The sequence below is a fragment of the Pedococcus bigeumensis genome (genome assembly GCF_006438965.1).
Lineage (GTDB): Bacteria > Actinomycetota > Actinomycetes > Actinomycetales > Dermatophilaceae > Pedococcus > Pedococcus bigeumensis_A.
The window spans coordinates 113,304-168,382 of record NZ_RCZM01000005.1 but is presented as its reverse complement, the minus strand read 5'-3'; the positions used below and the strand labels follow the sequence as shown (position 1 = coordinate 168,382).

60 protein-coding genes (1 of these 60 only partly in view) are annotated in these 55,079 nt (G+C 70.4%); 33 read left to right on the top strand and 27 right to left on the bottom strand.

Translation table 11 applies throughout. The features are described 5' to 3' along the window. Positions 1-1,195, top strand: the 3' portion of a protein-coding gene (locus EAH86_RS20655; RefSeq protein ID WP_241668388.1) for a cytochrome P450. Its footprint begins 8 nt before the window's first position; the window shows 1,195 of its 1,203 coding nt (coding positions 9-1,203); its start codon lies off the left edge, out of view; it ends in the stop codon at positions 1,193-1,195. Here the strand turns inward: EAH86_RS20655 and EAH86_RS14950 are convergent. After that, the gene (locus tag EAH86_RS14950; RefSeq protein WP_140742165.1) at positions 1,179-2,123 is read right to left on the bottom strand and encodes an SAM-dependent methyltransferase; all 945 of its coding nucleotides are present in this window, start codon (positions 2,121-2,123) and stop codon (positions 1,179-1,181) included. The genes EAH86_RS20655 and EAH86_RS14950 overlap by 17 nt on opposite strands. A gap of 82 nt (positions 2,124-2,205) precedes the next feature. On the opposite strand from EAH86_RS14950, the gene EAH86_RS14945 reads away from it, so the two are divergent. The 5 genes from EAH86_RS14945 to nadC all read left to right on the top strand — a co-directional run bounded on the left by EAH86_RS14945 (position 2,206) and on the right by nadC (position 7,292). Continuing rightward, positions 2,206-3,105: a Rossmann-like and DUF2520 domain-containing protein gene (locus EAH86_RS14945; RefSeq protein WP_140742164.1), complete on the top strand. Its 900-nt coding sequence runs from the start codon at positions 2,206-2,208 to the stop codon at positions 3,103-3,105. Continuing rightward, a complete protein-coding gene (gene panC, locus EAH86_RS14940) occupies positions 3,102-4,106 on the top strand; it encodes a pantoate--beta-alanine ligase (protein ID WP_277752344.1) in 1,005 nt (334 codons plus the stop codon). The genes EAH86_RS14945 and panC overlap by 4 nt, the downstream gene beginning before the upstream one ends. Before the next feature lie 81 nt (positions 4,107-4,187). Next, on the top strand, positions 4,188-4,613 hold the full coding sequence (gene panD, locus EAH86_RS14935; protein ID WP_140742162.1) for an aspartate 1-decarboxylase: 426 nt from the start codon (positions 4,188-4,190) through the stop codon (positions 4,611-4,613). Beyond that, a complete protein-coding gene (locus EAH86_RS14930; protein ID WP_425325229.1) occupies positions 4,606-6,384 on the top strand; it encodes an L-aspartate oxidase in 1,779 nt (592 codons plus the stop codon). The genes panD and EAH86_RS14930 overlap by 8 nt, the downstream gene beginning before the upstream one ends. Beyond that, positions 6,381-7,292, top strand: coding sequence for a carboxylating nicotinate-nucleotide diphosphorylase (gene nadC / locus EAH86_RS14925; protein ID WP_140742160.1), 912 nt, complete (start codon positions 6,381-6,383; stop codon positions 7,290-7,292). The genes EAH86_RS14930 and nadC overlap by 4 nt, the downstream gene beginning before the upstream one ends. Before the next feature lie 92 nt (positions 7,293-7,384). Here nadC and EAH86_RS14920 read toward each other — a convergent pair whose 3' ends face one another. Next, entirely contained in the window at positions 7,385-8,137 is a 753-nt protein-coding gene (locus EAH86_RS14920) for an AAA family ATPase (protein WP_140742158.1), read from the bottom strand. Positions 8,138-8,256: 119 nt separating this feature from the next. Between EAH86_RS14920 and lysS the strand changes: the two genes are divergently transcribed. The 4 genes from lysS to EAH86_RS14900 all read left to right on the top strand — a co-directional run bounded on the left by lysS (position 8,257) and on the right by EAH86_RS14900 (position 10,959). Beyond that, positions 8,257-9,714 (top strand): lysine--tRNA ligase, encoded by a 1,458-nt coding sequence (gene lysS, locus EAH86_RS14915; RefSeq protein ID WP_140742686.1) that lies wholly within the window; start codon positions 8,257-8,259, stop codon positions 9,712-9,714. Then, the gene (locus tag EAH86_RS20475; protein ID WP_140742156.1) at positions 9,711-9,911 is read left to right on the top strand and encodes a hypothetical protein; all 201 of its coding nucleotides are present in this window, start codon (positions 9,711-9,713) and stop codon (positions 9,909-9,911) included. The genes lysS and EAH86_RS20475 overlap by 4 nt, the downstream gene beginning before the upstream one ends. A gap of 92 nt (positions 9,912-10,003) precedes the next feature. Continuing rightward, entirely contained in the window at positions 10,004-10,339 is a 336-nt protein-coding gene (locus EAH86_RS14905) for a histone-like nucleoid-structuring protein Lsr2 (RefSeq protein ID WP_140742154.1), read from the top strand. A gap of 119 nt (positions 10,340-10,458) precedes the next feature. Continuing rightward, complete coding sequence (locus EAH86_RS14900) at positions 10,459-10,959, top strand: (2Fe-2S)-binding protein (protein ID WP_140742152.1); 501 nt, start codon at positions 10,459-10,461, stop codon at positions 10,957-10,959. Here the strand turns inward: EAH86_RS14900 and ligD (EAH86_RS14895) are convergent. From ligD (EAH86_RS14895) to EAH86_RS14880, 4 genes are read right to left on the bottom strand one after another with little or no spacing between them, the layout of a single operon-like run. Beyond that, entirely contained in the window at positions 10,956-11,837 is an 882-nt protein-coding gene (gene ligD / locus EAH86_RS14895) for a non-homologous end-joining DNA ligase (protein WP_140742150.1), read from the bottom strand. The two genes, EAH86_RS14900 and ligD (EAH86_RS14895), sit on opposite strands and share 4 nt — an antisense overlap. Further along, positions 11,830-12,774, bottom strand: coding sequence for a non-homologous end-joining DNA ligase (ligD, locus tag EAH86_RS14890; protein WP_140742148.1), 945 nt, complete (start codon positions 12,772-12,774; stop codon positions 11,830-11,832). Before ligD (EAH86_RS14890) ends, ligD (EAH86_RS14895) begins: the two co-directional genes overlap by 8 nt. A 31-nt stretch (positions 12,775-12,805) precedes the next feature. Then, the gene (locus EAH86_RS14885) at positions 12,806-13,450 is read right to left on the bottom strand and encodes a response regulator transcription factor (RefSeq protein WP_140742146.1); all 645 of its coding nucleotides are present in this window, start codon (positions 13,448-13,450) and stop codon (positions 12,806-12,808) included. Next, positions 13,447-14,370: a sensor histidine kinase gene (locus EAH86_RS14880; protein ID WP_161988667.1), complete on the bottom strand. Its 924-nt coding sequence runs from the start codon at positions 14,368-14,370 to the stop codon at positions 13,447-13,449. The genes EAH86_RS14885 and EAH86_RS14880 overlap by 4 nt, the downstream gene beginning before the upstream one ends. A gap of 389 nt (positions 14,371-14,759) precedes the next feature. Here EAH86_RS14880 and EAH86_RS14875 point away from each other — a divergent pair, with 389 nt between their 5' ends. From EAH86_RS14875 to EAH86_RS14865, 3 genes are read left to right on the top strand one after another with little or no spacing between them, the layout of a single operon-like run. After that, complete coding sequence (locus tag EAH86_RS14875) at positions 14,760-15,554, top strand: hypothetical protein (protein WP_140742142.1); 795 nt, start codon at positions 14,760-14,762, stop codon at positions 15,552-15,554. A 46-nt stretch (positions 15,555-15,600) separates the two neighbouring features. Continuing rightward, positions 15,601-16,467 carry a Ku protein gene (locus EAH86_RS14870; RefSeq protein ID WP_140742140.1) on the top strand — a complete coding sequence of 289 codons (867 nt, stop codon included), beginning with the start codon at positions 15,601-15,603 and terminating at the stop codon, positions 16,465-16,467. After that, the gene (locus EAH86_RS14865; RefSeq protein ID WP_140742138.1) at positions 16,468-16,836 is read left to right on the top strand and encodes a DUF4440 domain-containing protein; all 369 of its coding nucleotides are present in this window, start codon (positions 16,468-16,470) and stop codon (positions 16,834-16,836) included. Positions 16,837-16,949: 113 nt separating this feature from the next. Here the strand turns inward: EAH86_RS14865 and EAH86_RS14860 are convergent, their stop codons facing one another. From EAH86_RS14860 to EAH86_RS14850, 3 genes are all read right to left on the bottom strand, one after another. Continuing rightward, on the bottom strand, positions 16,950-17,705 hold the full coding sequence (locus EAH86_RS14860) for an ABC transporter permease (protein WP_140742136.1): 756 nt from the start codon (positions 17,703-17,705) through the stop codon (positions 16,950-16,952). A gap of 1 nt (position 17,706) precedes the next feature. Then, the gene (locus EAH86_RS14855) at positions 17,707-18,723 is read right to left on the bottom strand and encodes an ATP-binding cassette domain-containing protein (protein WP_140742134.1); all 1,017 of its coding nucleotides are present in this window, start codon (positions 18,721-18,723) and stop codon (positions 17,707-17,709) included. 219 nt (positions 18,724-18,942) lie between these two features. Further along, complete coding sequence (locus EAH86_RS14850; protein ID WP_161988666.1) at positions 18,943-19,587, bottom strand: PadR family transcriptional regulator; 645 nt, start codon at positions 19,585-19,587, stop codon at positions 18,943-18,945. Between the two features lie 34 nt (positions 19,588-19,621). Between EAH86_RS14850 and EAH86_RS14845 the strand changes: the two genes are divergently transcribed. Beyond that, positions 19,622-20,449, top strand: a complete 828-nt coding sequence (locus tag EAH86_RS14845; RefSeq protein ID WP_140742130.1) for an Fpg/Nei family DNA glycosylase — start codon at positions 19,622-19,624, stop codon at positions 20,447-20,449. A gap of 81 nt (positions 20,450-20,530) precedes the next feature. Here the strand turns inward: EAH86_RS14845 and EAH86_RS14840 are convergent, their stop codons facing one another. Then, positions 20,531-21,061, bottom strand: a complete 531-nt coding sequence (locus EAH86_RS14840) for a hypothetical protein (protein ID WP_140742128.1) — start codon at positions 21,059-21,061, stop codon at positions 20,531-20,533. An 85-nt stretch (positions 21,062-21,146) separates the two neighbouring features. Between EAH86_RS14840 and EAH86_RS14835 the strand changes: the two genes are divergently transcribed. After that, positions 21,147-21,764 carry a CGNR zinc finger domain-containing protein gene (locus EAH86_RS14835; protein WP_140742126.1) on the top strand — a complete coding sequence of 206 codons (618 nt, stop codon included), beginning with the start codon at positions 21,147-21,149 and terminating at the stop codon, positions 21,762-21,764. 407 nt (positions 21,765-22,171) lie between these two features. After that, positions 22,172-22,852, top strand: a complete 681-nt coding sequence (locus EAH86_RS14830; RefSeq protein ID WP_140742124.1) for an SPFH domain-containing protein — start codon at positions 22,172-22,174, stop codon at positions 22,850-22,852. Between the two features lie 91 nt (positions 22,853-22,943). Here EAH86_RS14830 and EAH86_RS14825 read toward each other — a convergent pair whose 3' ends face one another. Genes EAH86_RS14825 through EAH86_RS14805 form a run of 5 tightly spaced genes read right to left on the bottom strand, consistent with a single transcriptional unit; the run spans position 22,944 to position 27,871 of the window. Then, positions 22,944-24,053 carry a VWA domain-containing protein gene (locus EAH86_RS14825; RefSeq protein ID WP_140742122.1) on the bottom strand — a complete coding sequence of 370 codons (1,110 nt, stop codon included), beginning with the start codon at positions 24,051-24,053 and terminating at the stop codon, positions 22,944-22,946. A gap of 2 nt (positions 24,054-24,055) precedes the next feature. Further along, positions 24,056-25,042: a VWA domain-containing protein gene (locus EAH86_RS14820; RefSeq protein WP_140742120.1), complete on the bottom strand. Its 987-nt coding sequence runs from the start codon at positions 25,040-25,042 to the stop codon at positions 24,056-24,058. After that, on the bottom strand, positions 25,039-25,980 hold the full coding sequence (locus EAH86_RS14815) for a DUF58 domain-containing protein (protein WP_140742118.1): 942 nt from the start codon (positions 25,978-25,980) through the stop codon (positions 25,039-25,041). Before EAH86_RS14815 ends, EAH86_RS14820 begins: the two co-directional genes overlap by 4 nt. After that, positions 25,959-26,999 carry an AAA family ATPase gene (locus EAH86_RS14810; RefSeq protein WP_140742116.1) on the bottom strand — a complete coding sequence of 347 codons (1,041 nt, stop codon included), beginning with the start codon at positions 26,997-26,999 and terminating at the stop codon, positions 25,959-25,961. Before EAH86_RS14810 ends, EAH86_RS14815 begins: the two co-directional genes overlap by 22 nt. Before the next feature lie 23 nt (positions 27,000-27,022). Continuing rightward, complete coding sequence (locus EAH86_RS14805; protein WP_241668387.1) at positions 27,023-27,871, bottom strand: S1C family serine protease; 849 nt, start codon at positions 27,869-27,871, stop codon at positions 27,023-27,025. A gap of 187 nt (positions 27,872-28,058) precedes the next feature. On the opposite strand from EAH86_RS14805, the gene paaK reads away from it, so the two are divergent. The 6 genes from paaK (at position 28,059) to EAH86_RS14775 (ending at position 35,257) form a co-directional block, all read left to right on the top strand. Further along, entirely contained in the window at positions 28,059-29,336 is a 1,278-nt protein-coding gene (gene paaK / locus EAH86_RS14800; protein WP_140742114.1) for a phenylacetate--CoA ligase PaaK, read from the top strand. Between the two features lie 167 nt (positions 29,337-29,503). Then, complete coding sequence (locus tag EAH86_RS14795; RefSeq protein WP_140742112.1) at positions 29,504-30,016, top strand: hypothetical protein; 513 nt, start codon at positions 29,504-29,506, stop codon at positions 30,014-30,016. Between the two features lie 268 nt (positions 30,017-30,284). After that, the gene (locus tag EAH86_RS14790) at positions 30,285-32,810 is read left to right on the top strand and encodes an ATP-dependent Clp protease ATP-binding subunit (protein WP_140742110.1); all 2,526 of its coding nucleotides are present in this window, start codon (positions 30,285-30,287) and stop codon (positions 32,808-32,810) included. Positions 32,811-32,998: 188 nt separating this feature from the next. Next, entirely contained in the window at positions 32,999-34,162 is a 1,164-nt protein-coding gene (locus EAH86_RS14785; protein ID WP_161988665.1) for an LCP family protein, read from the top strand. Beyond that, a complete protein-coding gene (locus EAH86_RS14780) occupies positions 34,155-34,658 on the top strand; it encodes an amino-acid N-acetyltransferase (protein ID WP_140742106.1) in 504 nt (167 codons plus the stop codon). The genes EAH86_RS14785 and EAH86_RS14780 overlap by 8 nt, the downstream gene beginning before the upstream one ends. A 104-nt stretch (positions 34,659-34,762) precedes the next feature. Next, the gene (locus tag EAH86_RS14775) at positions 34,763-35,257 is read left to right on the top strand and encodes a hypothetical protein (RefSeq protein WP_140742104.1); all 495 of its coding nucleotides are present in this window, start codon (positions 34,763-34,765) and stop codon (positions 35,255-35,257) included. Between the two features lies 1 nt (position 35,258). Here the strand turns inward: EAH86_RS14775 and EAH86_RS14770 are convergent, their stop codons facing one another. The 11 genes from EAH86_RS14770 to EAH86_RS14720 all read right to left on the bottom strand — a co-directional run bounded on the left by EAH86_RS14770 (position 35,259) and on the right by EAH86_RS14720 (position 45,251). Next, complete coding sequence (locus tag EAH86_RS14770) at positions 35,259-36,839, bottom strand: MFS transporter (protein ID WP_140742102.1); 1,581 nt, start codon at positions 36,837-36,839, stop codon at positions 35,259-35,261. Position 36,840: 1 nt separating this feature from the next. Beyond that, positions 36,841-37,743: an A/G-specific adenine glycosylase gene (locus tag EAH86_RS14765; protein ID WP_241668386.1), complete on the bottom strand. Its 903-nt coding sequence runs from the start codon at positions 37,741-37,743 to the stop codon at positions 36,841-36,843. Continuing rightward, positions 37,740-38,816: a DNA integrity scanning diadenylate cyclase DisA gene (gene disA / locus EAH86_RS14760; RefSeq protein WP_140742100.1), complete on the bottom strand. Its 1,077-nt coding sequence runs from the start codon at positions 38,814-38,816 to the stop codon at positions 37,740-37,742. The genes EAH86_RS14765 and disA overlap by 4 nt, the downstream gene beginning before the upstream one ends. Positions 38,817-38,859: 43 nt before the next feature. Beyond that, positions 38,860-40,245 (bottom strand): DNA repair protein RadA, encoded by a 1,386-nt coding sequence (gene radA, locus EAH86_RS14755; RefSeq protein WP_140742098.1) that lies wholly within the window; start codon positions 40,243-40,245, stop codon positions 38,860-38,862. Positions 40,246-40,315: 70 nt separating this feature from the next. Continuing rightward, the gene (locus tag EAH86_RS14750) at positions 40,316-40,744 is read right to left on the bottom strand and encodes an SRPBCC family protein (protein ID WP_140742096.1); all 429 of its coding nucleotides are present in this window, start codon (positions 40,742-40,744) and stop codon (positions 40,316-40,318) included. Positions 40,745-40,870: 126 nt separating this feature from the next. After that, a complete protein-coding gene (locus tag EAH86_RS14745) occupies positions 40,871-41,581 on the bottom strand; it encodes a class I SAM-dependent methyltransferase (protein WP_140742094.1) in 711 nt (236 codons plus the stop codon). After that, a complete protein-coding gene (locus EAH86_RS14740) occupies positions 41,578-42,378 on the bottom strand; it encodes a hypothetical protein (RefSeq protein WP_140742092.1) in 801 nt (266 codons plus the stop codon). The genes EAH86_RS14745 and EAH86_RS14740 overlap by 4 nt, the downstream gene beginning before the upstream one ends. A 31-nt stretch (positions 42,379-42,409) precedes the next feature. After that, positions 42,410-42,952, bottom strand: a complete 543-nt coding sequence (locus EAH86_RS14735; RefSeq protein WP_140742090.1) for a hypothetical protein — start codon at positions 42,950-42,952, stop codon at positions 42,410-42,412. A gap of 50 nt (positions 42,953-43,002) precedes the next feature. Next, complete coding sequence (locus tag EAH86_RS14730; RefSeq protein ID WP_140742088.1) at positions 43,003-44,049, bottom strand: HEAT repeat domain-containing protein; 1,047 nt, start codon at positions 44,047-44,049, stop codon at positions 43,003-43,005. A gap of 8 nt (positions 44,050-44,057) precedes the next feature. Next, the gene (locus EAH86_RS14725; RefSeq protein WP_140742086.1) at positions 44,058-44,726 is read right to left on the bottom strand and encodes a matrixin family metalloprotease; all 669 of its coding nucleotides are present in this window, start codon (positions 44,724-44,726) and stop codon (positions 44,058-44,060) included. A 3-nt stretch (positions 44,727-44,729) separates the two neighbouring features. Then, positions 44,730-45,251 carry a hypothetical protein gene (locus EAH86_RS14720; protein WP_140742084.1) on the bottom strand — a complete coding sequence of 174 codons (522 nt, stop codon included), beginning with the start codon at positions 45,249-45,251 and terminating at the stop codon, positions 44,730-44,732. Between the two features lie 118 nt (positions 45,252-45,369). On the opposite strand from EAH86_RS14720, the gene EAH86_RS14715 reads away from it, so the two are divergent. The 10 genes from EAH86_RS14715 (at position 45,370) to EAH86_RS14670 (ending at position 52,971) form a co-directional block, all read left to right on the top strand. Then, positions 45,370-46,296 carry a Ppx/GppA phosphatase family protein gene (locus EAH86_RS14715; RefSeq protein WP_140742082.1) on the top strand — a complete coding sequence of 309 codons (927 nt, stop codon included), beginning with the start codon at positions 45,370-45,372 and terminating at the stop codon, positions 46,294-46,296. Positions 46,297-46,319: 23 nt separating this feature from the next. Further along, complete coding sequence (locus EAH86_RS14710) at positions 46,320-47,135, top strand: sugar phosphate isomerase/epimerase family protein (protein ID WP_140742080.1); 816 nt, start codon at positions 46,320-46,322, stop codon at positions 47,133-47,135. Continuing rightward, a complete protein-coding gene (locus tag EAH86_RS14705) occupies positions 47,132-47,725 on the top strand; it encodes a TetR family transcriptional regulator (protein ID WP_140742078.1) in 594 nt (197 codons plus the stop codon). The genes EAH86_RS14710 and EAH86_RS14705 overlap by 4 nt, the downstream gene beginning before the upstream one ends. 86 nt (positions 47,726-47,811) lie before the next feature. Further along, the gene (locus EAH86_RS14700; RefSeq protein ID WP_140742076.1) at positions 47,812-48,537 is read left to right on the top strand and encodes an ABC transporter ATP-binding protein; all 726 of its coding nucleotides are present in this window, start codon (positions 47,812-47,814) and stop codon (positions 48,535-48,537) included. Continuing rightward, entirely contained in the window at positions 48,534-49,268 is a 735-nt protein-coding gene (locus EAH86_RS14695) for an ABC transporter permease (RefSeq protein WP_140742074.1), read from the top strand. The genes EAH86_RS14700 and EAH86_RS14695 overlap by 4 nt, the downstream gene beginning before the upstream one ends. 134 nt (positions 49,269-49,402) lie before the next feature. Beyond that, positions 49,403-50,353, top strand: coding sequence for a proline dehydrogenase family protein (locus tag EAH86_RS14690; protein WP_206665844.1), 951 nt, complete (start codon positions 49,403-49,405; stop codon positions 50,351-50,353). Positions 50,354-50,430: 77 nt separating this feature from the next. Continuing rightward, positions 50,431-50,892: a MarR family winged helix-turn-helix transcriptional regulator gene (locus tag EAH86_RS14685; RefSeq protein WP_206665843.1), complete on the top strand. Its 462-nt coding sequence runs from the start codon at positions 50,431-50,433 to the stop codon at positions 50,890-50,892. Positions 50,893-51,017: 125 nt separating this feature from the next. Beyond that, complete coding sequence (proC, locus tag EAH86_RS14680; protein WP_140742072.1) at positions 51,018-51,824, top strand: pyrroline-5-carboxylate reductase; 807 nt, start codon at positions 51,018-51,020, stop codon at positions 51,822-51,824. After that, a complete protein-coding gene (locus EAH86_RS14675; protein ID WP_140742070.1) occupies positions 51,817-52,380 on the top strand; it encodes a GNAT family N-acetyltransferase in 564 nt (187 codons plus the stop codon). The genes proC and EAH86_RS14675 overlap by 8 nt, the downstream gene beginning before the upstream one ends. A 54-nt stretch (positions 52,381-52,434) precedes the next feature. Beyond that, positions 52,435-52,971, top strand: coding sequence for a GNAT family N-acetyltransferase (locus EAH86_RS14670; protein WP_140742068.1), 537 nt, complete (start codon positions 52,435-52,437; stop codon positions 52,969-52,971). Between the two features lie 73 nt (positions 52,972-53,044). On the opposite strand, the gene EAH86_RS14665 is transcribed toward EAH86_RS14670, so the two are convergent. Then, positions 53,045-53,728 (bottom strand): potassium channel family protein, encoded by a 684-nt coding sequence (locus EAH86_RS14665; RefSeq protein ID WP_140742066.1) that lies wholly within the window; start codon positions 53,726-53,728, stop codon positions 53,045-53,047. A gap of 88 nt (positions 53,729-53,816) precedes the next feature. Here EAH86_RS14665 and EAH86_RS14660 point away from each other — a divergent pair, with 88 nt between their 5' ends. Beyond that, positions 53,817-55,013: an acetoin utilization protein AcuC gene (locus tag EAH86_RS14660; protein ID WP_140742064.1), complete on the top strand. Its 1,197-nt coding sequence runs from the start codon at positions 53,817-53,819 to the stop codon at positions 55,011-55,013. Positions 55,014-55,079: the final 66 nt, after the last annotated feature.

Sequence of the window (55,079 nt, the reverse complement as noted above, 5' to 3'; positions counted from 1 at the left end):
CCAGCCCACCGTCGACGCCGCCGAAATCCTCGATCTGGGCGACCCCGCCGTCGTCGCGGACCCCTATCCCCACCTGGCCGCGTTGCGCTCGGCAGCCCCGATGGCCTGGCACAGCGGGATGGGCGTCTGGCTGGCGAGCGGGCACGCCGAGGCCGGTGCCGTGCTGCGCGACCGGCGCCTCGGGAGGGTGTTCGGGCCACGCACGCCGGACGCCGAGTGGGACACCTTCAACTGGCTGCACGCCGACTCGATCCTCGACAGCGAACCCCCGAAGCACACCCGTCTGCGCCGACTGGTTGCCGGCGCGTTCGGACGTGGGCATGTGCAGCGGCTGGCCCCCCGCATCGAGGAGCTGGCCGCCGGGCTGCTGGCCGACCTGCCCGATGGCGAGTTCGACGTCATCGAGCACTACGCCGAGCCGCTCCCCGTCCTGGTGATCGCCGAGCTCCTGGGTGTCCCGGAAGGCGACCGGCACCACCTGCGGCCCTGGTCGCAGGCCATCGTGCGGATGTACGAGGTGGACCGGACCCCTGCCGACGAGGAGGCGGCCCGCGAGGCAGCAGGGGCGTTCGCGGCATACGTCGAGGAGCTTGCGGCGGAGCGCGCGAAGGCGCCGGGCGACGACCTGCTCACCGACCTGGTCACCGCTCGTGACGGGTCGGACCGACTGTCCGCCCACGAGCTCGTGGCCACCGCGGTGCTGCTGCTCAACGCCGGGCACGAGGCGAGCGTCAACGGGTTCGGCAACGGACTGCACTCGTGGCTCACCGCCCCGGACCGGCCGCGGCTGGACGTCGACGACGACGCCGCTGTGTCGCGGATGGTCGAGGAGTTCCTGCGCCATGACTCGCCGCTGCACCTGTTCGAGCGGACCGCCAAGGAACCCGCCGAGGTGGCCGGGGTCGCGCTCGAACCCGGCGACAAGGTTGCTGCCCTGCTTGGAGCAGCAAACCGCGACCCCGCGGTGTTCGCCGACCCCGACCGGTTCGACGGCGGACGGGACCCCAACCCGCACCTGGCCTTCGGGGCCGGCATCCACTTCTGCATCGGTGCGCCACTGGCCCGCCTCGAGCTCGAGATCTCGGTGCGCACCATGCTCGCCCGGTTCCCGGACCTGGTGGTCCTGGAAGCGCACCGGCGTCCGACCTTCGTGCTCCGCGGGTTCGAGCGGCTGGTCCTCAGCCCACACGCTTGATCGCCCAGAGGAAGTCGCCGAAGCCACCTGGCGCGGTGAGGGCCGCTGCGGCAGAAGAGGTTGCGAGCGTCTGCAGGTAGAGCTGCGGGTCGCGACTCGCAAGGTCCAGGGGCGGTTGCCGACCGTCCACGCCGAGGCCACGCAGGGCGGTGCGCTGGTCGAGCAGCTCGTCGTGGTCGAGGGTGTCCATGGCGACGTGGGCGGTCAGGTCGCAGGTCCCGTCGGGGACGGGCGTGACGAGCTGCCCGCGCCGGTATGCCGCGAGCGTGCCTTCCATCGGCCGGTCACCACCGCGATGGCCGTAGTCCACGGCGACGAGGACACCCCGGTCGACCCGGCTGACGAGATCGTCCCAGGCGTGGTCCCTCGGGAGGCCCACCTCGACCCGGTCCCCGCTGGCCGTCGGCTCCCAATGTGTTGTGGACCAAGCGAGCTCGTCGCCGTCGACCAGGGCTCCGAAGCTCTCCACGCCCGTAGTGGAGTCGACCATCACCAGCCGCAGGTCGCCGTCGCCGTCCACCTCGGCGATGGGGCAGGGCACCACGTCGAGCCATTCGTGCGCGATGACGAGCGCGTGGTCGAGCTCGCGCAGCGCGGGTGGCAGGTCCGCTCCGCCCGGTGCGACGTGCCACTCGACCTCCGGTGGCAGGGACTGCGGCCTGGCGACCACGTCGACCCCGGTGAGGCGCAGTGCCGGGCCCGCGGCATGCACCTGGGTGAGCAGCTCGCCACGACCGGCGCCGACGTCGACGACGTGGGTCAGGCCGTTCTCGCGCGCCATCCGTGCCACCGCGCCGGCGAGGAGCTCGCCGAGTGGGCCGTGGGCGGCGGTCGTGAAGTGGCCGGCCGGACCCGCGGCCGCGCGGTAGAAGCCGTCGGGACCGTAGAGGGCGCCCTGCCAGGCCGCCTGCCAGTCGAGGAGGGTCACCCGGCCAACCTACGAGGTCGCGGGCTCGGGGCGGGGCCCTAGCCACCTCTCAGGTCCCGAGGCTGCGAGATAGGTTGGGGCCGTGACTTCGGCCGACGAGCGTCCCGCACGGCTCGACGTCGGCGTCGTCGGCGCCGGGCGCGTCGGGGCCGTTCTCGGTGCGGCGCTCCAGCGGGCCGGCCACCGCGTCGTCGCGGTCTCGGGCGTGAGCGAGCAGTCCCGGACCCGCGCCGCCCAGCTGCTCCCTGGCATACCCGTTGTGGCTCCGGACGATGTGGTGCGACGGGCCGAGCTCGTCCTGCTCGCGGTCCCGGACGACGCGCTCGCGGACCTCGTCGCCGGGCTGGCCGCGACCCGGACCTGGCAGGCCGGACAGCTCGTGGCGCACACGTCGGGGCGGCACGGGCTGGAGGTCTATGCGCCGGCGCTGGAGCAGCACGTCCTGGGTCTGGCCCTGCACCCCGCCATGACGTTCACGGGCACCGGCCTGGACCTCGAGCGGCTCGTCGAGTGCTGCTTCGGCGTGACCGCGCCGGAGCCGCTGCGGCCGGTCGCGGAGGCGCTCGTCCTCGAGATCGGTGCCGAGCCCGTGTGGATCGAGGAGTCGGCGCGGCCGCTCTACCACGCAGCCCTCGCGCACGGTGCCAACCACCTCGTCACGCTGATCGCCCAGTCGCTGCAAGCCTTGCGGGCCGCCGGGGTGGAGGAGCCGTCGAGGGTGCTGGGACCACTGGTGTCCGCGGCCCTCGACAACGCCCTGCGCGCAGGTGACGCTGCCCTCACCGGGCCCGTCGCGCGCGGTGATGCGGGTACCGTGGCCGAGCACCTGCGACAACTCCAGAGCCTCAGCCCTGACATCCGTCCGACCTACGTTGCCCTGGCGCGGGCCACTGCCGAACGCGCCCTCGCCAGTGGTCGGCTCAAGCCGCACGTGGCCGAACCCCTGTTGGACATCCTCGCGACCGACCAGGAGCGACAGTGAGCACACAGCCCGGTATGCCGGCAGCTTCCGTGGCTGCGCCCCCCGCCGACCCCGCGCCTCCGGGAACCAGCCCCGCCCCCGTCGCCCCCGTCGCCCCCGTCGCTGCCGGACCTGTGGTGGCCCGGACCCGCGACGAGCTGCGGATGGCCAGGCGTCAGCTCACCGACGGCGACGTCGCGGTGGTCATGACGATGGGCGCGCTGCACGAGGGTCACGCCACGCTGATCGAGACGGCCAGGCAGCGGGCCGCGCACGTCGTCGTCACGATCTTCCTCAACCCGCTCCAGTTCGGGCCGCGCGAGGACCTGTCGCGGTACCCGCGGACCTTCGACTCCGACATGGAGATCTGCCGTCGTGCCGGCGTGGACCTGGTCTTCGCGCCGACGCCGGACGTCATCTACCAGGACGGCGACCCCGGCGTCCGTGTGTCTGCCGGCCCGTTGGGCAACGTGCTCGAGGGGCAGGCCCGACCCGGCCACTTCGACGGGATGCTGACCGTGGTGGCCAAGCTGCTGCACCTGACTCGCGCCGACACTGCCTACTACGGACAGAAGGATGCCCAACAGCTGCTCCTGATCCGGCGGATGGTGGGCGACCTGGACTTCCCGGTGCGCGTCGTCTCGGTGCCCACCGTGCGCGAGGCCGACGGCCTGGCCATGAGCAGCCGCAACATGTACCTCACCGACTCCGACCGCGAGACCGCGCTGTGCCTGTCCCGGGCGTTGCGGGCCGGTGCGGCCGCGGCTGCCGAGGGGCCCTCGGCGATCCGACGGGCCGCGCGGTCGGTGCTCGTGCGCGAGCCGTTGGCGCTGATCGACTACCTGGTCCTCGTGCACCCGTCGACCTTGGAGGACGTGCCGGAGTGGTACCGCGGCGAAGCGCTCCTGGCTGTCGCCGGGCGGGTCGGTACCACCCGGCTGATCGACAACCTGCCCATCTCCGTCGGACCCAGCGGTGGTCCCCTCGAGGTCTTCTCCGACGTCGACTCCGCCGGCGCCTGACGGTTGCCGGCCACACACACCACGGGCCAAGCACACCAACGGCCATTAACACCAAGGGCCATACACACCAAGGAACGTGCCATGCAGCGCTTCATGCTCTACGCGAAGATCCACCGGGCGACGGTCACCCAGGCGGACCTGCACTACGTCGGGTCGCTGACCATCGACCGCGACCTCATGGACGCCGCGGCGTTGCTGCCCGGTGAGCAGGTCGACGTCGTGAACGTCGACAACGGCAACCGCCTGACCACCTATGCGATCGAGGGCGAGCGGGGCACGGGCATCGTCTGCATCAACGGCGCTGCGGCCCGCCTGATCTCACCAGGGGACACCGTCATCATCATCGCGTATGCCGCCATGGACGACCACGAGGCGAAGTCGTTCGAACCGCAGGTGGTCTTCGTCGACAAGGACAACAAGATCGTCGAGATCGGTCACGACGCCGGCGACGTGCCCGCGGGCTTCGGCCTGGCGACCTCTGCCGTGACGCGGCGAAGCCATGACTGACCAGCCGGCCATGCCTGACCTGCCGACCACGCCGGACCTCGGCCATCAGAGGGGCACTCCCGCCGAGCTGAGCATCCCCCGCAGCCTCGTCGCGGGTGAGCCCGGCTGGACCACGTCTGCCGACGTCATCGTCGTGGGCTCCGGCATCGCCGGGCTGACGACCGCCCTGCGGCTGCGGCAGCGCGTGGACCGCGTGCTGCTGGTGACCAAGACCGTCCTCAACGAGGGGTCGACCCAGTGGGCGCAGGGCGGCATCGCCGCGGCGCTGGACCCGGGCGACTCGCCCGAGGAGCACCTGCACGACACCCTCGTGGCCGGCTGCGGAGTCTGCGACGTCCCGGCCGTCACGGCGCTGGTCCACGAGGGGCCGGAGCGGGTCCGCGAGCTCGTCGCCCTCGGTGCGGAGTTCGACCTCGACGACGAGGGCGAGCTCAAGCTCACCCGCGAGGGCGGCCACCACAAGGACCGGATCGCCCATGCCGGCGGGGACGCCACGGGCAAGGAGATCTCTCGCGCCCTGATCGCTGCTCTGCACCGGGTCCAGGACGACCCCGGGATCGAGGTGATCGAGCACGCTCTCGTCGTGGACCTGTTGCAGGACAACGAGTCCCGCGTCTGCGGAGTGACCCTGCACGTCATCGGCGAGGGGCAGATGGATGGCGTCGGCGCCGCGATGTCCCGCGCGGTCGTGCTGGCCACGGGCGGGCTGGGACAGGTCTACTCCGCGACGACCAACCCGTCGGTCGCGACGGGCGACGGGATGGCGGCGGCGTTGCGCGCCGGCGCGGTGATGGCCGACGTCGAGTTCGTGCAGTTCCACCCGACCGTGCTGTGGCTGGGCCCCGGATCGAGCGGCCAGCAGCCGCTCATCTCCGAAGCCGTGCGCGGCGAGGGCGCCTTCCTCGTCGACCGCGACGGCGTCCGGTTCATGCAGGGACGTCACCCGCTCGCCGACCTCGCGCCCCGTGACGTCGTCTCGCGGGCCATCGTCGACCGGATGCAGCAGACCGGTGAGGACCACGTGTTCCTCGACGCCCGCCACCTGGGCCAGGCGTTCCTCGAGGAACGCTTCCCCTCGATCGTGGCGCGCTGTCGCGAGCTCGGGTTCGACCCCGCGACCGAGCTGCTTCCGGTCGCCCCGGCACAGCACTACGCCAGTGGCGGCGTGCGCACCGACCTCGTCGGGCGTTCGTCCCTCGACGGTCTCTATGCGTGTGGCGAGGTGTCCTGCACGGGGGTCCACGGCGCCAACCGGCTCGCGTCCAACTCGCTTCTCGAAGGGCTGGTCTTCGCCCACCGCATCGCCGACGACATCAGCGAGCGGATGGCGGTGGGCCAGCTGCCCCAGGCCGACCAGGCAGATCGCTCGGCGCAGGTGGGGGCCACTGACGATGGTGACCCGCACGACGGGTCCGCCCTGCTCGACAGCTCCGCCCGCGTCCAGGTGCAGGCCGCCATGACGGCCGGGGCCGGCGCAGTCCGGTCGGCGCAGTCGCTGGCGAGCACGGCGGCTGCCTTGCGCGACCTGGCCCTCGCTGCGACGTCCACCGAGTCCGGCCCGGCGTCGTGGGAGACGACCAACCTGCTGCACATCGGTCAGGTGCTGACCCTGGCCGCAACCCTTCGGGAGGAGACCCGCGGTGGCCATGTCCGCAGCGACCACCCCGACCAGGTCGACCCGCGGTGGCGGGGGCACACGCTGATCGTCCGCGGCGCCGACGGCAGCCTCTCCACCACCTTCGAACCCGTGCCCGAACAGGACCTCGCATGACCGATCCCCACGCCACAGACCTGCGAGCCGCCGAGCTGGAGTTCCCCGAGGCTGACGCGCTGGCCGTCATCAGGACGGCCCTCGACGAGGACCTCGGCGGCCCCGACGGCGTCGACGTCACCACGATGGCCACCATCCCGGCCGACCAGGTGAGCAGCGCCCAGGTGGTCGCGCGCGAGGCCGGCGCACTGGCCGGCATACCCGTCATCGCCATGGTCTTCGACGAGGTGGCCAGGCGGCTGGGTGCCGAGCCCTTAGGCACCACCACGAAGCACCGTGACGGCGACGTGGTCAGCAAGGGCGACGTGGTCGCGACGCTGTCCGGCTCGACCCAGGTGACCCTCGTCGGCGAGCGCACGATGCTCAACATCGTGTGCCGCCTGTCCGGGATCGCGACGCACACCTACGCCTGGGCGCAGCGGCTCGAGGGCACCGGTGCCACCGTCCTCGACACCCGCAAGACGACCCCCGGCCTGCGCGCCCTCGAGAAGTACGCCGTGCGCGCCGGGGGCGGCACCAACAAGCGGATGGGCCTCTACGACGTGGCCATGATCAAGGACAACCACAAGCTCGCCGCCGGCTCGCTCAGCAAGGCGTATGCCGCGGTGCTGGCCAAGTTCCCCCACGTCCCCATCCAGGTCGAGGTCACCACGACGCAGGAGGCGCTCGAGTCGGTCGAGGTGGGCGCGCGGTTCCTGTTGTGCGACAACATGTCTCCGCAGCTGTTGCGCGAGACGGTGCAGGCGGTGCGGGCCACCGGCGAGGACGTCGAGCTGGAAGCCACCGGCGGTCTGACCCTTCAGGTGGCGAGGGAGTACGCGGAGACCGGCGTCGACTACCTCAGCGTCGGAGGGTTGACGCACTCCTCACCGATCCTCGACCTGGCCCTCGACCTCACCGACGGCTGACTCCATGGTTGTGCTCCTGTTGGAAGTGGAACTACCGGATATCCGGTAGTTCCACTTCCAACAGAGGCGATCGGTCGGGAAGGGGCGCGGGGTCAGTCGAGCAGGTGGCGCAGGTAGCGGCCCGGACCCTCGAGGTAGCGCCGGTAGTGCGCCACGACGTCGAGGTCCTCCCAGGCGGTCTCGTGGATGCCGGTCTCATCGAGCTGCAGGATCCTGGCGCCGGGCAGGCTGGCCACGATCGGCGAGTGGGTTGCGACCAGCACCTGCCTGCCCGGTTCGGCGACCGCCTCGGCCAAGGACCCCACGAGGGCCAGCTGCGCAGAGAACGACAGTCCGGCCTCCGGCTCGTCCATCACGAAGAACCCGTCACCGTCGAACCGCCCGGTCCGCAGCATTGCCATGAACGACTCTCCGTGGCTGAGCTCGTGGAACGCCGGGTCGTTCGGTCCGGCCACTCCTTCGAGGTAGGTGAAGTGCCCGTGCAGGGTCTCCGCGCGCAGGAAGTAGCCCCATCGCGCAGCCCCGGCTCCGCGCACCAGACGCAAGTCGTCGTGCAGTGCGGACTCGGTCGCGCGAGTGGAGTTCCGGGCGTTGATAGAGCCGCCCTCACCGGACAGTCCGAAGGCCATCGCGACGGCCTCCACGATCGTCGACTTCCCGGCGCCGTTCTCGCCGACCAGGATCGTGGCGGGTCCCAGGTCCAGCCCCTCGCGCAGCACGTGGGCCACGGCCGGGATGGTGAGCGGCCACTGGTCCGCCGGGAGGGCGGCATACGGGCTGCGCTCGACGCGCCGCACTGGGAGGGGCACGGTCCAGTCCACCTCGCCGCTGCCTTTCCCCGCCATGCGGGGCACTGTATGCCGGTCGGTACCCTTTGCGGGTGAGCCAGCCCCCCAGCGCAACCGACGCCACCACCGTGGCCTCGCCGGATGCACCCCAGCCCGACGCCGACCTGCCCGAGCAGATGCAGGTGCGGCGGGACAAGCGAGATCGGCTGCTGGCGGAGGGGAAGCAGGCGTTCCCGGTGCAGGTGGCGCGCACGCACACGCTCGGTGAGGTCCGTGACCAGTGGGGCCACCTCGAGACCGGTGAGGAGACGCAGGACGTCGTCGGTGTCGCCGGCCGCGTCATCTTCATCCGCAACACCGGCAAGCTGGCCTTCGCCACCCTCCAAGAGGGCATCGGCACGCGGCTCCAGGTCATGCTGAGCCTGGCCGAGGTCGGTGAGGAGGTGCTCGCCGACTGGAAGTCGACGGTCGACCTCGGCGACCACGTCTTCGTCGAGGGCCGGGTGATCTCCTCGCGGCGCGGCGAGCTGTCGGTCATGGCGACCCGGTGGGAGATGGCGTCCAAGGCGCTGCGGCCGCTGCCGGTCCTGCACAAGGACCTGTCGGAGGAGTCGCGGGTGCGCCAGCGCTACGCCGACCTCATCGTCCGGCAGGAGGCTCGCGACATGGTGCGCACCAAGGCGCGCGCGTTGTCCGCGATCCGCCACGTCCTCGAGGACCAGGGCTACCTCGAGGTGGAGACGCCGATCATCCAGCTCATCCACGGCGGTGCCGCCGCGCGTCCGTTCAAGACCCACATGAACGCGTTCGACCAGGAGATGACGCTGCGGATCGCGTTGGAGCTCAACCTGAAGAAGGCCGTCGTCGGGGGAGTCGACCGGGTCTACGAGATGGGCCGGATCTTCCGCAACGAGGGCGTCGACGCCACCCACAGCCCCGAGTTCACGATGCTCGAGGCCTACCAGGCCTATGGCGACCAGACCACGATCGCCGCCCTGATGCGCGACATCTTCGTCGGCGTCGCCGATGCCCTTGGCTCCCGCCAGGTCGAGACCGCAGCCGGCACCGTTGACCTCGACGGCGAGTGGCGCTGGCTGCCCGTCTACGAAGGGGTCTCCGCGGCCGTGGGCGAGACGGTCACCGTCGACACCGACGTGGACACGCTGCGCGGGTATGCCGCGAAGCACGACGTCGCGATCGACGCGGCCTGGGACAAGGACAAGGTGTTCCTCGAGCTGCTCGGCGAGCTGGTCGAGCCCGGACTGCTCCAGCCGACGTTCCTGTGCGACTACCCCGCGATCGCGCAGCCCCTGGCCCGCCCGCACCGAAGCAGGCCAGGGCTGATCGAGGCGTGGGACCTCATCATCGGTGGGGTCGAGCGCGGGACCGGGTTCTCCGAGCTGGTCGACCCGGTGGTCCAGCGCGAGGTGCTGACCGCCCAGTCGGTCAAGGCTGCCGGCGGAGACCCCGAGGCGATGCAGCTCGACGAGGACTTTCTGCGTGCGCTCGAGTACGGCGCGCCACCGATGGGCGGTCTCGGCTTCGGCGTCGACCGCCTCGTCATGCTGTTCACCGATGCCAGCATCCGCGAGACCATCCTGTTCCCGCACCTCAAGCCGGAGGTTTCCCGATGAGCGGTATCTGGCCCTACATCGCCGCACTGATTCCGTCAGCCGGCGTGGGTTTCCTCTTCTGGCTGGTCATCAAGAACATGATCGAAGGTGACCGCAAAGAGCGGTTGGCGCATTCGCAATGGGATGCCCAGCAGGCAGCGCAAGAGAGCGCGAAGGACAATTCCGGTCATTCTGCAAATGGCGAGAAGATTCCCTGAGCGGCCATTTCTGACGGCTGTTTGAGAATGGGCTGGTATGGCCACTATCTTTGACCTGCTCCCCATTTCATTCTTTGCCGAGAGGAAACTCCATGGCCCAGCGCGTCAGCATTGTGCTCGAGGACGACATCGACGGTTCGGCCGCCGACGAGACGGTGACCTTCGCCCTCGACGGTGTCACCTATGAGATCGACCTCAACGCCAAGAACGCCGGCGCGTTGCGTGACGCGCTCGCACCGTACGTCGGCCATGCGCGTCGCTCCGCCGGTGCCGGTCGCCGCAGCGCCGGCCGTCCGGCTGGCTCCCGTGGCACCGGCAAGCGCGACCTGGGCGATGTCCGCGAGTGGGCTCGCTCCAACGGCCACAAAGTCAGCGACCGCGGCCGCATTTCCGCCGAGGTCCAGGCCGCCTACGACAAGGCGCACTGACGCTGGATATCCGGCACGTTCCCGAGGGTTCTGCGGACCTTTTCTGGAGCTGGCAGGCAATTGTCGACGGCCAACGTGGCGGCGACGATCCACTGCGTGAATGGCGTGACCAGCTGACGGTGTCGACCGCGCGCCAGTATGCCGCGGTCGTGCCCTCGTCGATGCCGTCCGCCTTCGTCCTGCAGTGGACTCTCGAGGTGGCGGCCGAGGTCGGTGTGTATGCCGCGCGGCACCATTCGTGGATCGTGCACCCTGCGGACTCCGGTCTCACCTTCGCCCTGCAGCCGACACAGCTCTATCCGGTCGCGGCCCAGTTCCGGCGGCGGACGGTGACCCCGGCGCTCCTGGACGACCGGCTGGAAGCCGCGCGGGCGGCATACCGCGTGGATGCGGTCGAGCTGGCGCTCGGCTACCGGTCCGATGCCAACCTCGGCAAGCGCACCCGACTGGCCATGGTCGACGACGTCTGGGCGATGACCCTGGCTCGGGCGCGTGGCCAGCGTCCGCCCGAGCGCGGGTCGTGCTGCTTCATCTACGTCCTGCCCGGCGTGCACGAGTGCTCCGGTTGTCCTCGCCTCAGCGCCACCCCGAGCAGCGACGTCACGGGCAGCGGCACCTAGGCCAGCAGGTCCGCGAGGAGGTCGCCCTCGGACTCGAGCCGGTCGAGGACCTCGTCGAACATCAGCTGCTCGAACTTCGCGCCCTCTGCTCCCGCCTCGACCTCGTCCCACGACCGGGGAGCCGCGACGGTCGGAGTTTCCTTGCCGCGCAACGAGTACGGGCTGATGGTCGTCTTGGCGGCGACGTTCTGGCTCCAGTCGAGGAAGATCTTCCCCGGCCGCAGCGACTTGGTCATCTTCCAGACGATCAGGTCGGGGTGCTTCTTGGTGAGCTCCTGGGCCAGCTGCAGGGCCAGGTCGCGGGTCTGGTCCGACGTGAGGTCGCCCGGAAGGCCCGCGTAGAGCTGCATTCCCTTGCTACCACTGGTCACCGGGTACAGGTTGAGCCCCAGCGCGCCCAGCCGGTCGCGCACCATGACGGCGACCTGGGCGCACTCGCGCAGCCCCGCCGGGGAACCCGGGTCGAGGTCGATGACCAGCCGGTCGGGGTGCTGCCGTTCCCCGTCGACCACCCTCCACTGCGGGATGTGCAGCTCGATGGAGTTGAGGTTGACCAGGTAGGTGAGCTGCGCGAGGTCCTCGACCATCGGGTAGGTCACCGTGTCGACGGTGACGCGCGGCAGCCACGGGGGCGCGCCCGAGGGAAGGTTCTTCTCGAAGAAGCTCTGGTCGCCCGTGCCGTGCGGCCACCGCACGCGGGTCAGGGCCCGGTCGGCCAGGTGCGGGAGCAGCACGTCGGCGACCTGGGCGTAGTAGCTCAGCACCTCGCCCTTGGTCGTCTCGGTCGAGGGGAAGAGCAGCTTGTCGAGGCTGGTCAGCTTGAGCTTGCGACCGGCCACCTCGACGCGGGTGACCTGCGGGACATAGCGCTCAGGCACCGTCGGCCTCCTGCAGGTCGTCGGGGGTCAGGTCGGTGCGGATGCCGAGGTATGCCGGCTGGCGCAGCCTCCCGTCGCGGGTCACCTCGAGGGTGCGGGCCTCCACCACGACGACTGGGTCGACCCACGTTGCGCCGACGCTGTCGATGCGGGGCACCGCGTCGCTGAACGGCGAGTGCGCTCGGGTGTGCGGGGCGAGGGCCTCGGCGAGCTGGACGGCAGCGCGGCCCGCGATGCCACTGCCCATCCGCCCGGCGAACCGCCAACCGCCGTTGCCGTCGGGGACACCGAGCAGGACCGCCCCGAGCCGTCCCGAGTCGTTGGTCTTCTCGGGCCGCCACCCGCAGACCACGGCCGACAGGGTGGCGCGGTGTGGTGACTTGAGCCAGTCGGTGGAACGACGCCCGGCGAGGTAGGGCGCGGAGAGCCGCTTGCTGACCACCCCTTCGAGACCCTGCTCGAGGGTCGCGGCGAAGAGCTCCTTGCCGTCCTCGTAGACGGGCGGCACCTGCCAGTGCCGCCCCGAGAGGTCGAGGCGCTCCAGCAGCTCGCGCCGGGCCGAGAGCGGCTGGGTCGTGAGGTCGGAGCCGTAGAGCCGCAACAGGTCGAAGATCATCAGGGTCACCGGTCGCACCGTGGCCAGCCGCTCGGCCTTGCGCCGGTCGCGCACGTGCATCCGATCGGCCAGGGCGCCGAACGACGGTCGTCCGCCGTCGAGGGCGACGACCTCACCGTCGAGCAGCATGTCGTCGTAGGAGTCTGCCAACGGCAGCAGCTCGGGGAAGCTCACCGTCACGTCGTTGCCGATGCGGGACGTCAGGGTCAGCACCCCGTCGCGCACGTCCGCCAGCACCCGCATGCCATCCCACTTCACCTCGTGGATCCAGTCGTCCCCGACGGGGATGAAGGTGGCCGGACTGGCCAGCATGGGGCGCATGGGGCCATCCTGTCAGCGACTGCGATCGTCGTCAGGACACCAGGCCCGCCTCGTGGGCGAGCACCACGAGCCGCACGCGGTCTCGCGCACTCCACTTCGACAGCAGGCGCGCCACGTGCGTCTTCACGGTGGTTTCCGAGATGTGCAGGGCAGAGGCGATCTCCGCGTTGCTGAGGCCGTTGGCGACGCAGCGCAGTACGTCGCGTTCGCGGGGGGTCATCCTCGCGATCTCGGTCTCGTGGTTGCGCCGGTGAGCCGGCCCGAGATGGGTCGCGACCAGCGCCGCCATGACGGTCGCATCCAGCATCACCTCGCCTTCCGCAACGGCACGGACGGAGGCGATCAGCGAAGCCCGTGGGGTGTCCTTCAGCAGAAAGCCGCTGGCTCCGACCTGCAGGGCCCCCACCACGAGCTCGTCGTTGTCAAAGGTCGTGAGGACCAAGACCTTCGTCGCGGGGGACTCCTGGAGCACCCGGCGGGTGGCCTGCAGCCCGTCGAGACCGGGCATGCGCACGTCCATCAGGGCGACGTCGGGCAGCGTGGCCCGGCAGACACCGATCGCGTCGACACCGTTTGCGGCGGTGCCGACGACCTGCATGTCGTCCTGGGAGTCCAAGATGAGCGCGAAGCCGTCTCGGACCAGTTCTTGGTCGTCCACGACCACCAGCCGGATCATGTGCTCATTGCCGATCTGGGAAGCACGGCCTCGACCAGGAAGCCCCCTTCGGGGCGTGGCCCAGAAGCCAGGCGACCCCCGCAGGCCTCGATCCGCTCCCGCATGCCCATGAGTCCGTGGCCGACACCGTCCACAGCGAGTCGCCCGCCGTACTCGCCCTCGTTCTCAACCCTGACGGTCAAGCCGTCTCCATTGCGGCGCAGGGAGATCGACGTGGGCTGGGTGCCAGCGTGGCGAAGGGTGTTCGTGAGCGACTCCTGGACCAGCCGGAACACTCCCTCGTCGGCAGAAGCCGTCAGTGCGAGGTCGGCTTCGACCCGAATGGTGATGGGCAGTCCCGCCGAACGGAAGGCGTCAACCAGCCCGGGGAGGTCGGCGATGCCCCCGGGTTGGGGGTGGGGGGAGCCGCGGAGCAGTCCCAGGACGCTGCGGGTTTCACGGAGTGCCTCCCGCCCCGTGCGTTGCACGTTGCGCACGGCCTGCCGCGCGCGTTCCGGGTCGTGCGCGAAGAGCTCATCGGCCACCTCGGCCTGCACCACCATCATCGAGAGGCTGTGTGCCAGCACATCGTGCAGGTCGCGGGCGACCCGCAGCCGTTCCTCTGCGGCGGCTGCGCGAGCGACTGCGTCGGCCTCCTCGCGAGTTGCCCGGAGTCGACGATCCGACTCGCGCAGCCACCGCGCCAGGCCCCAGATCCAGATCATGTTCAGGCTCCAGCCCCAGCTGGACGACAGCGTCTCGACGGGTCCCGCCGCGCTCCCCACCGCCGCTACGGCGACCGCGACAGGCAGGGAGGCCCAGGTCGACCGCGTGGACCCGTAGCGCCCCGAGGCGAACACCGCCATGACGAAAAGGAGAACCGCTGGGGCCGAAGTGGTCGTGGTGCCGAAGAGGGCGGGTACGACGAGGACCGACGACATGAGGCACAGGGAGACAAAGGCCTGACGGTGGCGAGTTACCAATCCAACCGCGCCCACTGTCATGGCTACCGTCACCAGCGCGCGCGAACCAGAGACCACGTGAGTGGTCCAGATTTCCACGGCACTCCACGCCAGCAGGGCAAGAGGGGGCAGCACCTCGATGGCGGAGTACCGCCCTGTGAACCGCGCCGGGAGCTGCCAGCTCATGAGCTCACGGTAGGCCGGTGCGGCCCGCGGCACGTCGTCCTTCGGGATGACGTCCCTTGCCCGCGTGGACGACCCCGCGCCCCCGAGGGCGGAGGTGCTCGGTCGCTGGTGGCGACGACTTGCCCTCGCTCGGCCGCGACCCTCGGTGGAGCAGGACGGACAACCAACTCAGGAGGCGTGACATGACTGCTCCCGTCGTCGCAGTTCAGCAACTTCGACCCCACAGCGCGCGGTGGCCCCGGATCCGGCTCGTGGCACTGTGCGCCATCTACGCGCTGTTGTCGCTCTGGGCGCTCGTGATGACCACCTTCGGCACGGTCATGGTCCTACTGGGTCGGCTGCCGGACCCGTCGTGGACCTTCGGGGCCCTCGCCGCAGGTGCGTTCAAGCTGCTGACCCTGGGGCCCGCTCTCGTCATCCTCGCGTCGCGCGGACGCAGCGCCCTCGCGGTCCGGGCCCTGATTTTGGGGCAGCTGGTCTGGTTGGCAGCGGACCTCGTGGCGCCCGAAGAACCAGCCTCCGCAGGGGAGCGCCTCGGGCGTTCGGCCGTATCGCTCGTGCTGTGGGTGGGGCCATGGCTCCTCCTGTCCGACCACCGCTCCCGGCTGTGGAGGGACCCGGTGCTGGTTCGTCGTCCGCTGCTCGCGCTGGCGCTCATGGTCGCGGCTGCCTGCTGGCCATGGGCCGTCGCCATCACTCACCTGGACCCGACGACAAAGTCCTCGCTGGGCACGACGGGCGAGCTGCGCTACGACATAGTCGGGTTCCCGATCGCCGTCGTGGCCGGACTGTGCCTGGGTGCGCTGTGCGGCGCGCGATGGTGGGACCGGACCGTCTGCGTCGCGCTGGTCTGGGTGGCGGTCTCCGCGGCCATCGCCCCCACGGGCTTCGGCTCCCCCGGGTATGCCGGGTGCCTCCTGGCCGTCATCGCCGGGCTGCTGAACTGGGCAACGCGGCACGCGCCGGGGCATCCTTGAGCGAAGTGCGTGGCGCGACCGCGCGGCATACGGAAGGATCGAAGGTATGCGAGCAATCTGGAAGGGCGCGGTGTCGTTCGGCCTGGTGAACGTGCCGATCCGTCTCTACTCCGCCACCGAGAACCACGACGTGCAGTTCCGGCAGGTGCACCGCGAGGACGGCGGCCGGATCAAGTACCAGCGCGTCTGCAGCATCGACGGCGAGATCGTGTCCTACGACGACATCGCCAAGGGCTACGAGACCGAGGACGGCGAGATGGTCGTCCTCACCGACGAGGACTTCAAGGACCTGCCGGCGACGAGCAGCAAGGAGATCTCGGTCGAGAAGTTCGTGCCTGCCGAGCAGATCGACCCGATGCTCTACGACAAGTCCTACTACCTCGAGCCGGACAAGGCCTCGACGAAGCCCTACATCCTGCTGCGCGACGCGCTCGAGAAGGAGAACCGCGTCGCGGTCGTGACGGTGTCGATCCGCACCCGCATGACGATGGCGGTGCTGCGCGTCCACGACGGCGTCATCCTGATGCAGACGATGTTGTGGCCGGACGAGATCCGCAAGCCCGACTTCGCCACCCTCGATGACGAGGGCAAGGCCACCAAGCAGGAGCTGGCGATGGCCGACCTGCTGATCGAGCAGCTGGCCGGGGACTACCAGCCCGACGACTACGAGGACGACTACGCCGCTGCCTTGCAGTCGCTGGTCAAGGCCAAGGTCGAGGGCGGCGAGGTGCAGTTCGCGCCCGAGTCCAAGGACGAGTCCGGCGAGGTGGTCGACCTGCTCGCGGCCCTCAAGAAGTCGGTCGACAAGGCCAAGGCGTCCCGTGGCGAGTCCACCGCAGACACGAAGAAGCCGGCCGCCAAGACCGCTGCCAAGAAGACGGCTGCGAAGAAAACCGCCAAGAAGGCCAGCTGAGTGGGAGCGCCGATCACGCAGGACGACCTCGACATCGTCCGCGACTGCGAGCGTGCCCTGCTCACCGGTGCCGTTCGCGGCGACCGGCTCAGCGCCGGGCTGCTGCTCCACCCTGAGTACCGCGAGTTCGGCAAGTCCGGCCGGGTCTGGGACAAGGAGTCCGTCCTCGACCTGATGGAGGACACCTCGGAGCTGGTGCAGATCCGGGCCGAGGACCTCGAGACGGTCCCCCTCGGTGACGACGTCGTGCTGGTCACCTACGACTCGGTGACCCCGCAGGCCCGCGCCCACCGCAGCTCGCTGTGGGTCCGCGAGTCGGGCCGCTGGCAGGTCCGCTTCCATCAGGGCACGGCGGTCCCCGCCGCCTGAACCCAGGCCTGCTCACCCGCGCCACCTGAACCACCCGCAGATAGAGGTATGCCGCGTGGCTCAGCCACGCGGCATGCCTCGGAACTGCAGGAAGTTCGAACTGCGTTGGGAGACTAGGCGTTCTCCCTGCGGAAGGTGGCCGTGCCCCACCAGAGGGCGATCGCGAACAGGCCCACGGCCCACACTGATCCCCACAGCACGGCGTTGGCACCGAAGTCCCCGACGAACGAGCCACGGACTGCGTCGGTGATCCAGCGGAACGGCATGAAGTCACTGGTGCGCTGCAGCCAGTCAGGACCGATCGTCATCGGCAGCAGGATGCCCGAGAGCAGCAGCACGGGCATCATCACGACGTTGATCACCGGAGCCATGACGTCCTCGCTCTTGGTCGTGAGGGCCAGGGCGTTGGAGGCCGCAGCGCACGCGCCACCGACCAGCAGGGTCAGCGCCACTCCCAGGACGACACCCCGCAGGGGAGCCTCCATGCCGACCCAGTAGCCCAGCCCGACCAGGACGAGCGCTTGGACGAGGAGCTGGAGCAGGTCGCGCCAGAGCCGGCCCATCAGCAGCGCGGTCCGGTTGGCCGGGGTCACCCGCTCGGCCTCGATGACTCCGTCGCGCCACTCCGAGATGAGCCCGAAGCCGGCGAAGAAGGCGCCGAACATGCCGAGCTGGATCAGCATGCCGGGGACGAAGAAGGTCCAGGTGTTCGCGACGCCGAGCTGCTGGGCCATCGGCTTGAGCAGCGGCCCGAACAGGAAGAGGTAGAGGATCGGCTGCATCAGGCCGATGAGCACCCAGGCGGGGTTGCGCAGGTTCATCCGCAGCTGGCGGCGGAAGACGATGAAGGACTCGCGCAGGAACCGCATGTCAGTTCTCCTTCGAGGTCGGGTCGGCCGGGGCGGACGACTCCGCGTCGCGCAGCGAGCGGCCGGTGAGGGTGAGGAAGACGTCGTCCAGCGTCGGGCGGTGCACCTCGATCGACTCGAGGTCGATGTCGGCCTCGCGCAGGTCGCTCAGCAGACCCGGAACGGCCTTGCCCGCTCGCTGGACCCTGGCCCGGACGTGGTTGCCGTCGATCTCCACCGCGTCGTGCCCGTCCTGGCCGGTCTCGGCGATGGCGTCGAGCCGCTTCGCGGCCTGGGCCACCAGGTCAGGATCGGCCACCTCGAGGTCGACGAGGTCGCCGGACACCTGTGCCTTGAGGTTGTCGCTGGTGTCGGCCGCGATGATCTTGCCGTGGTCGATGATGATGATCCGATCACTCAGCGCGTCGGCCTCGTCGAGGTAGTGGGTCGTGAGGAACACCGTCGCCCCGCGCCGCTTGCGCAGGTCGGCGATGTGCGTCCAGAGGTTGGCCCTGGCCTGCGGGTCGAGCCCGGTGGTCGGCTCATCGAGGAAGACCAGGGTGGGTTCGTGGATCAGCCCCATGACGATGTCCAGACGCCGGCGCTGGCCGCCGGACATGGTCTTGGGCTGCCGACCCCACAGCCCGTCGAGGTCGAGCTGGCTGAACAGCTCTTGGCCGCGTCGGCGCGCGTCGGCGCCGGTCATGCCGTAGAGCATCCCGTGGTCGATGACCTCGTCGCCGGCTCGGGCGAACTGGCCGGTGGACCCGCTCTGCGAGACGTAGCCGATGCTGCGGCGCACCTTCTCCGACTCCTTGACGACGTCGTAGCCGGCGACGGTGGCCGTGCCCTCGGTCGGTCGGAGCAGCGTGGTCAGCATGCGCAGCGTCGTGGTCTTGCCGGCGCCGTTCGGCCCGAGGAACCCGATGACCTCGCCCTCTGCGACATCCAGGTCGACGCCGTCGACGGCCCGCACCTGGGTCTTCTTCTTGCCCTCGCGCGTCTGGAAGGTCTGCACCAGACCTCGTGCGTGGATCATCCCCAACTCCCTTGTCCGTCTTTGTTCAAACTTGAACATCGACAGTGTTCAACATTGAACATGGCTGCGTCAAGCCACTTTCCCGGCCTGCGGTGAAGGACGCACGTCGGGCGCCCATCAAGGTAGACCGGGCCACCGACAGGAACTCATCGCGGCGGCAGGCTCGGGCACGGCGTGCCCAGTCCGGCGACCGTGGTGGGCCAGCGTGCGCACGCCTGGTCAGCCCTTGCGGGAGATGAGCTCCAGGTAGCGCTGCCGGTCGTTGGCCATCTGCCAGCCGGGGTCGTCTGCGGGCGCCTCCCAGTCGGCCGGCTCGCCGCGCAGGCCGAAGTCGCCGCGGTCGACGCGGGCCATCAGGTTGACCAGCCATTCGCGCTCGGTCTGCCCCATGCCCATCCACAGGTCGGCCAGCACCAGGACATGGGGTGGGACTGCCTCGGCCGGCCGCTCTTGGGCCAGCTGGGCGCGGGCGTTGGCATCGAGGTTGGCGAGCCTGGCCCGCAGGGCTTCGCGGACCGCGGTCCGGCTCATCAGCGGCATCAGGGCCATCCCGGTGTGGAACGGCAGGGGGGAGAGGATGTCCGGTGTCTCCACCGCCGCGCGCCAGAGCTTCTCGAACTCGCGCCGACCCAGCGGGGTGCTCGTGTAGACCGCCACCTCCCGGCTGCCGTCGACCAGGTCGTGCCGCGCGAGGTTGCCCTGCCTGGCCAGCGTCGCGAGGCCCGAGTAGATCGAGCCGGGGTTGACGTGCGCCCAGTCCTCGACCTGCCACGACAGCAGCTCGCGGCGCAGCTGGTAGCCGTTGACCGGCTCGAACAGCATGACGGTGCCGAGCAGCAGGAGTCGGGTCTCGGTGGCCGCCATGTGGTGCAGTGTAGGAGCAGGCGATGATGGCCTCATGCCCGAAGGCCACACCCTGTTCGCGCTCGCGCGGGACCTCGACGCGGCATACCGGGGCACCCAGCCCACGGTGAGCAGTCCGCAGGGGAAGTTCGCCGCGGGTGCGGCCGTGCTGTCCGGACGAACCTTCGTCCACGCGACCTCGTGGGGCAAGCACCTGTTCGCCGAGTTCGAGGACGACGCGTGGCTGCACGTGCACCTCGGCCTGATCGGCACCTTCTCGATCGATGAGCGCCAGTATGCCGGCGAGGTGCCGGTCGTGGGTCAGGTCCGGTTGCGGTTGGCTACCGACGAGCACGTGGCCGACCTGCGCGGCCCCAATCTGTGCGCCGTCATCACGCCCGACGTCGTGGAGGCAGTGATGGCCCGCCTTGGGCCGGATCCCCTTCGCCCAGAACCGGATCCGGAGATCGCCTGGCGCAAGATCGCCCGGAGCGCCAAGGCGATCGCCGAGCTGCTGATGGACCAGTCGGTGCTGGCCGGCATCGGCAACGTCTACCGCAGCGAGGTGCTGTTCCGACAGCGCGTCGACCCGTTCCGCCCTGGCAAGGAGATCCGCCGCACGACGTGGGACGCGATCTGGCTGGACCTCGTCGACCTGCTGCCCCTCGGTGTAGCCACCGGCAAGATCGTGACGGTGGCGGAGCAGGTCGACGAGATCCGCGCGGAGGTCGCCGCGGGCCAGGTGGACCGGCTGACCGAGCGGCTCTCGTACGTCTACAAGCGTCAGGGCGAGCCGTGCCGCGTCTGCGGGTCGAGGATCCGCACGAGGGTGGTGGCGGGTCGGAACCTGTTCTGGTGCGGCCGCTGCCAACGCCGTCGCTGACGGGGATCCGTTACCGCCGGTCAGCCCCACCGGCGGTCAGCCCCACCGGCGGTCAGCCTTGCCGCCGTCCCTGCCGCCGGGTCAGTCGAGCTCGGCGCAGACGTCGATGACCGAGCCGCTCGGGCCCACCTGGTAGCTGCGGGTCCCGTCGGCGTTGAAGGTCACCGAGGCACCGTGTCCGGAGAGCACGAAGATGCCCGTGTCCGGCGTGCTGCCCGCCGGCATCGTCGCCCCGAACGGCCCGTGCGTCGAGGTCAGCGAGGCGGGACTCCCGTCGGCGTTGTACTCGAAGACGCCGGTCCCGCTGAGGTCGTGCGTCACCGTGGTCCCGGTCGTGGTGTTGGTGTACGACATCACGAGGGTCCCCTGGAAGACTTGCGTCTTCGGGCTGCCGTCGGGGTAGGTAGCAGTGGTGCGGTAGCGCTCGGCGTCCTCGACGACGCTCTCCTGGACGTCGAAGGCGCAGGTCGATCTGGCCGCGGGGACCAGCGCATCCTGCTGCTCGTAGGGGGTCCAGGGGGTGTCCGCGAGGGCGGGTGCGGCACCGAGCGTGAGTCCCAGTGCCAGGACGGTGAAAGCGGTGCCGGAAGCAGTTGCGGCGATGCGTCGCATGAATCTCTCCTAACCAGATAACATTCATTAACTGGTTAGCAGCCAATCGTGCATCGGCGAGAACGTCAAGGGTGGTGGGCAAGACGTGGTGGATGGTCCGTACTGGGTCGAGTTCCGCGGACTGGTGTTGCCGCGACCGGTCGGGGGACATCCGGCGCTGGACTTCGTGAACACCCTGGCGGGGTGGGACGACGAGCCGGTCGGCAGCGAGTACCTCAAGTCGTATGCCCACCTGGCCGCCTTCGCGGAGCAGGCGGGTCTGCTCGACTCTGCCTCGGTGGCTGCCCTGCGTCGGCGCGCCACGTCGCGACCCCGGGACGGGGAGGAGATCCTGGTGCAGGCGCTGGCCCTGCGGTCCCGGCTCCGCGCGGTCCTGCTGGAACCGACTGACCAACGGAACCTCGCGACCTTCTCGCGCCTGCTCCGCCCCGCCCTCGCCCAGCTGCACCTGGTGCCTGGCGACCAGCCTCGCTGGGACGTCGGAGGTGGCCTCGAGCGACCCTTGTCGGCCGTCGCGTGGGCCGGCGCCCAGGCCCTGACGACACTGGACCTGAGCGCCGTGCACGCCTGTCCCGGCCACGAGTGCGGCTGGGTCTTCTTCGACCCTCGCGGGCGCCGGCGCTGGTGCAGCATGCGCTCGTGCGGCAACCGGGCCAAGGTCGCCGCCCACGCCGAGCGCCACCGGGTGGACCAGCCCGCCTGATCTGCCTTCGTGGTCACCCGGGCGGAAACTCGGTGGCGCAGCGCGAATGCGACCCGCCACCATGGTGGACGGACAGGGTGGGGTCAGCAGCAGACGTGGCGTGCCACGGTCGGTCCTGCGCGTCGTCCCCGCCCGGTGTGCTCCCCCTGCTCCGGCAGGACAGGCATCACGGTGTCCAGGACACCTATGGGGTTCAACTCCCCTGAGGCGGCGTCGGTCAGGCGCACCTCGGTGCGCGCCCTGCGGCCACGACACTCGTCGTGTCCCCGCACGCACCGCTGCCTGTCGACGCCGCCTCGCCGAGGCCGTTGTCCCACAACTGAATACGTCCCACCAAGTGAACGCGTTGACAGCTCAGTCCACGAACCCGAGCCAACCACCCGGCATACCTGAAGGAGGTCGCCACCATGAACCTGTTCGCCATCACCATCGATGCGCGCGAGTGCGCGCTGCGTTACCGACACGGACGCCTCGAGCAGGTCCTGCCCGCGGGGCGGCACCGTCGGGTGCGGGGGTCCCGTTACGTCCGGATCGACCTGCGCGACGCATTGCTCGCCCTGTCCCCGCAGGAGGTCATGACCTCCGACGCGGTCCCGGTCAAGGTGACGGCCACGGTCCGGTGGTCGGTCGGCGACCCGGTGGCGTTCGTCGAGCAGTCGACGGATCCGCTGGGAACGGTCTACCTCGCGGCCCAGGTCGCGCTTCGCGATGCCCTGGCCGGCGCGTCGGTGGAGGCCCTCTCGGTTCGTGGCGCGGCGCTGCCGGTCGAGCAGATCACGGGCGCAACGGCGGCGGTCGCTGCTCGGGTCGGTGTCGAGGTCTCGGAGGTGGTCGTCAAGGACGTCATCCTCCCGGCCGAGGTGCGGCACGCTGCGGCCGAGCTGGTCACGGCGCGACACCGCGGTGCCGCCCAGCTCGAGACGGCTCGGGCCGAGACGGCGGCGCTTCGTTCACTGGCCAACGGCGCCAAGCTGCTGGACGCGCACCCCGCGCTGGCCCAGCTGCGCATGGTGCAGTCCGTCCCGGTGGGCACGCAGCTCGTGCTGCGGGTGGGCGCGCCCGACCCGACCACGCAGTCGGTGCAGTGACCAAAGGATCCCGCGGGCCACCGTCCGCGGGATCCTTTGCGGCACAGGGGAGGGCGGCCTGCCCACCAGTGGCCGAGCCAGTGCTACGACGTCACTGTGGGTGGGCGGTCCAGCGTCCCGCTAGCCCGAGCCCGAGGAGCAGCAGAAGCGCTGCCAGTCCGGCAAATGCGACGCTGATCTCGACGTTGCGCTCCTGCACGTCAACGTGTTTGGGCAGGTCGTTGAGGACGCCCTGCAGCTGGTCGGCGTCGCTCGCCTTGAAGTACTCGCCGCCGGTGGTCCTCGCCACCGTCTGCAGCGCTTCCTCGTCGACGACCAGGAAGTTGCGCCCTCCGGGCCCCAGACCGCCCCCGAAGCCGCCGGGCGGCCCGTCGAACAGCCCACCCCCGAGCTGGTCGCTGGTGCAGACCATCTGGGTCGGCTCGGTGGTGCCGAACCCGATCGGGTAGACCCGCACCCCTCGGGCCGCCGCCTGCACGGCCGCCTCTTCGGGGGTCACCCCACGGGTGTTGGCACCGTCAGTCAGCAGCACCACGATCTCCGGGACGGTCTTGGCCGCCTTCGGCTCCGGTGCGCCGGGCGTTGCCTCCGGCGTCGGGGTGGGGGAGCCCTGACCGTCGCCGGCGCCGGTGTCGCCCGAGTCGACCGGGGCGACGTCCGGGTTGATCTCGGCGATCGCGTCGATGGACTTGAGGATCGCCGCGCCGATGGTGGTCCCGCGTCCGGTCGTCAGTCCGTCGACGGCGTGCAGGAGGTCGTCGTGGTTGGTGGTCGGTGCGACGGCGACCTGGGCGAAGCCGGAGAACACCACCAGCCCGATCCGGGTGCGGTCGTCCTGCTTGTCGATGAAGTCGCGCACCGCTTCCTGAGCTGCCGCAAGGCGGTTCGGGCTGACATCGGTCGCGCACATCGATCCGGACACGTCCACGGCGAGGATCACGGCCGAGCTCGAGATCGGCACCTCGGCACGCACCTGCGGGCGACCGGCGGCCAGCCCGAGGAGGGCCAGGCTGGCCAGCACGAGTGCGAGCGGCACGTGCCGGCGCCACATCCGCTGACGCGGCAGCACCGCCCGGATCAGGGCGACGTTGGAGAACTGGACCGCCGCGCGGCGGCGCCGCCGCAGCTGCCAGAGGTATGCCGCGACGAGGATCGGGACGGCAAGCAGGCCCAGCAGGGCGTAGGGCAGGGCGAAGGACACGGCTAGACCACCCGCCCCGAACGGACGACGGAGAGGCCAGCGCCGAGCAGCAGGAACGCGGCGGCGAGCGCGGCGAACCACGAGGTGATCTCGCGACGCTCGGTGCGAGCGGTCCAGGTGAGGTTGATCGCGCTGTAGACCTTGCTGAGGGCGGCGCTGTCGCTGGCGGCGTAGTAGGTGCCGTCGGTGGTGTCGGCGATCTGCTTGAGGGTGGCTTCGTCGAGCCTGGTTGCGATCTGGAAGCCGTCCACCTCGAGCACCGTGCCCTGGGGACTGCCCAGCCCGATCGGATAGATCCGCACGCCGGCGGTCGAGGCGAGCTGGGCCAGGACGAGGGGATCAGGTTCGGTGGTGTTCTCGCCGTCGGACAGCAGCACCACGGCGGACGAGCCGTAGTAGCCGAGGTCGTCGCCGCCAGCGGTGCCGTCCTGTCCCGTCTCGTCGACACTGATCGGCTTGCCGGCTATCGCGCTGATGGCCGAGACGATGCCGCGCCCGAGTGCGGTCCCTCCTTGTGGCGCGAGTCTGTCGATGGCGGCCAGCACCTGCGTCCGGTCGTTGGTCGGCTGCTGCGAGATGACGGCCGAGTCCCCGAAGGCGACGACCCCCAGCCGGATGGTCGACGGTTGCTTGGCCACGAAGGCCCGGGCCGCGACCTTGGCCGCGTCGAGCCGGGTGGGGGAGAGGTCCTTGGCCGCCATGCTCGTCGACACGTCGAACGCGAGGATGACCGTGCCTTCCCGCCGCGGCTCGGCAACGGTGGCGGCGGGGCGGGCCAGCGAGGCGAGCAGGAGGGTGAGCGCGGTGAGCAGCAGGACTGGCGCGACGTGCCGCCACCGGTCGGGACGCACCGCGCTGGCTGCGACGAGTCCCTCGGCAGCCAGCTGTGCGCGGCGCTGGTCGCGGCGGCGCAGCTGCGCTCGGTACGCGACCACCAGGACGGGGACCGCGAGCAGGGACAGCAGCAGGGTCGGCCACTCGAAGCTCATCGGCGTCTCCGTCGGCGCAGCTCGGAGATGCGGGCCAGGGCCCGGACGAGGTCGTCGTCGGTCGCGACCGGGTGGATCTCGGTTCCCGACCGTCGGGCTGCTGCGACCAGGGCCTCCTGCCGCTCCCGGGCCGCCGTCGCGAGCCGCGCACGGAACACCGGGTCGTTGGTGTCGACGAAGATCTGCTCGCCCGTCTCGGCGTCCTCGACATAGACCATCCCCACAGCAGGGAGCTCGGCCTCACGCGGGTCGACCACCTGGATGGCCACCACGTCGTGGCGCCGGGCCAGCAAGGCCAGCGGCTGCTCCCAGCCCGGTTGGGTGATGAAGTCGGAGACGATGATGAGCAGCGAACGGCGGCGGGCCAGACCGAGGGCAGCGCGGAGCAGGCGGGACAGGTCGGTGGTGTCCTTCGACGGCGCAGCCGTCGGTGCCCGCAGGAGCGCCTGGCTGATCCGGAGCACCTGGTTGCGTCCCTGTCCCGGAGGGATCGTCTCGATGCCGCCGTCGAACAACGCGGCACCGATGCGGTTGCCCCCTCGCGCCAGGATGTGCGCGATCGTCGTGGCGATCTCGGCCAGTACCAACGACTTCTGCCGGTCCACGGGACCGAAACCCATCGACGCCGACCGGTCCAGGAGCAGCCACGCCGTGACCTCCCGGTCCTCGACGTACTCACGAACGTAGGGCGTGTCCATCCGGGCGGTGACGTTCCAGTCGATGTGCCGCAGGTCGTCACCCGGCTCGTACTCCCGCAGGTCGGTGAAGTCCACGCCCGTCCCGCGGAACAGCGTCCGGTAGTCGCCCTGGAGCCGCCCGTCGAGCCGGCGCACCACGCGCCACTCGAGGCGCCGGAGCAGTCGCTCGGCGGTCAACGGCCCCGAGACCGACGGTCCCGGGGTGGCGGGCGCGGGGGTCACCGAGGTCCGGCGGCCCATGGCGCCTCGGAGGTGGTCTGGGTCTGGCGACGCTCGCGCAGGGGGACGTCCGGCATCGTGACGGCGTCCAGGATCGGGCCGAGCAGGTCGTCGGGTCCGATGCCCTCGGCCAGCGCTTCGTAGGACAACACGAGGCGGTGCCGCATCACGTCGCGGGCGAGGTCGCGGACCTCCTGGGGCCGCGCGAAGTCCCGGCCCCGCAGGAAGGCCAGCGCCTTGCCCGCCAGGACCAGGTTGATCGAGGCACGTGGGCTGGCACCGAACGACAGGTATCGAGCCAGGTCGGGCAGTCCCACGGTCCCAGGTGAGCGGGTCGCGGCGGCCAGCCGGACGGCATACTCGATCACCGCGGGGTCGACGTAGACGGCGTCGGCCTTCTTCTGAAACTCCACCAGCTGCCCCGGCTCGAGCACCCGCTGGGCGGCTTCGAAGGTGGTCGTCATCCGCTCGACGACGACGAACTCCTCTGAGGCAGTGGGGTATCCGACGAGGGTCTTGAGCATGAACCGGTCCACCTGCGCCTCGGGGAGCGCGTAGGTCCCCTCCGACTCGATGGGGTTCTGGGTTGCCATGACGAGGAACGGGTCGGGTGCCTTGAACGTCTCCCGACCGATGGTGACCTGCCGCTCCTGCATGACCTCGAGCAGGGCGCTCTGCACCTTGGCCGGCGCACGGTTGATCTCGTCCGCGAGCACCAGGTTGGCGAAGACCGGTCCCAGCGAGACCTGGAACTCGCCCTCCTTCTGGTTGTAGATCCGCGTGCCGATGACGTCGGCGGGCACGAGGTCCGGGGTGAACTGGATCCGCTGGAACTCGCCCCCGATCGCCGTTGCCAGCGTCTTGATCGCCATCGTCTTCGCGAGCCCGGGGACACCCTCGACGAGGAGGTGGCCGCGGGCCAGCAGCGCGACCAGCATCCGTTCGAGGAGGACGTCCTGGCCGACGATGGTCTTCTTGACCTCGTAGAGCGCCTGCTCCAACGGGTGCTGTCGGCCCAGGTCGGGGCGGTGCGGATCCATGCGCTCTCCTCGGGTGCGATGCGCTACTGCGGTGGGCTGCCGGCGATGCCGCCGGCAGTGGCGATGGGCACGGCGAAACCGATGCCCACGAAGAAGTTCTGTTCGGACGGGTTGGCCAGGCCGGTAACGATGCCGACCACCTGTCCGGCCTTGTTGAGCAGCGGTCCGCCGGAGTTGCCGGGGTTGACTGCGGCGTCGAACTGGATGAGGTCCTTGAGCGTCCGGTCGGAGCTGACCTGGACCGTCCGGCCCAGGGCCGACACGACCCCGGCCGACAGGGATCCGTTGAGCCCCAACGGATGGCCGAGCGCGAACACGGCCTCGCCGACCTGCGCCCCGCCGCCGAGGACGGCCGGGACGACGACCTGGGGCAGTTGGGTCGGGGTGAGGACGGCAATGTCCGTCGCGAGGTCCTGGTCCTCGACGGTCGCTTCGGACGCGGTGCCGTCGGAGAAGGTCACCTCGATGCTCTTCGCCCCCTGGACCACGTGCAGCGCGGTCAGGACGGTGCCCTCGGCGCTGACGACGACCCCTGCGCCGGTGCCCCGTTCGGCGCCGTTGCTGTCGGTGCGCTGGGTGGTGACAGTCACCAGTGACGGCAAGGCGACCCGGTATGCCGCGGCCGCGTCAGGAGGTGCCTTGGCCGCCTCGTCCTGGGCTTTCGCGATGCCGTTCTGCACTGCCTTGTTGACGTCGCTGGCGGTGATCGGAGCGGTGTCCGGTCCGCGGGTGAGCGCGAAGACCGCGACGGCAAGGACGACCACGGCCACGATCGCGGCGATGACCCACAGGCGAGGCGGGCGTCGTGACGGGGCAGGCGAACCCGCGCCGGCCACCTCCTGCGGTGGCTCGACGACCAGAGGCGAGCCCACCCGGTCCACCTTTGCGAGCGTACGTCCGATCCCGGCCGGGCGATACGGGAGGCCGCGATTCACGGAGAACTCTCAGGTTCGGCAGATCCGGGGTCGTCGAAAGATGTGGCGTGGGCATCGGGACCCGGCTGCGTGAGGTGACCACGCGGCATACCCCGGAGCATGCCCCGGCCGTAGATTGCTGGGCATGGACAACGTCGTCTCCACGGTCGAGGAACTCCGCACCCTCCAGCTGGACCGGATGCGCTGGAGCCTGGGCCACGCCTACGAGAACGTCCCCCACTACCGGGCAGCCTTCGACGCGGCCGGGGTTCACCCCGACGACCTGCACGAGCTGGCCGACCTGGCGCGCTTCCCGTTCACGGCGAAGGCGGACCTGCGCGACAACTACCCCTTCGGGATGTTCGCGGTGCCACGTGAGCAGGTCGTGCGGGTGCATGCCTCCAGCGGGACGACCGGCAAGCCGACGGTGGTGGGCTACACCCGCGACGACATCGACATGTGGGCCGAGGTGATGGCGCGGTCGATCGAGGCTGCGGGCGGCCGGCCAGGCGACCTGTTGCACGTCATCTACGGGTACGGGCTGTTCACCGGTGGCCTGGGGGCGCACTACGGTGCCGAGCGGCTGGGTTGCACGGTGGTGCCGGTCAGCGGCGGCATGACCGAGCGGCAGGTCCAGCTCATCCAGGACTTCAAGCCGCGGATCGTCATGGTCACCCCGTCCTACTTCCTCGGGATCCTCGACGAGATGGAGGCGCAGGGGATCGACCCCAAGGACACCTCGCTGGAGATCGGGATCTTCGGCGCCGAGCCGTGGACCGAGCAGATGCGTGAGGAGGTCCAGCGCCGCAGCAACATCCGGGCCGTCGACATCTACGGGCTCTCCGAGGTCATCGGGCCGGGGGTCTCGCAGGAGTCCGGGCTGACCCAGGACGGACTTCACATCTGGGAGGACCACTTCTTCCCGGAGATCGTGGACCCGGTGACGGCGGAGGTGCTGCCCGACGGCCAGGAGGGGGAGCTCGTCTTCACCTCGCTGACCAAGCAGGCCATGCCGGTCGTCCGGTACCGCACCCGCGACCTGACCACCCTGCTGCCCGGCACGGCCTTCCCGCAGTTCCGCAGGATGGCCAAGATCACCGGCCGCAGCGACGACATGATGATCGTGCGCGGGGTCAACGTCTTCCCCTCGCAGATCGAGGAGCACCTGCTCAGCATCGAAGGGCTGACGCCGCACTACCTGTGTGTGCTGACCAGACCCGGGCGGATGGACGAGCTCACGGTGCAGGTGGAGGCGGCCTCCGAGACCTCCACCGACGACGACCACGCGCGGATGGCTCGCACCCTGCAGAAGCGGGTCAAGGACCGGGTCGGGGTGACGGTGCGCGTCGAGGTGCTGGCGCCGCACGCCCTGGAGCGGTCGCTCGGCAAGGCCAAGCGGATCAGCGACCAGCGCCCGCACTGAGCGCCGGCCTGCACCGCCCCGCGCCCCGCCCTCTGTGCACAGAGGGTGGGCTGGCTGCGCAGTGACCTGGTCTCTGCGCAGCTGCTCCAGGGTCTGTGCACAGAGGCCGGCGTTCGCCGTCAGCGGACAACGGTCCCCGAGCGCTGTAACCGTGTAATCATCATTACATGGCAATAAAGACAACGGCAGAGGCGTGGCTGGCCGGCCGCCTCCCGACCGACTGGTTCACCGGCCCCGTCGAGGTCACCCGTGACCGCGACGAGCTCGTCATCATCGGCACCCTTGCCGAACCCACCATGGACGGCGACGTCGATGACACCGACCGCACCATCGCCGCACGCGGCCGGATCAAGTCGTTCCGCGAGGACACCCGCGAGCGTCGCATCGAGATCGCCCGCGAGCTCGAGCACCTCAGCGGCAAGAAGGTGTCCTGGGGCGTGCGCGTCGGGGACACCGAGGCGCTCTTCACCCACCTCGCGGCTCCCGTCATGACCCGACTGCGCCAGCCCGAGCGGCACGTCCTGGACACCCTCGTCGAGGCCGGCGTCGCCAAGTCCCGCTCCGAAGCCCTCGCCTGGTGCGTCAAGCTCGTGGGCGAGAAGTCCGACAGCTGGCTGGGCGAGCTGCGCGAGGCGATGGCGCACGTCGACGAGGTCCGCAAGAAGGGCCCCGCCGCCTGACCGGGCTGACCGGGCTGACCGGGCTCCCCAAGGCGAGGTATGCCGGGGAGCCGGGCGGGCGGCATACCCCGGGTGTGCGTCCGCCCACGGCGAACATGAGCGGACTCCGCTCAGGGCGGGGAACAGGGAAGGAACCCCCCGCGTTCCCCCATCGAGTCGTGCGAAAGGACCAATTCCGTCCCGATCAGGTATCGGTCGTCGGAAGGCGTACGCCATGGTCCCCCCGCACGGATAGCATCGAGGTGATCTCGATAGGCAGGAGCAGAAGATGTTTGAACGGTTCACCGACCGGGCCCGTCGGGTGGTCGTGCTTGCGCAGGAGGAAGCGCGCATGCTCAACCACAACTACATCGGCACGGAGCACATCCTGCTCGGTCTCATCCATGAGGGTGAAGGCGTCGCCTCCAAGGCTCTGGAGAGCCTCGGTATCTCGCTGGAGTCAGTCCGCGAGCAGGTGCAGGAGATCATCGGCCAGGGGCAGCAGGCCCCGAGCGGCCACATTCCCTTCACGCCGCGGGCGAAGAAGGTCCTCGAGCTGAGCCTGCGCGAAGCGCTGCAGCTCGGCCACAACTACATCGGCACCGAGCACATCCTGCTCGGCCTGATCCGCGAGGGCGAGGGCGTCGCAGCCCAGGTCCTCGTCAAGCTGGGCGCCGACCTGAATCGCGTGCGGCAGCAGGTGATCCAGCTCATCTCCGGCTACCAGGGCAAGGAGGGTGGCGGAGCCGCCGGCCTGTCCGGCAACGTGCAGCAGGAGGGCACCCCCGCGGGTTCGCTCGTGCTCGACCAGTTCGGTCGCAACCTCACGATGGCTGCCCGCGAGGGCAAGCTCGACCCCGTCATCGGGCGTGAGAAGGAGATCGAGCGGGTCATGCAGGTGCTGTCCCGCCGCACCAAGAACAACCCGGTCCTCATCGGTGAGCCCGGCGTCGGCAAGACCGCCGTCGTCGAGGGCCTGGCCCAGGACATCGTCAAGGGCGAGGTGCCCGAGACCCTCAAGGACAAGCAGCTCTACACCCTCGACCTCGGCGCGCTCGTGGCCGGCAGCCGCTACCGCGGTGACTTCGAGGAGCGGCTGAAGAAGGTCCTCAAGGAGATCCGCACCCGCGGCGACATCATCCTGTTCATCGACGAGATCCATACCCTGGTGGGTGCGGGTGCCGCCGAGGGCGCGATCGACGCCGCCAGCATCCTCAAGCCGATGCTGGCCCGCGGCGAGCTCCAGACCATCGGTGCCACCACGCTCGACGAGTACCGCAAGCACATCGAGAAGGACTCGGCGCTCGAGCGCCGGTTCCAGCCGATCCAGGTCGCCGAGCCCACGCTCAGCCACGCGATCGAGATCCTCAAGGGCCTGCGCGACCGCTACGAGGCCCACCACCGGGTGTCCATCACCGACGGTGCCCTCGTGTCCGCGGCCAACCTCGCCGACCGCTACATCAACGACCGGTTCCTCCCCGACAAGGCGATCGACCTCATCGACGAGGCGGGCGCGCGGTTGCGCATCCGCCGGATGACCGCACCGCCGGACCTGCGCGAGTTCGACGAGAAGATCGCGGCCGTGCGGCTGGAGAAGGAGTCGGCCATCGATGGCCAGGACTTCGAGAAGGCCGCCAGCCTGCGTGACGACGAGAAGAAGCTGCTCACCGCCAAGGCGGAGCGCGAGACGCAGTGGAAGTCCGGCGACATGGACGTTGTGGCCGAGGTCGACGAGGAGCTCATCGCCGAGGTCCTGGCTGCCAGCACCGGCATCCCGGTCTTCAAGCTCACCGAGGAGGAGTCCAGCCGACTGCTCCACATGGAGGACGAGCTGCACAAGCGCGTGGTCGGCATGGACGACGCCATCAAGGCGATGTCCCAGGCGATCCGTCGCACCCGCGCCGGTCTGAAGGACCCGCGTCGTCCCGGTGGCTCGTTCATCTTCGCCGGTCCGACCGGTGTCGGTAAGACCGAGCTCGCCAAGACGCTCGCCGAGTTTCTCTTCGGTGACGAGGACAGCCTCATCCAGCTCGACATGTCGGAGTTCTCCGAGAAGCACACCGTCTCGCGGCTCTTCGGTTCGCCTCCCGGCTACGTCGGCTACGAAGAGGGTGGCCAGCTCACCGAGAAGGTCCGCCGCAAGCCGTTCTCCGTGGTGCTGTTCGACGAGGTCGAGAAGGCCCACCCCGACATCTTCAACACGCTGTTGCAGGTGCTCGAGGACGGCCGCCTCACCGACTCCCAGGGTCGGATGGTCGACTTCAAGAACACCGTCATCATCATGACGACCAACCTCGGCACCCGGGACATCACGAAGGGCTCGCTCGGCTTCTCGGCCGGCGCCGAGACCCAGAGTGGCTACGACCGGATGAAGAACAAGGTCACCGACGAGCTCAAGCAGCACTTCCGCCCCGAGTTCCTGAACCGGGTCGACGACATCATCGTCTTCCCCCAGCTCACGCGGGACGAGATCGTCGCCATCGTCGACCTCGAGATCGCCAAGCTGGACAAGCGGCTCAAGGACAAGGACATGGGCATCGAGCTCACCATCGAGGCCAAGGGTGTCCTTGCCTCGAAGGGCTACGACCCCGTGCTCGGTGCGCGACCGCTGCGTCGCACCATCCAGCGCGAGATCGAGGACGTGCTGTCCGAGAAGATCCTCTACGGCGAGCTCAAGGCCGGCGAGCTGGTGCTCGTCGGTGCGGAGGGCGAGGGCAAGAGCGGCACGTTCACCTTCGTCGGCACGCCGCACCCCGGCAGCATCGAGCTGCCCGTGGTCGAGACGGTCGCGGGGTCTGCGGACGCCGCAAGCTGACCAACGGTGAGGTATGCCGCGTGGTGACCACGCGGCATACCTCACCTGCACAAGAGGGAGGCACCCACTCGGGTGCCTCCCTCTTCTCGTGCGGGCGCGGCCCTCATCGGGCAGGTCTGGTGCTCGGTGGCACCTGGCGCCGCGGACGGATGTGCCCGTGGAGGCGGTCCGGACGTACTCTGGGGCGCGTGTTTGCTCCCCACCTCCCCCGTCGCTCCGTCCTGCTCGGCCTCCTTGCCGCGCCCCTGACCGTTGCAGCGTGTTCGAAGGACCAGCCGAAACCCGGCGGTCCGACGACCACGTCTGCGACCACCGCCACCACCGCGGCACCACCGGTACAGGTCACCGGTGCAGGCCTGCCGGCCGACCTGCTCGGCACGATGACCGCCCTCTACCTGGGTGGCAAGGTTCCGGCTGGTGGCGCGGTCGCCGCGGCCCTGGCCAAGCGGAAGTCGCTCACCGCGCCACCCAAGGTGGCCGGCTCGGTCGGGAAGTGGAAGGGCGTCCCCATCGCGGTCGTCGCCAGCGGTTCGGACCTCACCCTGCTCGTCAAGGGCAAGTCGTGGTCGGTCGTCGGTGGCTGGTGGCCCTCGCTGGGGGTGGCCACGTCGCCGGTCGCCACCATGCGCGTGCTGGCCATCGGGTCCGACGCGCGGCCCAACCAGAAGGTCGCGAGCCAGCGCAGCGACTCGCTGCACATCATCGGCGTCGACAGCAAGGGTGTCGGCGGCATCGTGGGGATCCCGCGTGACTCGTGGGTCCCGCTGGCTTCGGGAGGCACCAACAAGATCAACGCGGCGCTCCCGTTCGGAGGCCCGAAGAACGTCGTCAAGACCGTGTCCCGCACGTCCGGGGTCCAGCTCGACGGGTACCTCATGACCGGGTTCAAGGGCTTCCGCGCCATGATCAACGCGGTGGGTGGGCTGCGGTACGTCGCTCCTGCCGTCTTCAAGGGCGAGCACGGCATCCTCGCCAAGAAGGGCCTGAACATCCTGCGCGGCGAGCCGGCCCTCAGCTTCGCCCGGGAGCGCCACACCCTCAAGAACGGCGACTTCGGCCGCTCCCAGAACCAGGGCAGGCTCATGCTCGCCGGCATGAGCATGGCCCGTGCGGGCGGCCCCAAGGCGCTGGTGAAGTACCTCGGCGCGATGTCGCCGCACGTCGAGACCGACCTCTCGACCGAGCAGGTGCTCAACCTCGGCGCCTCGGTCTTCCGGGCCAGCCCGAACACGGTGAAGAACGTCGTGGTCCCGGGTGGGGTCGGAACGCGTTCCGGCCAGTCCGTGGTGCTGCTCGGATCTGGCGCGCTGTCGATCTTCAGGGACATGAGGAACGGCCGTCTCGGTGCCTGACGAGGTCGTCATCCGGGCTGCCCGCACCGGCGACATCCGCACCATCAGGGAGATCGTCCGCCCGCACGCGGACTCGCGGGTCCTCGTGTCCAAGGACGCGGTGACCTACTACGAGGCGCTCCAGCAGTTCCGGGTGGCGGAGCAGGGCGGCGTGGTCGTGGGCTGTGGCGCTCTGCACGTCATGTGGGAGGACCTCGCCGAGATCCGCACCCTGGCGGTGCGCCCTGAGGCAAAGGGCCACGGGGTCGGGTCGAGGCTGTTGGAGGCCCTGATGGCCGACGCGCGTGACCTCGGGGTCCAGCGGTTGTTCTGCCTGACCTTCGAGGTGGACTTCTTCACCCGACACGGGTTCGAGGCGATCGAGGGGCAAGCCGTCGAGCCCGAGGTCTACGCGGAGCTCGTCCGCTCGTACGACGAGGGAGTCGCAGAGTTCCTCGACCTCGAGCGGGTCAAGCCCAACACCCTGGGCAACTCCAGGATGCTGCGCACCCTCTGAGCAGTGCGTCCGACCACGCGTCGGTGGCCTTCTCGGCAATCCGTGGTCCGCGGTATGCCGTCGCCCCTAGGGTGTGCGCACGACCAACGACCCAGGGGGGCGCCGTGTTCAAGAGTGCCGAGGAGAGGGAAGCCGAGCGGCAGCAGCGCGAGGTGGAGCAGGCTCGCGAGGTGGCTGCTCAGGCCGAGCGGCGTCGCGCGGAGGACGCCGACCGCCAGCGGCAGGCATACCTCGCCTCGCCGGTGGGGGCAGCCACTGCGGCGCGTGCTGCGGGTGAGCTGTTCTTCGAGCTGCAGCTCGAGGTACGCACCCAGCAGGGTCAGGCGTCGTTCGGTGGCGTGACATCGTCCGGCTCCGTGACCAGCTCGGCGAGCGTGCTGGCCGAGATCGAGGCAGTCGGGTGGCACCTCGAGCACGCGAGCTACTACTTCGCCGTGACCGGCCAGAGCAGCACCGAGCGGGTCTTCCTCTCCGGGGAGAACACCGCCGTCACCGGCGTCACGGTGGGTGCCTACCTGTTCCAGCGTTCGGCGGCAGTGGCTCGGACCGCGACGGCCGCGATGGACACACCACCGATGGACGGACCGGCCGCGGTCTAGGTCAGGCCGGCTGGGCCGGGTGGGCCGGGTGGTGCCGGCTCATCCTGATCCGCACCGACGCGGCGAGGACGAGCAGCAGCAGACCGGAGATCACCCCGAACCCGAGCTGGGGGACCAGCGGCAAGGCGATGCCGATGCCACCGCCGATGACCCACGCGATCTGCAGGACCGTCTCGGACCAGGCGAACACCCGGGTCCGGACCGACTCCTCGATGTCGCGCTGGACGACAGCGTCGCTGCTCAGCTTGATCAGCTGCGCTCCGAGCCCCGCGACGAGTCCGAGGACGAGCAGCGTGGTCAGCGAGTAGAAGAGCGCCGCGGCGAGGGCGGCGGCGACGTCGGCGATCAGGGCCACGGCGATGATCAGGTCGGGTCGCAGTCTGCTCAGGGCGTTGCCGATGACCGTGCCCAGGGCGTTCCCGGTGCCCGCAGCGCCGACGACCAGCGCCAGCACGAACGTCCCCCCGTGCCCGGGCAGGGGGTGCTCACGCATCAGGAAGGCCATGAAGAGGGTGAGGAAGCCGGTGAGCAGCCGGGCGCCCACGGCGCAGCACAGCGCGGTCAGCACGGGGACGGGCAGAGCGGCCACCCGCGCCCGCAACCGCTGGAACAGGCCGAGCTTGCGTCCATCGGGCTCGCCGACGGGCAACGGCCCGGTGTCCTCGATGTCCTGCTCTCCGATGCTGGAGTCGACCCGCGACGGCAGCCGGATGGCCAGCACCGTGCCCGCCACGTAGATGACGAAGGCCAGGCGCAGGGACCACTCGGGTCCGATGCGGGCGGCGCCACCGGCCAGCCCACCCCCGACTGCCATGCCGGCCACTCCGGCCAGGGCGTTGCGCGAGTTGGCGTTGACCAGGCTGAAGCCCGGGGGCAGCAGTCGCGGCACTGCGGAGGCTCGCGTCACGCCGTAGGCCTTCGAGGCGACCAGGCACCCCAGGGCAGCGGGGAACAGCCACGGCGAGTCGTCGGCGACCGCTCCCGCCAGCACCCAGCAGAGGAAGGCCCGCAGCGCCAGGGTGGTGCCGATGGCCCACCGTCGGCCGTGCCGGAACCGGTCGAGCAGCGGCCCGATGAACGGCGCGAGCAGCGCGAAGGGGGCCATGGTGAGGGCGAGGAACTGGGCCACCTGGCCGCGTGCCTCGTCGGTGGGGATGGCGAAGATGGTCCCGGCCAGCGACACGGTCAGGGCGGCGTCACCCATCAGGTTGACGAAGTGCAGCTCGACGAGGCGCGCCAGCCCGCTCTCACCGGCCCCGGCTGAGTGCGTGTACGCCCGCGCTCGCCGGGCTCCTGCCTTGCTTCCGCGTCCGGCCAGCTTTGCCCCGGCGATGGTGCCGCGGCCGACCACCCGACCGGTGCGGGTGGCCCCGATCCGCAGTGCGTGCGCTGCCTTTCGGCCCCTGCTGGCTCCTGCGCTGCCTCCGTCCGCAGCTCCTGAGGCGGCACCCGGGTTGCGTTCGTCGGCCCGGTCAGGGTCACCGTGCGGGCCTTGCCCACGCCGGCGCGCGTCAGCCCCACGCGCGCCAGCCCCGGACTCGCCGGCGACGCGGCCGTGCTGGTCGCCCGGTGGGACCGACATGTCAGCTCGCCTCGCGAGACGCGGGCAGCTGGTAGCGGTCCCGGGACAGCGGCTCGACCAGCCCGTCCGCGACCAAGGAGTCGAGACAGCGTTCACGCTGGATCTCGTTGTCGGACAACGCCTCGAGCGACGAGCGCGGCACCGGGACGTCGCTCGCACGCAGCACGGCGAGCAACGCTCCGCGGAGCTGGCGGTCGGTGCCCTCCCACGCCTGGCCCTTGCGGGCCGGACCCTGGTATGACGGTCGGCCGGCGAGCTGCCAGGCGCAGAGGTCCGCGACCGGGCACTCGGAGCACCGCGGCGAGCGGGCGCTGCAGACCAGTGCCCCCAGCTCCATGACGGCCACGCTCCACGTACGAGCCTCGACGGCGTCCAGCGGCACCAGCCCCGCTGCGACGGTGAGCTCGGCCCGCGTCGGTGACGGCGCGGCATACTCCTCGCCTGAGATGACGCGGGCCAGCACGCGACGCACGTTGGTGTCGACCACTGTGGTCCGCTCGCCGAAGGCGAAGGTGGCGACCGCGGCGGCGGTGTAGGTGCCGACACCCGGCAGGGCGAGCAGCTCGGTCTCGGTCGACGGAACGGTCCCTGCCTGGTGCTCGGTCATCGCGACGGCGGCGGCGTGCAGCCGCAACGCGCGACGGGGATACCCCAGCCGGCCCCAGGCGCGGACGGCCTCACCGGGTGCGTCCGCCGCGAGGTCGGTCGGTGTCGGCCACCGCGCCAGCCACTCGTGCCAGACCGGTGCCACGCGCGCGACCGGCGTCTGCTGCAGCATGATCTCGGACACGAAGATGCCCCACGGGGTCGCGTCAGTTCGGCGCCAGGGCAGGTCCCGGGCGGACACGGAGTACCACTCCAGCACCCGGTGGTGCAGTCGTTCGGGAGCGGCTCCTGTGCTCACACGTAGCGTTCGAGGATGCTCGACTCGGCCAGGCGGGACAGGCCCTCGCGGACGGCTCGCGCGCGGCCCTCACCGACGCCGTCGACATCCATGAGCTCCTCGAGGTTGGCGGCCAGCAGCTTCTGCAGGCTGCCGAAGTGTTCGACCAGCCGGTCGACGATCGCGCCCGGGAGGCGGGGCACCTTGCTCAGCAGGCGGTAGCCGCAGGGGCTCACCGCCGAGTCGAGGGCGTCGCCACCGACGGCGAAGCCGACGGCCTTGGCGCCGGCGGCCAGGTCGAGCAGCTCGGTGGACGTCAGCTCCTCGAGGGCGGCCATCGCCTCCTCGAGCGTCAGGTCGGTCTTGGTGACCGGCAGGTAGTCGCGGATGACGAGCTCGCGGTCGTTGCCGAGGCCGCCGGTCAGCTCCTCCAGCTGGAGGGTGAGCAGCCGGCCGTCGACACCCAGCTCGACGACGTAGCCGGAGATCTCGTCACGGATGCGGCGCACCATCTCGAGGCGCTGGAGCACGCTGGCGACGTCGCGGACGGTGACCAGGTCCTCGATCTCCAGCGCCGAGAGGGTGCCGGTGACCTCGTCGAGGCGCGACTTGTAGCGCTCGAGGGTCTGCAGGGCCTGGTTGGCGCGGGACAGGATGGCGCTGGAGTCCTCGAGGACGTGGCGGCGTCCGTCGACGTAGATGGCGACGATCCGCATCGACTGGCTCACCGAGATGACGGGGTAGCCGGTCTGCTTGGCGACCCGTTCCGCTGTGCGGTGCCGGGTGCCGGACTCGCTCGTCTCGATCGAAGGGTCGGGGAGCAGCTGCGTGGCGGCGCGGAGGATGCGGGTGGCGTCGCGGTCCAGGACGATGCCACCGTCCATCTTGGCCAGCTCGCGCAGCCGAGTGGCGGAGAACTCGATGTCGAGGGGGAACCCGCCGGTGGACAGCTGCTCCACGGTCCGGTCGTGGCCGAGCACGATGAGCGCCCCCGTGCGCCCCCGCAGGATGCGTTCCAGACCGTCGCGCAGCTCGGTGCCGGGTGCCACGGCGGCGAGGGTGGCGCGCAGCACCTCATCCTCGCGAAGATCCACTTGTCAAACCCCTTTGGTGCCGCCGGCTCGGTCTGGCGCGAGTCTAACTGTGCACAGGCTGCAGTGCCGCGCGCACCGCGGTGCGGATGTCCTCGCACTCGATCACCTGCATGCCTTCAGGCGTGGGAGCGGTGCCGAGGACGCCCGCAGGCACATAGGCCGTCCGGAACCCCAGTCGGCCCGCCTCCGCGAGACGACGGGGTATGCCGGTCACCGGCCTGATCTCGCCGGCCAGCCCCAGCTCTCCGAAGGCGATGGCGTTGTCGGGCAACGGCTGGTCCTTGACCGCGCTCGCCACCGCGAGGGCGATGGCCAGGTCGGAGGCCGGCTCGGTGAGCCGCACCCCGCCGACGGTCGAGAGGTAGACGTCGGCGCTGCCGATCGGTGCCTGGGCGCGTTTGGCCAGCACGGCGATGATCATCGCGACCCGGGCCGAGTCGAGCCCGCTGGTGGCGCGCCGTGGGGTGGGGATCTCGCTCTTGGTGACGAGCGCCTGCACCTCGGTCATCAGTGGCCGACGACCCTCGAGGGTCACCGTCACGCAGGTGCCGGGCACGCTCAAGGTGCCCCGCGACAGGAAGAGCCCGCTGGGGTCGGGCAGGCCGACGATGCCCACGTCGGACAGGTCGAAGCAGCCGACCTCGTCGGTGGGGCCGTAGCGGTTCTTGACCGCCCGCACCAGCCGCAGCCGGGAGTGCCGGTCGCCCTCGAACTGCACGACGACGTCGACGAGGTGCTCGAGGACGCGGGGGCCGGCGATCGAGCCGTCCTTGGTCACGTGGCCGACCAGGAGGGTCGCGATGCCGCGCGACTTCGCCACCTGGATGAGCGAGGCGGCGACCTCACGGACCTGGGTGACGTTGCCCGCCGAGCCCTCGACGTCCCCGCTGGAGATGGTCTGCACCGAGTCGACGATGACCAGGTCTGGCTTGACCGCGTCGATCTGGCCGAGCACGGTGGCGAGGTCGGTCTCGGCGGCGAGGAACAGGGTCGCGGCCATCGCCTCGATCCGCTCCGCCCGCATGCGCACCTGGGCGGCGGACTCCTCACCCGTGACGTAGAGAACGGTCCGGCCGGAGCCGGACCTGGCCGCGCGGGCGGCCACGTCCAGCAACAGGGTGGACTTGCCGATGCCGGGCTCGCCGGCGACGAGCACCACGGCGCCGGGCACGAGCCCGCCGCCCAGGACCCGGTCGAACTCGCCGACCCCTGTGCTGACGGCCTCGGCACGGCGGGCATCGACCTGACCGATGGGCAGGGCTGGGCGCTCGACCCTGGCCGCGGCGGTGGTGCGCACCGTGACCGCGCCGATCTCGCTGACGCTGCCCCAGGACTGGCACTCCCCGCACCGCCCGACCCACTTGACGGTGGTCCAGCCACACTCCGAGCAGCGGAACCCGCTCGACTTGGTTGTCGCCTTCGCTGCCATGGACGACAACCTACGGCGCGGCGCCGACAGTCAGGGGACCGGTGGCCGCGTCGTCTCAGGGCGCGTGAGGTCAGTGGCCCTCGGCGACCTTCTTGAGGCCGTCGAGCATGCCCTGCCAGTTCTGCGAGAACTCCTCGGCCTGCTTCGCGCTGTCGCAGCCGTCCTGGGTCAGCTTCACGGCCGTCCCGTCGCCCGACGGGGAGAGCTCATAACGGAGCGTGTGGTAGTTCTCGGGCACGTCGTCGTCCCCGGTCAACGGGCTGTAGTGGGTGACCTCGAGGAGCCGTCCGGGCTCGGCCTGCAGCACCTCACCCTTGTCCTGGTAGGGCTTGCCCTCCCACTCGCCGCTCCACGTGATGGGGCTACCCGGCTGCCAGTCGCTGGCGACCTCGCTGCCCATCATGTACTCGGCGACCAGCTTGGGTTCGGTCATCGCCTGCCAGACCCGGTCGGGGTCGGCATCGACGGTCGTGCTGGCAGTGGCGACGTGGTCGGTCATGGTGACTCCTGTCGGTCAAGGGTGTCCGGGGTGTCCGGTTCGTTCCACCCTGTACCGCCCACGCCGACCTGTCCAGCGGAATCGGTGCAGGTCAGCGCCACGCGAGCCCCTCGAACCACCTGCGCCTCAGAAGTGGCGCCACCACAGGTTCACCGCGTAGTCGACGTCGGTTCGCTCGTGCTCGGCCAGGATCCCTTCGGCTGCGGTTTCGGGGAACTCGATCCGCACCACCGACTCGAAGTCGCCTCGCGAGTCGAACGTCCACTCGATCGTCAGCCGTTCCCTTGACCACCCCTGTCGGGCCCAGAACCGTTCCACCGCAACGGGATCGTAGGAGGGGTAGGCGCGGGTGAACCACCTGCCGAACGTCGAGCGGGTGGCGTCGTTGTCGATGACGTATGCCGTGCCGCCGGGGCGCAGGACCCGCTCGAGCTCACCCAGCCCGGGTTCGCAGCCGGCGCCGAAGAAGTAGGCCCACCGGGCATGGGCGATGTCCACGGACCCGTCAGCGAGCGGCAGGGCCTGGGCCGCTCCCTCGAGAACCTGCACCAGCGGCATACCTGAGATGCGTTGCTCGGCAAGGGAAACCAGCGGAAGGTGCGGTTCGACGCCGACGACGCTCGCGCAGCCGAGCGACGCGAACCGGGGCAGGTGGAAGCCGGTCCCGCAGCCGACGTCCACCAGGTCGGCACCCTCGAACGGGTGCAGCGACGCCATCGTGGCCTCGATGAGACCCGCCCGGTCGACGCCGAGGTTCTCCACCTCGTAGACGTCGGGCGAGTCCCAGATGTTGGGGCTGCGCGTGGGCTCTGGCGGGGGCCCCGGCGGCTGGCTCATCGCGTCTTGCGGGCCTCTTGGGCGGCCAGCGTCGCCGGGTGCACCAGCAGTGGCAACATCTTGCGGGAGTAGGCGTTCCGTGCCGCCTTCACGCTCGCGAGGTGGGCCTCACAACGGACCTCCAGCTCGCCGTAGGCCTCCTCGCCCATCAGCTCGACCAGCTCGCCGCGGTTGCTGCGGAACACCGGCTCGCGACCGACGTGGGCCTCGGGGTTGCTCGAGCAGTACCAGTCGAGGTCGTGGCCGCCGGGGCCCCAGCCGCGGCGGTCGTACTCGGTGATGGAGACCTCCTGCCAGCTCGACCCGTCCGGCATCTCGACCTTGCGGTAGGTGCGGCGGATCGGCAGCTGCCAGCAGACATCCGGCTTGACCGTGTGCGGCTCCTTGCCGGTGAGGACAGCATGCTGGTGCAGCGCGCACCCTGCGCCGGCGGGGAAGCCGGGCCGGTTGAGGAAGATGCAGGCGCCGTCGACGACCTTGGTCTTGAGGGCGTCGTCCTCCTTCTCGGTCCAGGCCGAGAGCTTGGTCGAGCCGGGGTGCATCTGCCACTCGTCCTCACCGAGGTCCTTGACGACCTTCTTGACCCGCTTGATGTCGTCGTCGTCGGTGAAGTGGGCGCCGAGGGTGCAGCAGCCGTCGTCCGGCCGGTCCGCGTAGATCCCCTGGCAGCCGCTGCCGAAGATGCAGGTCCAGTTCGACGTCAGCCAGGTCAGGTCGCAGCGGAACCGCTGTCCCGAGTCGGCGGGATCGGTGAACTCCACCCAGATGCGGGCGGTGTCGAGCGGGGTCTCAGGCACGTCCGCAACCTTACGTCTCCCGTTGCCCCACCTAGGCCATGGCCCGTATGCCGGTCTGTCGCCGACGGCGCCACAGCACCAGTCCCAGCGCGAGGAGGAGAGCCACGGTCGCGAGCCAGTTGAGCCGGGTCAGGTCCTGGAAGGCGTCCGTGAACCGGACCGGTCGGCCGTGGTCCGGGTCCGAGGGATCGCCGGCGTTGGCGAGCAGGCTGAGGCCGAGCGGCACCAGCAGCAGGGCAGGCACGGCCAGCAGCCCCAGACCCCAGCGGGATCCCGCAAGACCGCCCAGGACCAGCAGGATCGCGATCGGTATCAGCGCCGTGAGCATGACCATGCCCGCCTCGACGTAGCGGCCCCGGGACGGAATGTCGCCGAAGAACGGCGCGGTGCCGATGAGGGCCGCGAACACCGTCCAGGCGATCAGGCACCAGCCCAGCAGCACCACGAGCGCCGTGGCGGGCCAGACCGGCCTCCGCCCACCACCCGGCTCTGTCCCAGACCCGGGCTCGGTCCCCGACCTGGGCTCAGACCCGGTCCCGGAGGTGAGCTGGGTGCGGTCGGTGTCAGCCGGCATACCCCCCAGTCTTTCCCGGGAGGCGGCGAACCGCCTCCCGGGAGGTGACGTCAGCCGACCCGGGCCGCCCCCGGACCGGAGGCGTCGAACTGCAGGGGCACCGGCACCGGCTGCCGACGCGGCGACGTGATGGCCTTCTCGGTGCGGCCGTCGACCTCGAGCTTGCCCTTCGCGAGCGACACCGTGACGTGCGCGGCGGTGGCGCCCGGGGTGTCGACCGCATCAACGGTCACCGACAGGACGCCGTCGACGATCGTCCCGCGTCCGACGAAGCCGACCTCGCCGGTCGGCCGCGTCACGGTGACCGCCAGGCCGTCGCCGTCCGGCCGGGTCAGCACCACCCAGCGGACGAACGTCGTCCCCATCGACTCGTTGACACCGAGCAGGGTGCCGGCGATGCCTGGCGCGGACAGGAGCTTCGTCGCGTCCTTGCCGGCGAGCACCACGTGCGTGCGGTCCCCACAGCTGAACGCGCCCACGGCCGCTGCGCCGTCCGGCACCAGTGACCGCCAGGGCAGGTCCGCCGTCGCTGCCTTGCGCGCGACGGGCAGCTCGACCGGCTTGATCCTGGTCTTGAGCCGGGCCGTCACCGGCAGCACCTGGGCAGACTCGCCCGGGAGCTCCTGCGCGGGGTCGGCCGGGTCGACGGCCGCTCCCACCCGGTGGGCGAGCATCCGCGCCGAGGCGGCGGCCTGCACGCCGGCGTGCGGCCACTCGGCCCGGTCGCTCGCAGCCCGGAGCCGCCTGACGTCGGCGCGGACTCCCAGGTTGCTGAGGCCGGCGGACGCAGCGGCGACGAGCTGGCCGTCCTGCGCGTGGTCGGCCGCCTTGCGCAGCGCCCGGACCGACGTCGAGGACTGCACCTGCCCCAGTCCCTTGGCCGCGGCGACCCGCACCTGCGGTTCGTCGTGGTCGGAGACCACCTTGGCCAGGGCGGTGGTGGCCCTGCGGCCGGCCACCTTGTCCGGAGCCGTAGCGGCTGCCTCGGCCAGGATGGCGATCGCTGCCCCGGGGGTCAGCGTGGTGGGTTTGCCGGCAAGAGCCGCGATGGCCCCCGACACGGTGCGGTCCTTGCGGGACCCGATGATGACTGACATGCCGCCTCCTAGCAGGGGTTCTTCATGCGGCAGTGGTCCCGCATGTTGTCGGCTTCGGACGTGGTGATGACGCCCCCGTTGGGGATCGTCGGGTTCATCAGCGCCGTGGCGTCGTTCCGGTGGCTGAGACCCAGGTAGTGGCCCAGCTCGTGCGCGGTGGCGAAGTCGGAGACCCCGCCGCCCGCATTCATCTCGACGACGCTGCCGTCCATCCCCTTGGCGTTCTTGTCACACGGACCGTCGACCCGGGACAGGCCCGCGGTGGCCGTGACGTACATTCGGACGAAGAACAGGTCGAGCGCGTCGTTCGGCACGGTCCACTCGTCGGTCAGGGTCTCGGCCTCGCCGTCGGAGTTGATGACGTCCCGCCCGTGGGCATCGGCGGTCGAGATGCCGAAGTGCTGGATCCGGCCGACGCCCATGGACCTCCCGGCCCCGGCATACAGGTCCCTGGTCTTGGCGACGGCGCGGTCGATCTCCACCGCGTCGTTGAAGGTGAACTGGTCGGAGCCGACCTGGATGCAGTTGACGTGCACGAACTTGCTCCCGAGTCGGTCCAGCTGGGTTTTGAGCGACACGGGGACCGAGTTGGTCAGCTGCCCCATGAAGTCACGTCGCACCGACAGCGGCGACGTCGCGATGCCGATGCAGGCAGCGCGCTGGCGAAGACTGGCCACGGGTCAGCCCTCGACCTTCCTGGCTTCGAGCTTCTTGACCTTGGCCTCGAGGTTCTTGATGAGGTCGCTGTAGCGGACCAGCGTGTCCTCGAGGGTGAGGTGGCCGAACGGACTCTTGACGTTGAGCGTCCCGTTGATCGTCACGGCGCCGTTGATCTTCAGCGGGCCGTTGATGGTGACGCCGCCCGGGTAGTCGTGCGCCCAGTTGATCGTGAGGCCGTCGTCGAAGTCGTGCACGAGTGCGCGCCGCCACGGCGTGGAGCTCTTGCGCCGCGGTGCGTAGTCGAGCGCGACGTCGGCCTGGTGACAGGTCAGCCGGAAGCCCTCGATGGTCACGCCACCCGGGTAGTCCGAGGCCCAGTTGAGCGTCATGCCGTCGCGGAAGTCGTGCACGATGGCGCGACGCTGCCCGGCGCCGCTGGAGCGACGGCTCGGCGCATCGATGACGACATCGGCTGCGGTCGTCTTGAAGACGTCCCCTTGGGCCGTCGTGGTGTTCCCGTCCAGACGCAGGTCTGCATCCATGGTTGTTGTTCCCCCCGTGATCGACGGTGCCCGGTCGGCCCCGCCCCCGAGGAGAAGGAGGCGCCGGCACGGGTGGTGATACGTCGGCGGGACCCCCGGCTGCCGATAGCGTGCAGCCATGCGCCTCGGAGTGATCGACGTCGGCTCCAACACGGTCCACCTGCTCGTGGTCGACGCGCACCGTGGCGCCCAGCCGTTGCCCGCCACCTCGCACAAGATCGAGCTGCGGCTGTCCGAGCACGTCACCGACAGCGGCGACATCGCCGAGTCGGGCGAGTCCGCCCTCACCGGCTTCATCCGAGAGTGCCTCACGGTCGCCGAGGACCAGGGAGTCGAGGAGGTGATGGCCTTCGTCACCAGCGCCATCCGCGAGGCTCCGAACGGCGAGGAGGTGCTCACCCGGGTGCGTGCCGCGACCGGTGTGACCCTCCAGGTGCTCTCCGGCGAGGACGAGGCGCGGCTGACCTTTTTGGCCGCGCGGCGCTGGTTCGGCTGGTCGAGCGGCACCCTGCTCGTGGTCGACATCGGGGGCGGGTCCCTCGAGCTCGCCGCCGGGATGGACGAGGACCCCGATGCGGCCATCTCGCTGCCGCTCGGTGCGGGGAGGCTCACCCGCGACCTGCTCCCGGGTGACCCGCCGGCGGCGGACGTGGTCAGGGAGGCCCGCCGCGCCATTCGCCTGCGGATGGCCGCCGCGATGCGCCCGCTCGCCAAGGCGGGGACCGCGGACCGTGCCGTCGGCACCTCCAAGACGATGCGTTCGCTGGCCCGCGTCACCGGCGCGGCACCCAGCAGTGACGGCCCGTATGCCGCGCGCAGCCTCGAGCGCGTCGCGCTCGCCTCGCTCGTGGCCGACCTCGGCACGATGAGCGCGCACCGGCGTGAGCGGCTCTCGGGCGTCTCGGCCAGCCGCTCCCACCAGCTGCTCGCCGGGGCGCTCGTGGCCGAGGCGGCGATGGACCTGCTCGGCCTCGAGCGCCTCGAGATCTGCCCGTGGGCACTGCGTGAGGGAGTCATCCTCAGCAGGCTCGACGCGATGCGCTGAAACCCGCTGGGTAGTCTCGGTGCATGGCCGGAGCCGTGTCGATCCCAGGAGCCACGGTGGCCCTCTCGACCGCCTCGGTCTATCCGGAGACGTGCGCCGCCGCCTTCGCCAGGGCAGCGCGGCTCGGCTACGACGCGGTCGAGGTGATGGTCTGGACCGACCCCGTCTCGCAGGAGGCCGGCGCGCTCACGGCACTCTCGCAGCTGCACGGCATACCGGTCGTCTCGGTCCACGCGCCCACGCTGCTGCTGACCCAGCGCATCTGGGGACCTGACCCGTGGACCAAGGTCGACAACTCGATCGCCCTGGCCAAGGAGGTCGGGGCGTCCACCGTGGTGCTGCACCCGCCGTTCCGCTGGCAGAAGGAGTACGCCGGCGAGTTCGTCGAGGGGGTGGCCCTGCGCGAGCACGAGACCGGGGTGGCCCTGGCCGTCGAGAACATGTTCCCGTGGCGGGCCAGGCAGCGGGAGTTCGAGGCCTACCTGCCGCACTGGGATCCGGTGCCTCAGGCCTACGACAACGTCACGCTCGACCTGTCGCACACCTCGACCGCTGGGTCTGACGCGATGGCGATGGCTGCGGCGCTCGGTCCGCGGCTGCGCCACGTCCACCTCGCGGACGGGCTGGGCTCGCTCAAGGACGAGCACCTCGTGCCCGGGCGCGGCACGCAGCCCTGCGCCGAGTTCCTGGAGATGCTTGCGGTGCAACGGTTCTCGGGTTCGGTGGTCGTCGAGGTGGTGACGCGCAAGCACACGCCGGAACAGCGCGAGGTGGACCTCGCCGAGTCGCTGGCGTTCGCCCGGCTGCACCTCGCCACGGCCTCGACGGTCGACGCATGAGTCCCCGGGGACGCCGGCCCGGGGGAGTGGACACGCGGCAGGCGATCGTCGAGGCGGCGCGGGTCGACTTCGCCGAGCAAGGCTATGACGGGACCTCGCTTCGGGGGATCGCCCGACGGGCCGAGGTCGACCCGGCCCTCGTGCACCACTACTTCGGCGGCAAGCCCCAGCTGTTCGCGGCCGTGATGGACATCCCGGCGGACCCGGCGGCGCTGATCAGCGCGGTGGTCGAGGGGCCTCGTGACCAGGTTGGTGAGGCGCTGGTCAGGACCTTCCTCGCGGTGTGGGACTCGGACGACGGACGGCAACGTTTCCAGGCCCTGATGCGCGCCGCCGTCACCCACGACGAGGCCACCCGGATGCTGCGTGAGTTCCTGACGCGGGAGGTCTTCGGTCGGGTGGTGCGGTCCCTGGCCGCCGACGGGGAGCAGTCTGCGGACCTCGAGCTGCGCGCCGGCCTGGCCGCCTCCCACATGGTGGGGCTGGCGATGATGCGCTACATCGTCGAGTTCCCGGCCGTGGTGGACGCCGACCATGACGAGCTCGCCGCCCTGGTCGGGCCCGCCATCCAGCGCTACCTGGCCCCCTAGGCCACCCGCGGCGTACCTCTCGGCCGACCATGCGGCATACCCCACAGGGCTTGTCGTCGGGGACGGTCGGCGCTATATTTCATCGCATGATGAAAAACGTCATCGAGATCGCGAACCTCCGCGTCGTGCGGGGCGGCCGCGAGGTGCTGCCCGACCTGACCGTCTCGGTCCCGGCGGGCCAGGTCGTCGGACTGCTCGGGCCGAGCGGCAGCGGCAAGTCCACCCTGATCCGAGCGGTCGTCGGGGTGCAGGTCGTCGAGTCGGGCGAGGTGACCGTGCTGGGCGAGCCGGCCGGCTCGCCGTCGCTGCGGCGGCGGATCGGCTACGTCACCCAGAGCCCGAGCGTCTACGACGACCTCTCGGTGCGGGCCAACGTCCGCTACTTCGCCAACATCCTCGGCGCCCCGGCGTCCGCGACCGATGAGGCCATCGAGGCGGTCGACCTGACCAGCCACGCCGACTCCCTCGTGGGTCGCCTCTCCGGTGGGCAGCGCTCCCGCGTCTCGCTGGCCGCCGCCCTGGTCGGCGACCCCGAGCTGCTGGTCCTGGACGAACCCACCGTCGGTCTCGACCCGGTCCTGCGGCGCGACCTCTGGGAGCTGTTCAACCGCCTGGCGGCGCAAGGACGTTCACTCCTGGTGTCGAGCCACGTGATGGACGAGGCAAGCCGCTGCGACCGCCTGCTGCTCCTGCGCGAGGGGCAGATCCTGGCCGACGACACGTTGCCCGCGCTGCTCGTCCGCACCGAGACCGACGACGCCGAGCACGCCTTCCTGTCCCTGATCGACCGCGCCGAGGAGGCCGCCCGATGAACGCCCACCGCACGCTCTTCACCGCCGGCCGGGTGCTGGCCCAGCTGCGAGCCGACCACCGCACCATCGCGCTGATGCTCGTCGTGCCCTGCGTGCTGGTCGGGCTGCTGGCCTGGATCTTCAACGACACCCCGGTCTTCGACGGGATCGGCGCCGCCCTGCTGGGCGTCTTCCCGTTCGTCGTCATGTTCATCGTCACGAGCGTCGCGACGCTGCGCGAGCGGACCTCGGGGACCCTCGAGCGGCTGCTCACGACGCCGATGGGCAAGGGCGACTTCATGCTCGGCTACGCCCTCGCCTTCGGGGTGATGGCGGTACTGCAGGCCCTCATCGCGACCGGCTTCGCGGTCTATGTCTGCGGCCTCGACGTCGCAGGTCCGTTGTGGCAGCTGGTCGCGGTGGCCGTGCTCGACGCGTTGCTCGGGACGGCCCTCGGCCTGCTCGCGAGCGGGTTCGCGCGCACCGAGTTCCAGGCGGTGCAGTTCATGCCGGCCTTCGTGCTGCCCCAGTTCCTGCTGTGCGGCCTGCTCGTGGCGCGTGACCGGCTGCCGGACGTGCTGCACTGGGTCTCCGACGTGCTTCCCCTGTCGTATGCCGTGGACGCCATGAAGTCGGTGACCACCAGTGCCAGCCCCGGCGCCGACGTCGCCGGTGACGCGGCGGTGATCGGCCTCTGGGTCCTCGTGGCCCTGGTCCTCGGCAGCCTCACCCTGCGCCGCCGGACCGCCTGACCGGTTCTGCGCAGGTGGAGAGGGGCCGGCCGGGCCGGGCGGCTGGGAGGTGAGGCCGCGCGGCATACCTGCTGGTTGGCCGTTAGCCTTGTCGCCGGTCGCGATCTCCGCGGCCACCGGTCGGAAGGACTCCCGTGGACGCCAGTGACCTGCTGCGCAACAGCCTGCTCCAGCTCTCCAAGAGCGGCGCTGTGCGACAGACGATCGAGAAGGCGCCGGTGAGCCGCAGCGTGGTCAGGCGGTTCGTCCCTGGCGACCGCACCGAGGACGCCGTCAGTGCCACGGCCGAGCTCCGAACCACCAACCGGTTCGCCACGATCGACTACCTCGGCGAGGACACCGCCGACCTCACCCAGGCGATCCGCACCCGGGACCACTACATCGAGCTGCTCAAGGCGCTCGCGGACGCCGACCTGTCGCAGCACGGCATGGGGGAGGTCAGTCTCAAGCTGTCCGCCCTGGGTCAGTACCTGCCCGGCGACGGCCACAAGATCGCGCTCGACCACGCCCGCGAGATCTGCCAGGCGGCGGCGAATGCCGGGACCACCGTCACGCTCGACATGGAGGACCACACCACGACGGACGCGACCCTGGAGTCGCTGCGCGAGCTGCGCCAGGACTTCCCGTGGGTCGGTGCGGTGATCCAGTCCTACCTGCACCGGAGTGAGGCCGACTGTCGCGACCTCGCGCACGAGGGAAGCCGCGTGCGGCTGTGCAAGGGCGCCTACAAGGAGCCGGAATCCGTTGCCTTCCAGAGCAGCTCGGACGTCGACCAGAGCTATGTCCGCTGTCTGAAGATCCTGATGGCAGGTGCCGGCTACCCGATGGTGGCCAGCCACGACCCGCGCCTGGTCGAGATCGCCGGCGCGCTCGCCGCGCACCACAACCGTGACGCTGACAGCTTCGAGTACCAGATGCTTTACGGCATCCGTCCCGAGGAGCAGAAGCGGATCGCCGACCGGGGCAACCAGATGCGGGTCTACATCCCCTATGGCGAGGAGTGGTACGGCTACCTCATGCGCCGGATGGCCGAGCGTCCCGCCAACGCGATGTTCTTCCTGCGGGGACTGGCCTCCAAGGGCTAGGCACCACGACCAATTGGTCGTCCTTCGTGACAGTCAAGGACATTGACTACTGTCATGAGCGGTCGCAGCGTGAGGCCATGGCCGACGACCAACCATGGCACCAAGACGTCGTGATGCCCGCGCTACTGGGCGCAGCTCGCGGCGTCTACGGCAGCCAGATCCGCAGTGCGTTGCGGGACAGTGGTTTCGACGACATGCCGCGTCGTGGGACATTCGTCCTCGGGGCCGTGGCCAACCACGGCAGCACGCTCGCTGACGCGGTGGCCGGGCTGGGGACGACCAAGCAGGCGGCCAGCCAGCTCGTCGATGCCCTGGTGTCCAGGGGGTACCTCGAGCGGGCACCCGACCCCGACGATCGACGCCGGGTCACGGTCACCCTCACCGACCAGGGCCGCGCGGCGGCCAAGGAGACGCAGACGGCGATCCGAGCCGTCGACCAGAGGTTGGCCCGAGCCGTGGGCGCCGAGCAGGTCGCCACGACCCGGGCGGTGCTCGGGGCGCTCGTGGAGTCGTCGGGCGACCCGCACTTCGGCGACTGAACGCCTTCCACTCCTGGCCACGGGTGCCGGATCAAGGCCCGGATTCGGGGTCCGGACCCGCCATGGGTGGCCAGAGGTGCGGATATGCCGCGCACCGATCCGGCCGTGACTGGAAGACTGCCGCCATGGGAACTGTCGCAATCCTCGGTGCCGGTGTGATGGGCGAGACGCTGCTCTCCGGGCTGATCCGGTCGGGCCGCAGCGCCGACGACCTCATCGTGACGGCTCGTCGGCCGGACCGCGCGGACGACCTGGCCCAGCGCTACGGCGTGCGGGCCATGTCCAACATCGAGGCGGCGGAAGCTGCCGACACCTTGGTTCTGGTGGTCAAGCCCCAGGACATGGGCGGCCTCGTCGAGGAGATCCGGGAGCACGTCTCGCCGGGCAACCTCGTCGTCAGCCTGGCCGCGGGGATCCCCACCCACTACCTCGAGAGCCGGCTGCCGGAGGGCGTCGCCGTCGTTCGGGTCATGCCCAACACCCCTGCCCTCGTCGACCAGGGGATGGCGGCCGTGAGCCCGGGCCGCAGCGCTGACCCTGCACACCTGGAGGAGGCCGCCGAGCTGCTGCGGTCGTGCGGTCGGGTGGTCCAGGTCGCCGAGAAGCACCAGGACGCCGTCACCGCCATCAGCGGCAGCGGCCCCGCCTACATCTTCTACGTCGTCGAGGCGATGATCGAGGCGGGCGTGGTGCTCGGCCTGCCCCGACCGACGGCCACCGAGCTCGTCGTCCAGACGCTGTTCGGCGCGGCGACGATGATGCGCGAGACCGGCCAGCACCCCACCGTGCTGCGCGAGCAGGTCACCTCGCCGGGCGGCACGACCGCCGCCGCGCTCCGCCAGCTCGACGACCACAAGGTGCGAGCTGCCTTCATCACCGCCATGGAGGCCGCCGCCAACCGCTCGCACGAGCTGGCTTCGGGCAATGACTGAGCGGGAGCTGACTGAGCGGGACGACACCGAGGCCCCGCTGGCACCGCCCTCGTTGACGGTGTGCCGCCTGGAGCCGTCGTTGTGGAAGGTCCAGCGGGGCGTGCGGCTGGCGATGCTGCTGGACACGCCGCGCGCCTACGGCAGCACCTTCGTCCGCGAGGTCGCCTTCCCTGACGAGCTGTGGGTCGAGCGGATGAAGGACAGTGCGGGGTGGCTGGCTTTCGAGGTCGACCAGCCTGTCGGAGCCGTCACGCTGTACCACGCACCCGACCAGCCCGAGGGTGAGGCGCACCTGGTGGCGATGTGGGTGGCCTCCCACGCGCGCGGTCGGGGCGTCGCGGACCGGCTCGTCGAGACGCTGCTGGACCACGCCCGCCAGACGGGTCTGCGTCGCGTCACGCTCGACGTCGCCGACGACAACAGCCGGGCCATCGGGTTCTACGAGCGCGCCGGGTTCACCCGCACCGGAAGGACCGGGGAGCTGCCGCACCAGCCCCAGGTGCGCGAGTTCGAGATGGAGTACCTGCTCAGGGATCTGGCAGCCGGCTCTGGGTGAACACTCAGCATTCCACCTGACCCAACCCCTGTGGATCGTGCGAGAGTGGGGGACATGAGCGACATCACCGTGCGGGCCCTGGGTGAGAACGAGTGGGAGCAGTACCGATCGGTTCGCCTCAACGCGCTGGAGGAATCGCCGGACGCGTTCGTGGCCACGGCCGACGAGGAACGCGGCTTCGAGGAGGACCTCTGGCGGGACCGGATGCGCCGGTCGCAGCGACTGATCGCCGAGCAGGACGGTGCGCCGGTCGGTGTCGCCAGCATCGGTCAGGCCCGACAGGACGGCGAGAAGGACAACGAGAGGGTCGCCGAGCTGTTCGGCCTCTGGGTGGCACCTGCCGCCCGCGGCACCGGTGTCGCGTCCCAGCTGGTCCAGGCCGGGGCGGACGCCGCCCGTCGGCAGGGGCGCAGCCACCTGGCCTACTGGGTCGGCGCCGACAACGGTCGCGCGGTGGCATTCGCCAGCGGCTTCGGCTTCCGGCCCACAGACAGCCGCCGACCGATGCGCGTCAAGGGTGAGGACGACGACGAGGACGAGGTCGCGATGGTCCTGCCCCTCGGTGAGGACCGGGGCGTCCCCCCGCTCTAGGCGGAGCTCCTCCAGGTTCAGGTCCGGGGACGCGCTACTGGCACGAGCCACGGGCAAGAGCCCCAGTCAGGAGCTACGGGCGTGAGGCGAGGCGGTCGAGCAGGTCGGTCGGGCCACTGACGATCAGAGTGTCGTGGGCGGTCACCTTGGTCTCGGGCACGGCATACGTGAAGTCGCTTCCCGGTGCCTTGACGCCCACCACGGTCACGCCGTACTTGCTGCGAATCGCGCTCTGCTGCAAGGTGAAACCGATGGCCTCCTGCGGCGGCTTCATCTTGACGATCGCGAACCCGTCGTCGAACTCTATGTAGTCCATCAGCTTGCCGTTGAGCAGGTGGGCGACCCGTCGTCCGCTGTCGACCTCCGGGGAGATGACGTGGTGGACGCCGATGCGCGACAGGATCCGGGCGTGCTCGGGCGAGAGCGCCTTGGCCCAGATCGTGGGGATCGCTGCGTCGACCAGGTTCATCGCGCACAGCACGGACGCCTCTACGGAGGACCCGATGCCGACGACGGCGATCTGGAAGCTGCGCGCCTTGAGGTTGGCGACCGACTGGGGCTGGGCCGCGTCGGCCTGGACGATGCGGGTCACCTTGCCGAGGAACGACTCGGCGAGCTGTGGGTCGCGCTCGACAGCCACGACGTGGTGTCCAAGCCGCTGCAGCTCGATCGCGACGGCTCCGCCGAACCGACCGAGGCCGATGACGAGGACGTCGTCCTCGTAGAGCTTCTTCGCCACTGCGGTCCTCCACGGCATCGGGGATGGGAGAACTCCCCACGCTAGCGCGTCCTGCAGGTGGGACCGTGCTGTCCGCGATCAGCCGCGGCCGGGTAGCGTCGGCCCCATGCCCTCACAGCTGCGGGTGGTCTGGGATCCCGGCTTCACCGCCTACAACTTCGGACCGGGTCATCCCATGAACCCGGTCCGCCTCGACCTCACGGCCCGACTGTGCGACGCGCTCGGCGTGTTCGACCCCGAGGACGTGGAGGTCTTCTCGCCGGAGGTCGCGACGGACGAGCTGCTGGCCACGGTGCACACGGCCGACTACGTCGCAGCGGTGAAGGCGGCGTCGTTGCAGCCCGAGTCCGCCGACACGGCATACGGGCTCGGCACCGACGACGACCCGGCCTTCCTCGGGATGCACGACGCGAGTGCGCGCGTGGTCGAGGGCACCCGACAGGTGTGCGCCGACGTCTGGGAGGGACGCACCCAGCACGGGGTGAACTTCTGCGGCGGGCTGCACCACGCGATGGCGGGCAACGCTGCTGGCTTCTGCATCTACAACGACATCGCCGTGGGCATCCAGTGGCTGCTCGACCACGGTGCCCGGCGCGTCGCCTACGTCGACATCGACGTGCACCACGGGGACGGCGTGGAGCGCATCTTCTGGGACGACCCGCGGGTGCTGACCATCTCCGTGCACGAGTCCGGTCGGGCGCTGTTTCCCGGCACCGGTTTCGCCGGTGACATCGGCGGCCCGAAGGCGCAGGGTGAGGCGGTCAACGTCGCGTTGCCACCCGGCACGGGGGACTCGGCCTGGCTGCGGGCGCTGCATGCCACGGCCCTGCCCCTGGTGCGGGCCTTCAAGCCGGACGTCCTTGTCACCCAGCACGGGTGCGACACCCACGCGCAGGACCCGCTGGCCCATCTGGCCATGTCGGTGGACGCCCAGCGGATGGCTGCCGACTCACTGCACCGGCTCTCCCACGAGGTGTGCGACGGCAGGTGGGTGGCGCTGGGCGGCGGCGGCTACGAGCTGGTCCAGGTGGTGCCGAGGACCTGGACGCACCTGACGGCCATCGCCGCGCACCGGCCGATCCCGCTGACCCAGCAGGTGCCGCAGGACTGGCTGGAGCACGTGCGCGAGGCGATCGGCCGCGAGGGTCCGCGCCGGATGGGCGAGCTCGACCCCGCGGCAGGTCCGATCTGGCACCAGCCCTGGGAGATGGGTTACAACCCCCACGACGACGTCGACCGGGCCATCATGGCGACCCGCGAGGCGGTCTTCGGGCTGCACGGACTGGACGTCTGGTTCGACTGAAGGCAAGTGACACCGCTGTGATTCGTCAAGGAGTTGCGGCGTGTCGACTGGACAAGTCCAAAGAGT

Coding starts and splice junctions, on each gene's coding strand:
- panD (WP_140742162.1), top strand. CDS start 4,188: ATGCAGCGCTTCATGCTCTACGCGAAGATCCACCGGGCGACGGTCACC.
- EAH86_RS14930 (WP_425325229.1), top strand. CDS start 4,606: ATGACTGACCAGCCGGCCATGCCTGACCTGCCGACCACGCCGGACCTC.
- nadC (WP_140742160.1), top strand. CDS start 6,381: ATGACCGATCCCCACGCCACAGACCTGCGAGCCGCCGAGCTGGAGTTC.
- EAH86_RS14920 (WP_140742158.1), bottom strand. CDS start 8,137: ATGGCGGGGAAAGGCAGCGGCGAGGTGGACTGGACCGTGCCCCTCCCA.
- lysS (WP_140742686.1), top strand. CDS start 8,257: ATGCAGGTGCGGCGGGACAAGCGAGATCGGCTGCTGGCGGAGGGGAAG.
- EAH86_RS20475 (WP_140742156.1), top strand. CDS start 9,711: ATGAGCGGTATCTGGCCCTACATCGCCGCACTGATTCCGTCAGCCGGC.
- EAH86_RS14905 (WP_140742154.1), top strand. CDS start 10,004: ATGGCCCAGCGCGTCAGCATTGTGCTCGAGGACGACATCGACGGTTCG.
- ligD (WP_140742148.1), bottom strand. CDS start 12,774: ATGCGCCCCATGCTGGCCAGTCCGGCCACCTTCATCCCCGTCGGGGAC.
- EAH86_RS14885 (WP_140742146.1), bottom strand. CDS start 13,450: ATGATCCGGCTGGTGGTCGTGGACGACCAAGAACTGGTCCGAGACGGC.
- EAH86_RS14880 (WP_161988667.1), bottom strand. CDS start 14,370: ATGTCGTCGGTCCTCGTCGTACCCGCCCTCTTCGGCACCACGACCACT.
- EAH86_RS14875 (WP_140742142.1), top strand. CDS start 14,760: ATGACTGCTCCCGTCGTCGCAGTTCAGCAACTTCGACCCCACAGCGCG.
- EAH86_RS14870 (WP_140742140.1), top strand. CDS start 15,601: ATGCGAGCAATCTGGAAGGGCGCGGTGTCGTTCGGCCTGGTGAACGTG.
- EAH86_RS14860 (WP_140742136.1), bottom strand. CDS start 17,705: ATGCGGTTCCTGCGCGAGTCCTTCATCGTCTTCCGCCGCCAGCTGCGG.
- EAH86_RS14855 (WP_140742134.1), bottom strand. CDS start 18,723: ATGATCCACGCACGAGGTCTGGTGCAGACCTTCCAGACGCGCGAGGGC.
- EAH86_RS14850 (WP_161988666.1), bottom strand. CDS start 19,587: ATGGCGGCCACCGAGACCCGACTCCTGCTGCTCGGCACCGTCATGCTG.
- EAH86_RS14845 (WP_140742130.1), top strand. CDS start 19,622: ATGCCCGAAGGCCACACCCTGTTCGCGCTCGCGCGGGACCTCGACGCG.
- EAH86_RS14840 (WP_140742128.1), bottom strand. CDS start 21,061: ATGCGACGCATCGCCGCAACTGCTTCCGGCACCGCTTTCACCGTCCTG.
- EAH86_RS14830 (WP_140742124.1), top strand. CDS start 22,172: ATGAACCTGTTCGCCATCACCATCGATGCGCGCGAGTGCGCGCTGCGT.
- EAH86_RS14820 (WP_140742120.1), bottom strand. CDS start 25,042: ATGAGCTTCGAGTGGCCGACCCTGCTGCTGTCCCTGCTCGCGGTCCCC.
- EAH86_RS14815 (WP_140742118.1), bottom strand. CDS start 25,980: ATGGGCCGCCGGACCTCGGTGACCCCCGCGCCCGCCACCCCGGGACCG.
- EAH86_RS14810 (WP_140742116.1), bottom strand. CDS start 26,999: ATGGATCCGCACCGCCCCGACCTGGGCCGACAGCACCCGTTGGAGCAG.
- paaK (WP_140742114.1), top strand. CDS start 28,059: ATGGACAACGTCGTCTCCACGGTCGAGGAACTCCGCACCCTCCAGCTG.
- EAH86_RS14795 (WP_140742112.1), top strand. CDS start 29,504: ATGGCAATAAAGACAACGGCAGAGGCGTGGCTGGCCGGCCGCCTCCCG.
- EAH86_RS14790 (WP_140742110.1), top strand. CDS start 30,285: ATGTTTGAACGGTTCACCGACCGGGCCCGTCGGGTGGTCGTGCTTGCG.
- EAH86_RS14770 (WP_140742102.1), bottom strand. CDS start 36,839: ATGTCGGTCCCACCGGGCGACCAGCACGGCCGCGTCGCCGGCGAGTCC.
- radA (WP_140742098.1), bottom strand. CDS start 40,245: ATGGCAGCGAAGGCGACAACCAAGTCGAGCGGGTTCCGCTGCTCGGAG.
- EAH86_RS14750 (WP_140742096.1), bottom strand. CDS start 40,744: ATGACCGACCACGTCGCCACTGCCAGCACGACCGTCGATGCCGACCCC.
- EAH86_RS14745 (WP_140742094.1), bottom strand. CDS start 41,581: ATGAGCCAGCCGCCGGGGCCCCCGCCAGAGCCCACGCGCAGCCCCAAC.
- EAH86_RS14735 (WP_140742090.1), bottom strand. CDS start 42,952: ATGCCGGCTGACACCGACCGCACCCAGCTCACCTCCGGGACCGGGTCT.
- EAH86_RS14730 (WP_140742088.1), bottom strand. CDS start 44,049: ATGTCAGTCATCATCGGGTCCCGCAAGGACCGCACCGTGTCGGGGGCC.
- EAH86_RS14720 (WP_140742084.1), bottom strand. CDS start 45,251: ATGGATGCAGACCTGCGTCTGGACGGGAACACCACGACGGCCCAAGGG.
- EAH86_RS14715 (WP_140742082.1), top strand. CDS start 45,370: ATGCGCCTCGGAGTGATCGACGTCGGCTCCAACACGGTCCACCTGCTC.
- EAH86_RS14710 (WP_140742080.1), top strand. CDS start 46,320: ATGGCCGGAGCCGTGTCGATCCCAGGAGCCACGGTGGCCCTCTCGACC.
- EAH86_RS14705 (WP_140742078.1), top strand. CDS start 47,132: ATGAGTCCCCGGGGACGCCGGCCCGGGGGAGTGGACACGCGGCAGGCG.
- EAH86_RS14700 (WP_140742076.1), top strand. CDS start 47,812: ATGATGAAAAACGTCATCGAGATCGCGAACCTCCGCGTCGTGCGGGGC.
- EAH86_RS14695 (WP_140742074.1), top strand. CDS start 48,534: ATGAACGCCCACCGCACGCTCTTCACCGCCGGCCGGGTGCTGGCCCAG.
- EAH86_RS14685 (WP_206665843.1), top strand. CDS start 50,431: ATGGCCGACGACCAACCATGGCACCAAGACGTCGTGATGCCCGCGCTA.
- proC (WP_140742072.1), top strand. CDS start 51,018: ATGGGAACTGTCGCAATCCTCGGTGCCGGTGTGATGGGCGAGACGCTG.
- EAH86_RS14675 (WP_140742070.1), top strand. CDS start 51,817: ATGACTGAGCGGGAGCTGACTGAGCGGGACGACACCGAGGCCCCGCTG.
- EAH86_RS14670 (WP_140742068.1), top strand. CDS start 52,435: ATGAGCGACATCACCGTGCGGGCCCTGGGTGAGAACGAGTGGGAGCAG.
- EAH86_RS14665 (WP_140742066.1), bottom strand. CDS start 53,728: ATGCCGTGGAGGACCGCAGTGGCGAAGAAGCTCTACGAGGACGACGTC.
- EAH86_RS14660 (WP_140742064.1), top strand. CDS start 53,817: ATGCCCTCACAGCTGCGGGTGGTCTGGGATCCCGGCTTCACCGCCTAC.